Consider the following 56712-nt stretch of genomic DNA (forward strand, 5'->3'; position numbering starts at 1 on the left):
CACTCCACCCCCGCGCCCGCCGCCCGTGCCGCCGTCGACTTCTTCTTCGACCCGGCCTGCCCGTTCGCCTGGATCGCCTCCCGCTGGATGCTGGAGGTGGAGCGGCACCGGGACATCGACCTGCGCTTCCGCCCCATGAGCCTCTACCTGCACAACGAGGGCAACGACCTGCCCGACTGGTACCGCGAGCTCGTCGACAAGTCGATCGGCCCGGTCCGGGTGGCCGTCGCCGCGGCCGCCGCCCACGGCGACGGCATCATGAGGGACCTCTACACCGCGTTCGGCACCCGCATCCACCAGCACAAGGAGGACGACTTCGACGCCGTCGTCGCCGCCTCCCTCGCGGAACTGGGTCTGCCGCCCGAGCTGGCGGAAGCCGCGCACTCGACGGCGTACGACGAGGAGGTGGCCCGCGGCCACGATGCGGGCAAGGACCGGGAGCAGGGCGCGTACGTGGGCACGCCGACGATCCACGTCGACGGCACGGTGTGGTTCGGCCCGGTCCTGAACGCGATCCCGCGCGGCGCGGATGCCGCCGAACTCTTCGACAGCTTCCGGGTCCTGGCGAACCACCAGGGCTTCTTCGAGCTCAAGCGAGCCCGGTCCGGCGGCCTGTCCTACGACTGAGCCGCCGGGGACCTCACGCCGACAGCGACGCCCCCACCGTCACCCGCGCCTCGTCGTACCGGTTCAGCAGCAGCCGCGCCAACTCCGGTGCGGGGCCCAGCACATCGGCGAGCACGTCCGCGCCGGCCGCCTCGGCCCCGGCCGCGATGCGGTCGGGGAGCCGGCCGGGCGCGATGACGTAGGGGGCCACCGCCACCCGGCGCACGCCGTCGGCGCGCAGCGCCCGTACGGCTTCCTCGGTGCCGGGAAGGGATGCGGAGGCGAACGCAGGCCGCACGGCGCACCAACCGGTGTGCCGCAGCTCCCGCGCGATTTCAGCGATCACTGCGATCGCCTCCGGGTCTGTGGATCCCGCCGAGGCCAGGACGAGCCCGGTCCGGGGGATGTCGCCGGGACGGATCCCGGCCTCCCGCAGCCGCCGCCCGAGTGTCGCGTTCAGCAGCGGGGACGGGCCGAGCACGTCGGCCTGCCGGATGCTCAGCCGGGGCAGCCGGGCACGGGCCTCGCGCAGCACCGACGGGATGTCGGTCTTGGCGTGGAACGCCCGGGTGAGCAGCAGCGGAAGGGCGACGACCTCGTCCGCCCCCTCCGCGGCCAGGCGCTCCAGCACCCTGGGCACGGAAGGGGCGTTGAACTCCAGGTACGCGGTCTCCACACGCAGTCCCGGCCGCTCGGCCCGGACCCGCTCGGTGAGCGCGTGCACGGTCGCGGCGTGCCGCGGGTCGCGGCTGCCGTGGGCGATGACGAGGAGCGTGGGGTGCGTCATGGGAGAGCTCAGTTCTTGACGAGGAGACCGCGGCTGCGCAGTACCCACCGCTCCAGCGGACTGAAGATGAGCAGGTCGATCGCGATGCCGACGAACAGGATGAGCAGGATCGAGAGGAAGATCCCGGGCATGTCGAAGTTGCTGCGGCCGTTCTCCAGCAACTGCCCGAGCCCCAGACCCAGTTCGGGGGAGGAGGCGATGATCTCGGCGGCCATCAGCGAGCGCCAGGAGAACGCCCAGCCCTGCTTGAGGCCCGCCAGATAGCCGGGCAGCGCCGCCGGGAGCACGATGTGCCAGGTCCCGCGCAGCCCGGTCGCGCCCAGCGTGCGCCCCGCCCGGAGGAACAGCGGCGGCACCTGGTCGACGCCGGAGACCAGCCCGTTGGCGATCGAGGGCACCGCGCCCAGCAGGATCACCGCGAACATCATCTGGTCGTTCAGCCCGAGCCAGATCACCGCCGGGGCCACCCAGGCCACCGAGGGCAGCGACTGGAGCCCGGACAGGATCGGGCCGATCGCGGCCCGGATCAGCTTCACCCGGGCGACCAGCAGCCCCAGCGGCGTACCGATGGCGACCGCGAGCAGGAAGCCGAGCAGGCCGCGCGAGACGCTGGTCCAGACGACCTCCAGCAGCGTGCCCGCCAGCCACATCTCCTGTGCGCTGTCCCACACGGCGGACGGCGGCGGCAGCTTGTAGACCTCCGTGACCTCGGCGCGGACCAGAAGCTCCCAGACCACCAGGACCAGCACCACCGCCACGACCGGCGGCAGCACCTTGTGCAGCAGGACCTCCCGCACCGGGGTGCGGTTGATCTGCACGGCGTCCAGTGCGTCGAGCCCGGCCTCCAGGCCCGCCAGATCGTCGGGCTTCGCGCCGACCGGTCCGGCCGCCCCGTCCGGCCGCTTCCGGTCGGAGGTGATGTCAGTGCTGGCCATGTCGGCGGATCTCCCCACGCAGTTCTTCGGTGATCTCGACGGACAGCTCCGCCACGGCGGTGTCCTCGATACGGCGCGGCTGCTCGATGTCGACCGTCCACTCCCGGGCGATCCGGCCCGGCCGGGACGACAGCAGCACGACGCGCTGCGCGAGCCGTACGGCCTCGCGCACGTTGTGCGTGACGAAGAGGACCGAGGCGTTCGTCTCCCGCCAGATCCGGGTCAGCTCGTCATGCAGCACATCGCGGGTGATGGCGTCGAGCGCCGCGAACGGCTCGTCCATCAGCAGCAGCTGACTGTCCTGGGCGAGGGCGCGGGCCATCGCGACGCGCTGCCGCATGCCACCGGACAGCTCGTGCACCCGCTTGCCGTACGCCCCGCTGAGACGGACGAGTTCGAGCAGCCGCTCCGCCTCGGTGCGGCGCTCGGTCTTGGGCACCCCGCGAAGCCGCAGGGCCAGTTCGATGTTCTTGCCCGCGGTCAGCCACGGGAAGAGGGCGTGCTCCTGGAACATCAGGGCCGGCCGCCCGCCGGGGGTCTCGATGGACCCCTTGGACGGGCGGTCGAGTCCGGCCACCAGATTGAGCAGCGTCGACTTTCCGCACCCGGAGGCACCCAGGAGGGTGACGAACTCGCCCGGAGCGACATCGAGCGTGATGTCGTCCAGGACGAGCTGCTGACCGGTGGGTCCGGCGAAGGACTTCGAGACGTGCGCGAGACGGGCCGCGTGCTCGACCGTCGTACGGTCCTCGGCCTTGGTGAGGGTGGTGGTCGCCATGGTCGTCACCTCCTGGGGATCCTTACGTCCTGGTACGGATGGGCGGGGTTACTTGACGCCGAGACCGGCGTCGGCGACCTCGGGCCTGCCCTCGGCCTTGAGGATCTTGTTGAGCGGGCCCAGGTCGTAGATGCCCTGGAGGTTCGGCTCCTTGAGCAGACCGGACTTCACCGAGTACCCGGCCTGCGTCTTCAGCGTCTCGGCCAGCGGGTCGTCGGTGATCTCGATGGACTCCCACGCCGAGTCGAGGATCTCCTGGGGCAGCGGCTTGCCGCTCAGGCTCTCCAGCGCCTTGTTGGCGGACGCCTTCGCCTCATCGGGGTTGGCGTTGATCCACTTGTTGGTGGCGACCGAACCCTTCAGCACCGCCTCGACCACGTCCGGGTGCTCGTCGAGGAACTTCTGCGACACGATGATGTTCGTGATCACGAACTTCTTGTCCGGCCACAGGTCCTTCTCGTCGAGGAGCACCTTCGCGCCCTCGGACACCAGCTTGGACGCGGTCGGCTCGGGCACCCAGGCGCCGTCCAGATCACCGGACTTGTAGGCGTCGGGTGTCACCTTGTTGTCCGAGCGGACGACGGAGACGTCGCCCTTGCCGCTCTGGGCGTCGACCTTCCAGCCCTTCTCGGAGATCCAGTTGAGGAAGGCCACGTCCTGGGTGTTGCCGAGCTGCGGGGTGGCGATCTTCTTGCCCTTGAGGTCGTCCAGGGTCTTGATCTTGTCCGGGTTGACGACCAGCTTCACCCCGCCGGAGGCCGAACCGGAGATGATCCGCAGCCCCTTGCCCTGGGACTTGCTGAAGCCGTTGATGGACGGGGAGGGGCCGATGAACCCGATGTCGATGGACCCGGCGTTCAGCGCCTCGATCTCGGAGGGGCCCGCGTTGAAGGTCGTGGACTCGACCTTGGTGCCGCCCAGTTCCTTCTGGATGGTGCCTTCCTGGATACCGACCAGGGCGGTGGCGTGCGTGAGGTTCGGGAAGTACCCGATCTTCACGGTGTCCGTGGAGAGCTTCTTCCCTCCGGCGGAGACGTTCGCCTTCTTGGCGTCGTCGTCCTTGGCCTCGGAGCCGTAGCCGCAGGCGGTGGCCGCCAGGGCGAGCAGCGGCAGCGCCGCGACGGCGGCGATGGAGCGGCGAACGGTGGAACGGGGGGCAGGCACGGGAGGCTTTCCTCTCGTTGGCCCGGCGCTCACGTCCCGCTGTCTGGTCAGGCGGGCGTGGCCGGGAGGTCGGCAGGTCTTCGGCGGTACGGGTGCGGGGGGTTCAGGGCGCGCGAGCGGTGCGCGTACGTCATCACGCACATCGCCCGACCCCGCCCTGGCCGCTGCCGAGGGCGCCGCTGCCCACCCGGCCGCCCTCCTTCGCGAAGGAGGAGAAGAAGTCGGTGGCCATCAGAAGTCCCACTCGGCGTCGTCGTCGGCGGCCGGGGTGGCGGCCTCGGCGACCGCGGCGAACGAGGCGCCCGCCATGCCGGCGCTCAGCGTCGTACCGTCCGCCGGGTCGATCAGGAGGAACGAACCGGTGCGCCGGGAGTCCGCGTAGGCGTCGAGCGCGAGCGGCTCGGCGGTGCGCACGACGACCCGGCCGATGTCGTTGGCGACCAGCTGCCCGGGGGCCGGGTGCTGGGAGAGGTCGTCCAGGGTGAGCCGGGAGGGGATGTCCTTGACGATCGCCTTGACCGTGCGGGTGGTGTGCTTGATCAGCACCCGCTGGCCCACCGAGAGCGGCTGGTCGGCGACGTGGCAGACGGTCGCCTCTACGTCCTGCGTGACGGCGGGGGAGTCGTCGGCCGGGGCGATCAGGTCACCGCGCGAGATGTCGATGTCGTCGGCCAGCCGGAGCGTCACCGACTGCGGGGCCCAGGCGATGTCGACGCTCTCCCCGAGCGCGTCGATGCCCGTGATCGTGGTGGTGCGCCCCGAGGGGAGTACGGAGACGGCCTCGCCGACCCGGAACACCCCGGCCGCGATCTGACCGGCGTAGCCCCGGTAGTCGCGGTGCTCGGCGCTCTGCGGGCGGATCACGTACTGCACGGGGAAGCGCGCGTGGCAGGCGGTGAGGTCGTGGCTGACCGGCACCGTCTCCAGGTGCTCCAGGACGGTCGGCCCGCCGTACCAGTCCATGTGCGCGGACGGCTCCACCACGTTGTCCCCGGCCAGTGCCGAGATCGGGATCGCGGTGATCTCCGGGACGCCGAGCGACGCGGCGTACGCGGTGAACTCCTCGGCTATCGCGGCGAACACGGGCTCCGCGTAGTCGACCAGGTCCATCTTGTTGACGGCCAGCACCACGTGCGGGACGCGCAGCAGCGCGGCGACGGCGGCGTGCCGGCGGGTCTGCTCGACGACCCCGTTGCGGGCGTCGACCAGGACCACGGCCAGCTCCGCCGTGGAGGCCCCGGTCACCATGTTGCGGGTGTACTGCACATGGCCCGGGGTGTCGGCGAGGATGAACCGGCGGCGGGCGGTGGCGAAGTAGCGGTAGGCAACGTCGATGGTGATGCCCTGCTCGCGCTCGGCCCGCAGCCCGTCGGTCAGCAGCGCCAGGTCCGGAGCGTTCTGGCCGCGGCTCAGCGACGCCTGCTCGACGGCCTCCAGCTGGTCCGTGAGGATCGACTTGGAGTCGTGCAGCAGGCGTCCCACGAGGGTGGACTTGCCGTCGTCGACCGACCCGGCGGTGGCGAACCGCAGCAGGGTGGTGGCCGACACGTCGGCGAGCTGCTCGGTGGTCGTGGTCATCTTAGAAATACCCCTCGCGCTTGCGGTCTTCCATCGCGGCCTCGGACATCTTGTCGTCGGCACGGGTCGCGCCCCGTTCGGTGAGCCGGGAGGCGGCGATCTCGGTGATCACGCCCTCCAGCGTGGTGGCGTCGGAGTCGACGGCACCGGTGCAGGACATGTCGCCGACCGTGCGGTAGCGGACCAGTCGGGTCTCGGTGGACTCGTGCTCCTTGGGACCGCCCCAGTGCCCGGCGGTCAGCCACATGCCGTTGCGGTCGAAGACCTCGCGCTCATGGGCGAAGTAGATCTCCGGGAGCTCGATCCCCTCCCGCTCGATGTACTGCCAGACGTCCAGCTCGGTCCAGTTGGAGATCGGGAAGACCCGCACGTGTTCGCCCGGGGCGTGCCGGCCGTTGTACAGCTGCCACAGTTCGGGCCGCTGGCGGCGCGGGTCCCACTGCGAGAACTCGTCGCGCAGCGAGAAGACCCGCTCCTTGGCGCGCGCCTTCTCCTCGTCGCGCCGCCCGCCGCCGAACACCGCGTCGAAGCGGTGCTGCTGGATCGCCTCGGTCAGCGGGACCGTCTGGAGCGGGTTGCGGGTGCCGTCGGGGCGCTCGCGGAGCTTCCCGGCGTCGATGTACTCCTGCACGGAGGCGACGTGCAGCCGCAGCCCGTGTTTCTTCACCGTGCGGTCGCGGTACTCCAGGACCTCGGGGAAGTTGTGTCCGGTGTCCACGTGCAGCAGGGTGAACGGCACCGGCGCGGGCGCGAACGCCTTGAGCGCCAGGTGCAGCATCACGATGGAGTCCTTGCCGCCGGAGAACAGGATCACCGGCCGCTCGAACTCGCCCGCCACCTCACGGAAGATGTGGACCGCCTCCGACTCCAGGGAGTCCAGGTGGCTGAGCGCGTACGGGTTGACGGTGCCTTCCGGCACGGTGGCGACGGTGCTCACGCCAGGCCCCTCTCGGTGAGCAGCGCGTGGAGCGCCGCTGCGGACTCCTGCACGGTCTGCTGGTGCGACTCGATCCGCAGGTCGGGCGATTCGGGCGCCTCGTAGGGGTCGTCGACCCCGGTGAGACCGCTGATCTCGCCGGCCGCCTGCTTGGCGTACAGCCCCTTCACATCGCGTACGGAGCACACCTCGACGGGGGTCGCGACGTGCACCTCCAGATAGGTGGTGGACTCGGTGGCGTGCCGCTTGCGGACGGCCTCGCGGCTGTCGGCGAACGGGGCGATGACGGGGACCAGCACCTTCACGCCGTTGGCGGCGAGCAGTTCGGCGACGAAGCCGATCCGGGCCACGTTGGTGTGCCGGTCCTCGCGGGAGAAGCCGAGGCCCGCGGAGAGGAACTCGCGGATCTCGTCGCCGTCGAGCACCTCCACCCGGTGTCCCCCGGTCCGCAGCCGGCCCGCCAGCTCGTACGCGATGGTGGTCTTGCCCGCGCTCGGCAGACCGGTCAGCCAGATCGTGGCTCCCGTCTCCGTCACGCTCATCGAAGTCTCCTGATCAGTCGTCATCAGCCGTGCAGCCCGCATTCGGTCTTGCCCCGTCCGGCCCAGCGGCCGGCCCGTGCGTCCTCGCCCTCCAGCACCCGGCGGGTGCAGGGCGCGCAGCCGACGGAGGCGTAGCCGTCCATCAGCAGCGGGTTGGTGAGCACCCCGTGCTCGGCGACGTAGGCGTCCACGTCGTCCTGGGTCCAGCGGGCGATGGGGGAGACCTTCACCTTGCGGCGCTTGGCGTCCCAGCCGACGACCGGGGTGTTCGCCCGGGTCGGGGACTCGTCGCGGCGCAGGCCCGTCGCCCACGCGGCGTAGGCGGTCAGGCCGTCCTCCAACGGCTTCACCTTGCGCAGCGCGCAGCACAGGTCGGGGTCGCGGTCGTGCAGCTTCTCGCCGTGCTCGGCGTCCTGTTCGGCCACGGTCCGCCGGGGGGTGATCGTGATGACGTTGACGTCCATCACCGCGTCCACCGCGTCCCGGGTCCCGATGGTCTCCGGGAAGTGGTAGCCGGTGTCCAGGAAGACCACGTCCACGCCCGGCATCACCCGCGCCGCGAGATGCGCGACCACGGCGTCCTCCATCGAGGAGGTGACGCAGAAGCGCGGCCCGAAGGTGTCGGTCGCCCACTTCAGGATCTCGGTGGCGGAGGCGTCCTCCAGCTCCCGTCCGGCCCGCTCGGCCAGCTCCTGAAGCTCGCTGTCCGTCAGCTCGCCGCTCAGCAGAGTGTCCGTCATATTCCGTCCCCTTCACCGTCGTTGCGCTGAACGCCCCGGGTCAGCAGACCCAGGAACTTCAGCTGGAACGCACGGTTGCAGGAAGCACATTCCCAGGCGCCGTGACCGGTCTCGTTGGGACGCAGGTCCTCGTCGCCGCAGTACGGGCAGTAGAACGGCGCGGCTCGCTCGCTCATGACAGCGACTCCGCACTGGCCCGGGCCGCCCAGGTCGCGAAGCGCTCGCCGTCCTCGCGCTCCTCCTGGAAGCGGCCGAGCACCCGCTCGACGTAGTCGGGCAGTTCGGCCGAAGTGACCTTCAGGCCACGGACCTTGCGACCGAACCCGGCCTCCAGGCCGAGCGCCCCGCCGAGGTGCACCTGGTAGCCCTCGACCTGGTTGCCGCTCTCGTCCAGCATCAACTGACCCTTGAGGCCGATGTCCGCGACCTGGATACGGGCGCAGGCGTTCGGGCAGCCGTTGATGTTGATGGTGATCGGGTGGTCGAACTCCGGGATGCGGCGCTCCAGTTCGTCGATGAGGGCGGCCCCGCGGGCCTTCGTCTCGACGATCGCCAGCTTGCAGAACTCGATGCCGGTGCAGGCCATCGTGCCGCGCCGGAACGGGGACGGGGTGACCTTGAGGTCGAGCGCCTCCAGGCCGGAGACCAGGGATTCCACCTGCTCCTCGGCCACGTCGAGCACGATCATCTTCTGCTCGGCGGTGGTCCGCACCCGGCCGGAGCCGTGGGCGTCGGCCAGCTCGGCGATCTTGGTGAGCGTGGAGCCGTCGACCCGGCCGACCCGCGCGGCGAAGCCGACGTAGAAACGGCCGTCCTTCTGCCGGTGCACTCCGAGGTGGTCGCGCCAGGTCTGGGTGGGCTGCTCGGGCGCGGGGCCGTCGATCAGCTCGCGCTTCAGGTACTCGTCCTGAAGGATCCGGCGGAACTTCTCCGGGCCCCAGTCCGCGACCAGGAACTTCAGGCGGGCGCGGGTGCGCAGCCGCCGGTAGCCGTAGTCGCGGAAGATCGAGATGACCCCGCCGTACACGTCGGGCACCTCGTCCAGCGGCACCCAGGCGCCGAGCCGCACCCCGAGCTTGGGGTTGGTGGAGAGGCCGCCGCCGACCCAGAGGTCGAAGCCGGGGCCGTGCTCCGGGTGGTTCACGCCGACGAAGGCGATGTCGTTGATCTCGTGCGCCACGTCCAGCTGCGGGGAGCCCGAGACCGCCGACTTGAACTTGCGGGGCAGGTTGGAGAAGTCGGGGTTGCCGATGAACCGGCGCTGGATCTCGTCGATCGCCGGCGTGCCGTCGATGATCTCGTTCTCGGCGATGCCCGCGACCGGGGAGCCGAGGATCACGCGGGGGGTGTCACCGCAGGCCTCGGTGGTGGACAGGCCCACCTCTTCGAGCCGCCGCCAGATCTCCGGTACGTCCTCGATGCGGATCCAGTGGTACTGCACGTTCTGCCGGTCGGTGAGGTCGGCGGTGCCGCGCGCGAACTCCTGGGAGATCTCCCCGATCACCCGCAGCTGCTGCGTGGTCAGCCGGCCGCCGTCGATGCGGACCCGCAGCATGAAGTACTCGTCGTCCAGCTCCTCCGGCTCCAGCACGGCCGTCTTGCCGCCGTCGATGCCGGGCTTGCGCTGGGTGTACAGCCCCCACCAGCGCATGCGTCCGCGCAGGTCGTTCGGGTCGATGGAGTCGAAGCCGCGCTTGGAGTAGATCGTCTCAATACGTGTCCGTACGTTGAGACCGTCGTCGTCCTTCTTGAACTGCTCGTTCCCGTTCAGGGGGGTGTGGTGGCCCACGGCCCACTGACCCTCGCCACGGTGGCGTCCGGCCTTGCGGCGGGGCGTGGTGGTCGCAGGCTGTTCCGGGGTAGCGGCCATGACAATACGTCCTTCGGGACTGCGGGAGGGCGGCTCTGAGCGGCACACTCGCGCTGAGGCGCGGCGGTGCGCGGGGCGGTTCAGAGGGAAGAGGGTGCGGCGGTGCTGGGACTCTCAGCTCGCCGGACAGATGGCGCTGGACATGCGGCAGAGGTCGACGTGGCGTCGACTCACCAAGGCAATTCCAGTTCCAGACATGACGGAAGCGTGTCACGCGCATCTCGGGGCAGTCCACCACTATCCGCTATGTGGACGGCTGAGTCTCGATAGGTGGGACGATGTGGCGCTGATCACGGATCACGGCACTGGCATTGGTGACAAAACGCCCACCTGGCAGCGTCGAGGGCGGTGGAGCGACCGCTCCACCGCCCTCGACGCCGCCAATTGGCTACGGGTGATCAGGAGGCGTACGCCCCGGGCCACGGACCGGGCGTCGCCACGTCCGGCTCCACCTCGGTCTTCGTGTCGCAGAGACGGAAGCCGCGCCGGAGATAGTTGTCCATCGCGTGCGGGCCGTCCTTCGAGCAGGTGTGCAGCCACACCCGCTTCGTCGCCGGCCGCTCCGGCCAGCGCTCCGCCAGGTCCCAGGCGCGCGCCACCCCGTGACTGAGGAGATGACCGCCGATCCGCCGCCCCCGGAACGCCGGGATCAGCCCGAAGTACATGATCTCGACCACGCCGTCGTCGTGCGGATTCAGCTCGACGTACCCGGCCGGCGTCCCGTTCTCGTACGCCACCCAGGTCTCCGCCCCCGGCCGCTCCAGGGCCTCCTGCCACTGGGCGTACGTCATGCCCAGCCGGTCGGTCCAGTGGATGTCGCCGCCCACGGCGGAGTAGAGGAACCGGCTGAACTCCGGCAGCACCACCTCGGACCGGACGATACGCAGATCGCCCTCCGGTACGGCGGCGGACCGGAGATCGTCGGGTGAGGTCTGCTCCAGCGACCAGACGGTCACCTCGGTGGTCGGGGCTGCGGGCTGCGGGGTATCGCTCATGACGGCCAGAGAACCATGCCGCCACCCGCCCCCGCGCGGCGGCCCCCGCCCGGGAAGGTCGCGCCCCCCGGGGCCGCCCCTCTCAGGCGGTCGGAGCCGCCCCGCGGGCCTCCGCCACCACGGGCGCCCTGGAGTGCGGCAGCAGATCCGCGCGGTCCTCCGGGTGGATCACTTCCACCTCCACCCCGTCCCCGAAGCGGTACGGGCGGTGGGCCAGGACCTCCGCCAGCTGACGCCGCAGCCGGGAGACCTCGGCCCGGACCGTCACCGTCCGGGTCCCGTCCCCGAAGATGTCCCCCGCCAGCTCCGAGGCCGACCGCCCCTGCCGGTGCACCGCCAGGGCGTACAGCAGCTCCGCGTGACGCGGCGAGAGCCGCTGCGTGCGGCTCCCCAGCGGCCCGGTCACATGCACGGCGAGCGCCCGGGGCCGGCTCAGGTCCAGCACCACCCGTCGCGGTGCCCCCTCCGTGCCGCCGTCGTCCACCTGCACCAGCCAGCCGCCCGGCAGCGGCTCGACCCGGCACATCCCGAGCGAGGGCAGCCACACCGGACCCGGCCCCAGCGCCTTCGGCAGCGGCAGCCGGTCCACAGGAGCCATCCCGGTCACCGCCGCCAGCCGCCCGTGCACGTCCACCGCCAGCGCCCGCCCGCCGATCCGGCACAGGATCGGCGCGGCCACCGCGCGCAGCCGCTCGATCTCCGCCAGATGACGGGTGCGGATCTCACCCTCGGCGAGCCGGGCCACCGAGTCGACCAGGGCCAGCGTCGCCGGGTGGAACGTGGACGCCGGACCGCTGATGTCCACGATCCCGATCAGCCGGCCGTCGCGCGGATCCCGGACCGGGGCCGCCGCACAGGTCCAGCCGTGCAGGGCCCGGATGAAGTGCTCGGCCGAGTGGACCTGGACGGGGACCCGGGCGGCCAGCGCCGTCCCGATCGCGTTCGTTCCGGTCGCCTTCTCGGCCCAGTCCGCCCCTTCCTCCAGGCAGATGGCGTGGGCCCGGCGCAGCACCCCCGTATTGCCCTGCCGCCACAGCACCCGGCCCTCGGTGTCGGTCACCACCAGGATCTGCTGCGCGGCATCCGCTATCGAGGCCAGCCCCGACCGCAGTAACGGCATCAGCTCGCCGAGCGCCGTGCTGTGGCGTCGGTGCTCGATCTCGTCCGCCCGCAGCAGCTCGCTCTCCGGCGACTGTCCGGGGTCGATGCCGCTGCGCACCACCCGGTCCCAGGAGGCGTCGATCTCCGCCCGGGGCGCGACCTCGGACCGGGTCCCCGCCAGCCGCGCCTCCCGCGCCCGGTGGAGCGACCGGGTCGCCTGGCGGCCCGCCCCCTGGCCCGTCACCCGCACCACTCCCGCAGAACCTGTCTCCGTCATGGTCCCCGTTCCCCCCGAACGCTTCCCCGCCCGGCCCATCCTGCCGGTCACCTGGCCGGACCGCCGATCAGTCCACACAATGGTTGCAACCCTTTGCAACTCTGGCGAGGTCCCGCGGCTCCGTACCAGAGTGGCAGAACACTGTGCGCCGGGTCTGTCCCGGCCGCCCGGTGGTGCAGAAGCGTGGAGGGTGGTGCCGTGTCGGCGCAGCACCACCCTCCGTCGCTGCCCCGCCCTCCTTCGCTAGGCGCCGTCCGGCCGGGCCCGTGTCACCACCGACGCCAGGTCCAGACTGTGCGGCAGCGTCCCGAACGCCGAGCCCCAGTCCCCGCCGAGCCGCGAGGCGCAGAACGCGTCGGACACCTCCGGCGGGGCCCAGCGCACCAGCAGCGAACCCTGGGGCACCAGCGCGATCCGCTCCACCACGCGACGCGCCCGCGCCTCGATGCCCTCCAGGTCGGCCAGCTCCGTCAGCAGGCCCCTGATCGCCGCGTCCAGCCGGTGATCCGCCCCGCGCGCGAGGCCGACCTCGCGCAGGAACGCGTCCAGAGCCCCCGGCTCCCGCTGCAACGCCCGCAGCACGTCCAGCGCCTGCACATTGCCCGAGCCCTCCCAGATCGAGTTGAGCGGCGCCTCGCGCAGCAGCCGGGGCATCCCCGACTCCTCCACGTACCCGTTGCCGCCCAGGCACTCCAGCGCCTCGCCCACCACGGCGGAGCAGCGTTTGGTGACCCAGTACTTCGCGGCGGGCACCGCGAGCCGCAGGAAGGCCCGCTCCTCGGCCGTGTCCGTGTCGTACGCGGAGGCCAGCCGCATCGCCAGCACCGTCGCCGCCTCCGACTCCAGCGCCAGGTCCGCCAGCACGTTGCGCATCAGGGGCTTGTCGATCAGGAGACCGCCGAACGCACGGCGGTACGCGCTGTGATGGACCGCCTGGGCCACCGCCTGCCGCATCAGCGCCGCCGAACCCACCACGCAGTCCAGCCGGGTGGCCGCCACCATCTCGATGATGGTGCGCACCCCGCGCCCCTCCTCGCCGACCCGGCGGGCCCAGGTCCCGTCGAACTCGACCTCGGCGGACGCGTTGGACCGGTTGCCCAGCTTGTCCTTCAGCCGCTGGATCGCGAACACGTTGCGCGTGCCGTCCGGGAGCACCCTCGGCACCAGGAAGCAGCTCAGCCCGCCCGGCGCCTGAGCCAGCACGAGGAAGCCGTCCGACATCGGCGCCGAGCAGAACCACTTGTGACCGGTGAGCAGATATGCGCCCCCGTCGGCCGACGGCACCGCCCGCGTGGTGTTGGACCGCACGTCCGTGCCGCCCTGCTTCTCGGTCATGCCCATCCCGAGGAGCACCCCGGTCTTCTCCAGCGGGGGCCGCAGCCCCTCCACGTACGTGTGTGAGGTCAGCAGCGGCTCCCACTCGGCGGCCAGCGCCGGATCGGTCCGCAGCGCGGGCACCGCGGCATGCGTCATCGACAGCGGACAGCCGTGCCCCGCCTCGGCCTGCGTCCAGACCAGGAACCCCGCCGCGCGCCGGACATGACCGGCCGGACGCCCCCAGGCGTCCGTCAGCCCGGCCGACACCGCATGGCCCAGCAGCCGGTGCCAGGACGGATGGAACTCCACTTCGTCGATCCGATGCCCATAACGGTCATGGGTGCGCAGTACGGGCGGATGCGTGTTCGCCCGCGCACCCCACTCCTGGACCTGGGCGGAGCCCGCGGCCCGGCCGAGCTCGCCGAGCTCCTCCAGCGCCACGGGCAGGACCCCGGGCGGGACATGCCGTGCGACGGCCTCGGACAGGGCCCGGTCGGCGGCGAAGACGTCATGGCCGACCAGCGGTGGAACCTGATTGGTCACGGTGTGGGTGGTGGCTGCCATGCCGATACGGTAAGGAGGTGCAGGCAGCAAAGGAAACACCCGAGCGGCCACCGGGCCGGCTCCACCGGGCGCGAGTGCTCTACCGCAACGTCTCCAAACGGAGGATGGCGTGGCACTTGCTCAAGGACACCGTCAACTCGTGCATCGAGTACCGCATTCTGGGGCTCGCGGCCGAGGCGGCGTTCTTCACCCTGCTCTCGCTGCCCCCGCTGCTGCTCGGCATGATCGGACTGCTCGGTTACGTCGACGAGTGGACGACGACCACCACCGTCGCCTCCATCGAGCGCAACATCCTCTCCGCCGCCCAGACGGTGCTGTCCGAGCGCGGGGTCAACGACTTCGCCAAACCGCTGCTCGCCGACGTCACGACCGGGGCCCGCCCCGACATCATCTCCCTCGGCTTCGCCATCGCCCTGTGGTCCGGCTCCCGCGCGGTGAACGTCTTCATCGACACCATCACCGTCATGTACGGACTCGACGGCCACCGCGGCATCGTCAAGACCCGGCTGCTCGCCTTCCTCCTGTACGTCGTCGCCCTGCTGATCGGTGCGGTGGTGCTGCCGCTGCTGGTCGTCGGCCCGGACCGGGTGGTCGAACTGGTGCCGTGGGGCACCGAGGTCATAGCCGTCCTGTACTGGCCGCTCGTGATACTGCTGGGCGTCGCGTTCCTCACGACGCTCTACCACGTGTCCGTGCCGGTGCGTTCGCCCTGGATCGAGGACGTCCCCGGGGCCCTGATGGCGCTCGGCATGTGGGTCCTCGGCAGTTTCCTGCTCCGGATCTACCTCACCAACACGGTCGAGGGCCCCACCATCTACGGCTCCCTGGCGGCGCCGATCGCCGTCCTGCTGTGGATCGGCATCTCCGCTTTCGCGGTCCTGGTCGGCGCCGCGGTCAACGCGGCCATCGACCGGGTGTGGCCCTCGCTCGCCACGGCCGCCGCCCGCGAGGCCACCGAACGCGTCCGGGCCGCGCAGGCCGCCGAGTTCGTCGCCCGCACCCGCTCGGCCGCCTACGCCGGAGCGGACGACGACGATGACGAGGACGACGGCCCCGCCTACATGCCCTCCGAATTCCCCGAGCGCTGGTCCCGCTTCCTGCCGCCCGACGACGTGAAGTCCCGGCTGCACGCGACCTGGGAGAAGGACCCCAGGGACCCGAAGGAGGCAAAGGAGCCCAGGGACGCCGAGGATCCGCACGCGCGCTAGCGTGGAAGCATGCCCCGGGAACACCAGCGGTACCAGGAACGGCCCTCCCGGCTGCCCGGGGCCGTCGTCTGGACCCTGGACGTCCCGCCCGGACCGCCGGGCCCCGCCCGGTCCGTCCTTCCCGACGGCTGCATGGACCTGATCTGGACCGCCGGCCGCCTGGTCGTCGCCGGACCCGACACCCACGCCTTTTGGGTCGACCCCCGCAACCGCGCCTCCTGCGCCGCGATCCGCTTCCCGCCCGGAACCGCCCCCGGGCTCCTCGGCGTACCGGCCGACGAACTGCGCGACCACCGGGTCGAGCTCGCCGACCTCTGGTCCCGTGCCACCGTCCGCGGGCTCGTCGACCGGATCGACCGGGCCGCCGACCCCGCGGCCGCCCTGGAGGACTACGCCCTGGGCCTGGCCGCCGAGACCGGCCCCCCGGACCCGCTCACGGCGGCCGTCGCCGACCGGCTGCGGCGCGGCGGCTCCGTCGCGGCGACGGCCGCCGAGGTCGGCCTGGGGGCCCGCCAACTGCACCGCCGCTCCCTGGCCGCCTTCGGCTACGGCCCCAAGACCCTGGCCCGGATCCTCCGCCTCCAGCGCGCCCTGTCCCTCGTCCGCGCGGGCCTGCCGTACGCGGAGGCGGCCGGCGCGGCGGGCTGCGTCGACCAGGCGCACCTGGCCCGCGAGATGCGCGCCCTCGCCGGGACGACGCTCGGGGCCTACTTCTCGGCGGGTGACGCGGAGGCGAACAGCGACACCCCGCAGCCGTCCGGGTCCAGGACGACCGCGTAGCGCTGCCCCCACACCGCGTCCCAGGGCTTCGCATGGCCCGTGTACCCGGCTTCGACGAGGTCCGCGTACACCGCGTCCACCTCCGCCGGGCTGTCGCAGACGAACGCCAGACCGAGCCGCTCGCCGCCCGAGGGCCGCTGCCACCCCGGGTCGAACGAGGCGATGACCTCCTCCGTGTCCCAGAGCAGCCGCTGCCCGCCCGTCAGGGTCACTTCGACATGCGGTGCGGACTCCGCCCCTTCGGGGATGTCGAGGCCGAGCCTGCGGTAGAAGGCGAGCGAGGCCGCCAGGTCCGCCGTGATGATGCTGATCGCGTCAAGTCGTGGAGTCATGCCCCGACCGTACGCACGCGGCGCCCCGGCGGTCTTGTACGAATCGGTCGCCCGGCTGGAGATCTCCTCCGCGTCGTGAGACCGGTCGCGCTCCTGTCCACTGCCTCGGCGCCCAGGTCGGCGTGTCGAAGATCTCCGGCTACTACGACGTACCCGACGAGAGCGCGAAGCCTTTGGTGCCGAGGCCCCGGGGCCCGATCATGTGACGACGTTCCTCCCCCTGTTCCTTCTCTTCCCACCCGGGAGAGGTGACCTGTGCTCTTGTTCCAGCAGCTTCTGAATCGATGGTCGACCACGCCTGCACCCCCTCGGACCAGAAGCCGGGCGACAGCCACGTGAACGCCCCGGGCGCCTCGGGAAAGGTGAGGTGCCGATGAAGCTCCCCCGAGACCCACAGCCCTCCGGCCGTCGCCGCGCCGGTGCGCCGCCGCCCGGCCGCCGCGGCCCGAACCTGTGGCCGGGCGCTCGGAGCAGCGGGCCCTCACCCCAGGCAGTCGGCCGGAGAGGTCCCCGGGTCGGTCACGGCCAGGCCCAGGGCGGCCCGCTCCGTGATCCACCGCGTCGGACGGTGGCGCGGGTCGCCCGTCGTCGCGTGCAGCGACCTTTGGAGCTCCAGCAGCCTCGCCGCCCCGACCCGCTCGCCCCAGGCCAGCGGCCCGTACGGATAGCCGAGCCCCGTGGTCACCGCCAGGTCGATGTCGGCGGGCGCGGCGAGCGAGCGCTCCGCGATCGAGCAGCCGACCGCGACGACGGAGGACAGCAGCCGCTGCGCGACCGTGCCCGCGGTGTCCCGCACCACCGACACCGCGTACGGGGCGTCGCCCCCGGCGGCCCGCGCCAGCACCGCCCGCGCGTCCCGGGCGGCCACCGGATCACCGGCCGCCGTCACCGCGAGGACCCGCCGCCGCCCCGCGGGGGGCAGCACCTCCACGCCGAACGTACGCTCGCGGGGCAACCCGCCCTCCGCGACCGCCGCCGACACCGGCGTCCCCCAGACTGGCACCAGCACCACGGCCCGCGCGGACGGCCCCGCGCCCTGCTCGACCCGGACCCCCGCCGCCTCCAGGGACCCCGCCAGGGCCTCCTCGTACGCGACGGTCTCCGGCCGCCCGCCCGGAACCAGGAACACCGGGCGCTCCGCGTCCCCGGTGACCGCGCTCTCCGGCACGGGGCCGGACGCCCCGTCGCCGTACGCGTACCAGCCCCGGCCCGTCTTACGGCCGTGCAGCCCCGCCACCACCCGGTTCGGCGTCAGGAACGACGGGCGCAGCCGGTCCTCGTACCGGAAGCCCTCCCAGATCGAGTCGATCACCGCGGCCGTCACGTCGAGACCGGTCAGGTCCATCAACTCGAAGGGGCCCATCCGCAGCCCCAGCACGTCCCGGGCGATCCGGTCGATCTCCGCCGGGCCCGCCACCGACTCCTCCAGCAGCGCGAGCGCCTCGGTCACCAGCCCCCGCCCGGCGTGGTTGACCAGGAAGCCGGGGGTGTCGGCGACGGTCACCGCCCGGTGCCCGCACCCCTCCACCAGCCCGGTCAGCAGGGCCGGGATCTCCGGGCGGGTGGCCGCGCCCGGCACCACCTCGACGATCCTCATCAGCGGCACCGGGTTGAAGAAGTGCAGCCCGGCCAGGCGCGAGGGGTCCTGGAGCGTCGCCGCGATCCGGGTCACCGACAGGGAGGAGGTGTTGGTCGCGAAGACGGCGGAGGAGGGCAGCGCCCGCTCCAGCTTCCCGAACACCTCGGCCTTGGTCGCCAGGTCCTCCCGTACGGCCTCGATCACCAGCTCCACCTCCGGGCCCGCCGCCCACGGCTCGGCGAGCGGCACCAGCCGGGCCACGGCCCCGTCCCGCTCGGCGGCCGGCATCCGGCCCTTGGCGACGGCCCGGTCCAGCATCGAGGCGACGAAGTCCAGGGCCTCCGTCACCGCCTCGGGCCGTACGTCCCCGAGCTCGACGGTGTGACCGGCGCTCGCCGCCCACTGGGCGATGCCGCGGCCCATGGCCCCGGCTCCGACGATCCTGATACGCATGGCGTTGGGGGCCCTTTCAGCGGAGACGGAGACGGTTCTCAACGGAGACGGAGACGGTTCTTCGACGGGCGGGGACGGAGGCGGTTCTTCCACGGGGGCGGACGTGGTCATCAGCGGAGGTAGACGCGGTCGGGGTCGACATCGTCCCGCAGGAGCCGCAGCTCGGCGGCGGTCGGCGGGGCCGTCGTCGCCACCGTGCGGGCCGTCATCAGGTCCCAGCCGGTCGCGGCCCGCACCTGTTCGACGGTGACCCCGGGATGGACGGCGACCAGCCGCAGCTCGTCGCCGACACCCTCCCGGGCGAGGACGCCCAGTTCGGTGACGACCCGGGTGACGCCGACGCCCAACGGGCGGATCCCGTCCGCCAGCGCCCGGTCCGGCCCCGGCGTGGTGCAGAAGTCGAGGACGCCGGCGAAGGAACGCGGTGTGTGGCGGCGCATCACCACGAACACCTCCCGGGCGTTCGCCATCACCTCGACCGCCCCACCGGAACCCGGCAGCCGCACCGACGGGCGGTCCCAGTCCCCGATGACCGAGGTGTTGAGGCTGCCCCACCGGTCGATCTGCGCGGCCCCCAGGAAACCCACGTCGATGTGCCCGCCCTGGAGCACCGATCCGAACAGGGTGGGCATCGACACCACCGCCTCGGCCCCGGTGATCAGGACGGCGTCCGCGATGGTCTCCGGCAGCCGGGAGGGGTGCGCTCCGCAGACCCCGGACTCGTACACCACCTCGATGCCCGGCGCGACGGTCAGCCGCGCCAGCTCGGCCGCCAGCGTCGGCAGCCCGATCCCCGCGAACACCGCGCGTCTACCGGCCAGTTCACGCGAGGCGACGACCGACAGCAACTCCGAGGAGGTGACGGGCCGGGTGGCTCCCTGGTCCTGCTCGCTCACAGCCGCCTCCCGTAGTTCACCGGCTCGCTCAGCGCCTCGCCGACCGCCAGCCCCGCCCAGAACCCCTCGCCCAGCCTCGCCACGTACTCCGCGTGGTCGGCGGTGCCGTACACCCACTCCTCCAGCCACTCCCGCAGCCGGGCCGGGTCCTTGCTGATCGCGGACCAGGAGCGGTAGAAGGCGTTGTCCCGGTCGTAGTAGCCCTGCGCGAACGAGGGGTGCGCCCCGCGCGGGCAGACCACCACCGCGTCGACCGCGTGGGCCGGAATGAGCGTGCGGTTCGGGTCCGAGCGGACCACCTCGTCCGCCACCAGCTCCTCCACCACCACGACCGCCTTCTCCGCCGCGTACACCGCCTCGGCCTGGACGCCGGTCAGCCCCCAGACCTGGGTGTTCCCCCGGCGGTCGGCCCGCTGCGCGTGGACGATCGTCACGTCCGGGTTGACGGGCGGTACGACGTAGATCTGCTCGGCTCCCCCGTCGGGGGCCGGGTAGGGCGAGACGACCTTGCGGATGCCCGGGTTGACGGACGGCAGGTCGCTGCCCGCGTACGAGCGCAGCGGGTAGAACGGCAGCCGCTGCGCCCCCGCGAGATAGCGGCACACCATCCCGTAGTGGCTGTACTCCTCGAACGCCAGCGGCTCCGGGTCGCCGTGCTCGATCCGCCGCCGCAGCTCCCCGAGCGAACCGGCGGAGGAGTTCCCCACGAAGGAGGAGACCAGCCGCGTCACGCACCCGGCCGCCAGCATCTGGTCCACCACGATGTCCGCCGTCATCCGGACGACCGTGAGATTCCGGCGGCCCTGCCGGATGATCTCGTGACCTGCGGCGGTCGGGATGAGATGGGTGAACCCTTCGAGGCTCACGGTGTCCCCGTCGCGGACGAAGGCGGCGACGGCCTCCCTCATCGACATGACCTTGCCCGCCGTACGGTCCACGGTTCTCCTCATCGTCCGCATACGCGGACCCCACGGTGTCAGCACCCATTGATGGCTGTCCAATACCGAATTAAGGTCGGATCAAGACCCGGGGCATATCAATGACGTGAGGGGGTGCCCCCATGGAACTGCGCCACCTGAAGGCCTTCCTCGCCGTGGCCGAGGAGCTGCACTTCGGCCGGGCCGCCAAACGCCTCCAGATGGCACAGCCGCCCCTGAGCCAGCAGATCCGGCAGCTGGAGAAGGAACTCGGCGTCCAGCTGTTCCGCCGCAACACCCGCTCCGTCCGGCTCACCGGCGCGGGGGAGACCTTCCTCGACCCCGTACGGACCGTCCTCGACGACCTCGACACCGCCGTCCGGGCCGCCCGCTCGGCGGGCCGGGGCGAGTACGGCCGGGTGACCATCGGCTTCGCCGGAGCGTCCAGCCACGAGACGCTGCCCCGCCTCACCCGCGCCGTGCGCGCCGCACACCCCGGCCTCGAACTGGTCATGACCGGCCAGACGTACGCCAACGTCGCGCTGTCCCGGGTCGCCGACGGCTCCCTCGACCTGGGCTTCGTCCGGCTGCCGGTGAACCGGCCCGGAGTGGAGCACCGGGTGATCGACGAGGAGGAGCTGCTGTGCGCCCTGCCGTTCGATCACCCGCTCGCCCGGCACGAGGCGGTGTCGCTCGCCGAGCTGGCGGACGAACCGTTCGTCTCCTTCCCCGCCAACTCCGGCTCCACCGTGCGCGACGCCATGACCGAGGCCTGCGAGAGCGCCGGGTTCACCCCGCGCGTCGTCCAGGAGGCCCCCGACTCGTACACGATCATGGCGCTCGTCGCGGCCGGGGTCGGCGTCACCCTCACCGTCACCTCCGTACGCCACATCCAGCAGAGCGGACTCGTCTACCGGCCCCTCACCGGACCGCCCATCCGCCGCCAGGCGGCCCTCGCCTGGCGTGCCGACAACCCCTCCGCCGCCCTGCACGCCGTCCTCGCCGTAGCCCGGGACGCCCTGCCGACCCCCGTACGCGGACCGGCCGGAGGACCGATTGAGACGCCGGGCCTCCGAAAAGGGGGCACATCCGGTATTGGACCCGCTCAGTCACCGGATGCGAAGGTCACCCCACCACCCGCTCTCCACCCGTCATCCCGGTCGCCCTTGTCGCCCTGAAGGAAAGGCCCCGCCGTGCCGCTCGACGTCGTCATCTGCGAACCCCTGCGCACCCCCATCGGCCGGTTCGGCGGGGCCTTCGCCCAGCAGACCCCGGCCGCGCTGGCCGCACACGTCATCGCGGAGATCGTCGCCCGCACCGGCATCGACCCCGCCCGGGTCGACGAGGTGATCCTGGGTCACGCCTACCCCACCAGCGAGGCCCCCGCCATCGGCCGGGTCGCCGCCCTGGACGCCGGACTGCCCACCACGGTCACCGGCTCCCAGACCGACCGCCGCTGCGGCTCCGGACTCCAGGCGGTGCTGGACGCGGCGATGCAGATCCGGGCCGGATTCAGCGACGTGGTGATCGCGGGCGGCGTCGACGTGATGAGCGCCGCCCCCTACTACACCCACGACGGACGCTGGGGCATCAAGGGCCCCGGCCTCCAGCTCCACGACGCACTCGCCCGGGGCCGCGTCACCGCCGGCGGCGTCAACCACCCGGTCCCCGGCGGCATGATCGAGACGGCGGAGAACCTGCGCCGGGAGTACGGGATCAGCCGCGCCGACCAGGACGCCCTGGCCCTGCGCTCCCAGCAGCGCGCCGCCCGCGCCGCCGCCGAGGGCCGCTACGCCGCGGAGACCATGCCCGTCACCGTACGCACCCGCAAGGGCGAGACGACCGTCACCGCCGACGAGCACCCCCGGCCCGACACCACCGCCGAACAACTCGCCGCGCTCCGGCCGGTGATGGCGAAGTCCGACCCGGACGCCACGGTCACCGCGGGCAACGCCAGCGGCCAGAACGACGCGGCCGCCGCCTGCCTGGTCACCAGCGCGGCGACCGCCGAACGCCTGGGCCTCACCCCGCTGGTCCGCCTCGTCTCCTTCGCCCGCGCCGGGGTCCCCGCCGCGACGATGGGCATCGCCCCCGTCGCCGCCACCCGCACCGCGCTCGACCGGGCGGGCCTCACACTCGCCGACCTCGACCTGATCGAGCTGAACGAGGCGTTCGCCGCCCAGGTGCTCGCCTGCACCAGGGAGTTGGGCCTCGGCGAGAAGGACCACGACGAGCGGATCAACGTCAACGGCTCGGGCATCTCGCTGGGCCACCCGGTCGGCGCCACCGGAGCCCGCATCCTCGCCACCCTCACCCGTGAACTCCACCGCCGCGAGGGCCGGTACGGCCTGGAGACGATGTGCATCGGCGGCGGCCAGGGCCTCGCCGCGGTCTTCGAACGCGTCTAGGGTCTTTCGTTTGGATCATGCCGGGCTCGCGGGACCCGGCATGATCCGAACGAGAGGCCCCAGGGCGTGTTCGACGCTCGCCCCGATCAGTCGGTGGCGGAGAGGGGGATGTCCTGCTCGGCCCAGACCAGTTTGCCGGTGGGCGTCCGGCAGGAACCCCAGCGGCGGCACAGCATGTTGATGAGTTGCAGGCCCCGGCCGCCCTCATCGCTGAGCGTCGGAGGCTGAATGTGGGGAAGATCCGCCCCTGTATCGGTGACCTCGACCGTCACCCGGTCGTGCCGTAGCAGCCGCAGTTGCCCGGGGCCGCCCCCGTAACGCAGGGCGTTGCCGACCAGCTCGCTCACGACGAGCTCGGTGGTGTCGACAAGCCCGCCCAGGTTCCACCGATCGAGCTGCTCCCTGACCAGCCGGCGGGCGACGGACGCGGCGCCGGCGTCGGACGGCAGCTCCCAGACGACGATGTCGGCCGCGCCGGAGACGGTACGGCTGGTGGCCATCAGCAGGACGGCTTCGTCGAAGCGGGTGCCGGGTCCTGTCCCGGACGACACCAGCGTGCTCAGGAGCGTCGAATCCATCCGTGACACCGTGTCGCGCAGCCTCTCCAGCTGCGTGTCCACGTCATCCGTGCGGTTCTTGAACAGTCCGTCGGTGTAGAGCACGAGGCGGCTCCCGGCGGGGGCCGGCAGACGGACCGAGGTGTACGGGATGACGCCGGTGCCGAGCGGAGCGCCCGGCGGCACGTCGACGTGCGTGGCCCGCCCCGCCTCATCGACCAGCAGGGGTGGCGGATGTCCCGCACTGGCAAGGGTGTACTCCCTGGTGGCAGGGTCGTAGACCGCGCACAGGCAGGTGGCGACCTGGTCGTCGTCCAGGTCGCGGGCGGCCAGGTCCATCCGGGCGAGGGTGCGTTCGGGAGCTATGTCCAGGGCCATGAGGGTGCGCGCCACCGTACGCAGCCGCCCCATGGTCGCCGCGGCCGACAGGCCGTGGTTCATGACGTCACCGACGATCAGGGCGCTCCGGCCGCCCGGCAGAGCCACCACGTCGTACCAGTCCCCGCCGACGCCGCTCGTGTCCGTCGGCGGGGCGTAGTGGGCGGCGACGTCCAGGCTCGGTGTGCTCGGCATGGCGCGCGGGAGCATGCTGCGCTGGAGGGCGACGAGGCGCTCCCGCTCCTGCCCGTACAGGCGTGCGTTGTCCACGAAGACCGCGGCCCGTGAGGCGAGCTGCATCGCGAGCGCGAGGTCGGTTTCGGTGAAGGGGGGCCGGTCGCCCGCGCGAATGAAATCGGCCGCCCCCAGCAGGACTCCCCGGGAGACCAGTGGCACGGCCAGGTAGCTGTGCACCCCCGCGTCGCGCAGCAGGGCCGCTGCTCTGGGGGTGGCTGCCACCCGGGCGTAGTCGTCGGCGCCCAGCCGAGTGATCAGCACGGGCTCCCGCTGGGTCAGACAGCGGTCCACCGCTCTCTCCTGGTACGAGGAGATCTCCCCGACCGGGTCCGGCTCCAGATTCGCCAGCGCGTCGACGACGGCCACGGCGATGGCCCGGGTGACGGTCGGCTGTGTGGTGTTCGCCGGCGCCCCCTCCTCGCCCCGGAGCACCGATTCGAGCAGATCGACGGCCCCGCCGTCCGCCAACCGGGGCACGGTGAACTCGACCAGCTCCTGTGCGGTGCGCTCCAGATCGAGGGTGGTCCCGATCCACCCACTCGCCTCGTTGAGCCAGGCCAGGTGGTCGCGAATCACGAACCGGTCGGCCGATGCCGCACGTCGACGGTGTCGGGAGAGCGCTGCGGCGGAGCCAGTCCGTACTCGCAGCGGGCTCCGTCTGCGGTCGCCTCTTCGCACGAACGAGCCTCCCGTACCGCATCCGTCTGGCAGGACAGAACCATACTCCGGAGTGTCGTGCCGGCGCCCCTGCGGAGACGGGTCATCACGTCGGCCACGCGGGTGCCGCGTCGGCCAGACCCGCTTCCCCACCGGAGCCGTCGGCACCGCCGCGTCCGGATGCCCCGACCCGGCCAACTCCGCGTGCAGCGGCGGCGGGACCACGATGCCGACCCCCGCTCCTGGAGCTCGGCGCCGCTCCGCTCGTGCCCAGTGCCTCCGCCCCGGCCCTTCGGCCGGCGACGGCTGCCGCGCACCCCGCGATGCTTCCGCCGATCCCCCCGATGCGCAACGCCGCCGTCACGTCCGCCCCTTCCCGTCGCGCACGCAGAAGGTCCGGCCGGACAGTCCCCGCTGTCCGGCCGGACCTCGTTCTCCCGCAGGAGGTCTATCAGTCCCGCGCGCTGCGGGTGCGGCGCATCAGCACCGCACCGCCGAGCAGCAGCGCGGCGCTCGCGCCGGCGGCCAGGCCCAGGTCGGCGGCACCGGTGTCGGCCAGGTGCGCGCCCGGGGCGTCGGACCCGGGCGTACCGGAGCCGGGCGTGCCCGAGCCGGGGGTGTCGGTACCGGGCGTGTCGGTCGGCGGCTCGTCGACGGGCGGCTGGTCCACGGGGGGCTCGTCCACCGGCGGTTCGTCGACCGGGGGCTCGTCGACCGGGGGCTCGTCCACCGGCGGCTCGTCGACGGGCGGTTCGTCCACGGGCGGTTCGTCGACCGGGGGCTCGTCCACCGGCGGCTCGTCGACGGGCGGCTCATCCACGGGGGGCTCGTCCACCGGCGGCTCATCCACGGGCGGTTCGTCGACCGGCGGTTCGTCGACCGGCGGGTGGTTGTGCTTCGGGCCGTCGGCGTTCACGCACTTGTTGCCGAAGGCCGGGTTCAGCAGAGCGATCACATTGACGGTGTTGCCGCACACGTTGACCGGAACGTGCACCGGCACCTGCACCGCGTTGCCCGAACCGACCCCCGGCGAACCGACGGCCGCGCCCTCTGCCGACGCGTCGGCGTGAGCGGTGCCGCCGACCGCCGCCAGGAGGCCCGATGCGGCCGCCATGACGATAATGCTTTTGTTCAAGACCTGTCGCATTACTTGCCCCTTCTTAGGACATTCGCGAAGACTTCGCGTGGGTGCTTCGCGCGCGGAGACGGGCAGCCGTCGGGGGGAGCCGCGGCACAGCCGGTTCCTGCGGCGGAGCCATGGTGAGAAGTGATGAAGACGTGCGCGCTGGACGACTGCCATAACGAGGCAGGTTCAGGCGGGAAACTCGGATGTGCGTGGAAATTGTGTAATCACCCGAACGGGTGGCTCCATCGAACCCGGAGCATCCCGGGTCGCAGATGGAGAGAAACGATTTGCCGTCAACTGTATGGGTGGTCAGTGGCGTTGACGGAGAGAAGTGTCCTCTCCTGCATGGATCACGGCCTCGGGCTCGTCCGTCCTCGTCCACCCGTTCGGGCGAGGAGCGTCGGAAGGGCGTGCGTAATTGCTTCACGAACAGGCGGCCGTACGAACCGAGGTAAGGGTCGGCCCCCGTGTCCGGCATTCGGGTGAATGGGCAGAACCTAATGCCGGGCGGCGAGTTGACCAGGGGGCTCCGCTACGGGGCGATCGGTACGAGAAGGGTTAATCGTGATCAAGAAGGTTCTGGCTACGGGCGCTGTCGCCGCCTCCATCCTCGGTCTCGGCACGACGCAGGCCATGGCCATCGCCAACGACGGCGGCACCACCTCGGTCAACGGCAACGGTGCTTCGCAGTCCTACGGCAACTCCGAGACCCACGGTGACTGGAGCCCGCAGTTCGCGCTCGTCCAGGGTTCGCTGAACAAGCCCTGCATCGCCCTCCCGGCCAAGGCGAACCTCGGCTCCCTCATCGGCGTCGTGCCGATCGCGGTCCAGGACATCAACGTCCTGTCCTCCCCGCAGAACCAGCAGTGCACCGAGAACTCCACCCAGGCCAAGGGTGACGAGGCTCTGTCGCACATCCTGGAGGACATCCCGATCCTCTCCGGCAACGGCGTCGGCAACAACTGATCCGCGTCCGCCCTACTCGGGCCCGAGCCCTCGGCGTTCCTCCACCGGGCGGCTCGGGCCCGTCGCCGTTCCGGGACGCACTCACGGTTCCCTCGCCCGCGTTGCCCGCCGCGGTCCCAAGGGCATTGCGGCATTCGGGCGGATATCCGGGAATCCGCCCGTCGAACAGTTCCCATCCCGGGCGTTCATCGTTACGTAGGACAGCGCCGGAGTCGCGAGCGATCAGGAAACGGCTCGGGCGGGCACGAAAGACGTGACCGCACCGGACTCCGCCTAGGAAAGGGACAAACAGTGAAGTTCACCAAGGTTGCCGCAGTCGCCGCCGGTACGCTCATGGCGATGGGTGCCGCCGCGCCGGCCATGGCCGACTCGGGTGCCGAGGCCATTGCCGCGCACTCCCCGGGCGTGCTGTCCGGCAACGTCCTCCAGGCCCCGATCCACATTCCGGTCAACGTCTGCGGCAACACCGTCAACGTGATCGGTGCGCTGAACCCGGCGTTCGGCAACACCTGCATCAACAAGTGACCCTCTGACCGGCCGGGCCCCGTGCCCGTAACCGGTGGGCCCCGGGCGGCGGATGCCGTCCGGGGCCTTTTCGCGGCCCGGGGGTCGCAACCGCGGAAGGCGCCGGAGAAAACCGCCGCTCCACAGTTTCCCGAATGCGGCCGGGTCGTTGATCAGGGAGAAAGCGGCAGAAGTCACAGGTAAAGAAAGCTTGTGTGCGGCACGGGAACGTGACCGAAACAGATGCCGCGCAGAAGGGAACCAGAAAAGTGAAGTACGCGAAGACCGCCGCCCTCGTTGCCGGTTCCGTGGCTGCCCTCGGAGCGGCCGCTCCCGCCTTCGCCGCTACTACGCCCACGGCCCCCAACTTCAGCCTCGACAGCGGCCTCAACCAGGTGATGGCCAGTGCCCCGCAGGTCGTGGACCCGGTGGTGGGCACGGTCGCCGAGACCGCCGAGACGGTCTCGAAGGACGGCACGGTCGGCAAGCTGGCGGGCCAGGCAACCGGTGTGGCCGAAGGCGCCGCTCCGCTGCTCGGCGGTGTTCCCCTCGGCGGCTGATCGTCGCTGCACGACCGTTCCACCTGGTGCTTTCACCGATCCGCACTACTCCCCAGAAGGGCTCTTTCATGTTCAAGAAGATCATGGCCTCGGCTGCCGTCGCCGCCTCGGTCGTCGGCATCTCCGCCGCTGCCGCCCCGTCCGCCATGGCCATCGCCAACGACGGCGGCACCACCACGGTCAACGGCAACGGCGCCTCGCAGGCGTACGGCAACTCCGAGACCCACGGTGACTGGAGCCCGCAGTTCGCGCTCATCCAGGGTTCGCTGAACAAGCCCTGCATCGCCCTCCCGGCCAAGGCGAACCTCGGCTCCCTCATCGGCGTCGTGCCGATCTCGCTCCAGGACATCAACGTCCTGTCCTCCCCGCAGAACCAGCAGTGCACCGAGAACTCCACCCAGGCCAAGGGTGACGAGGCTCTGTCGCACCTGCTGAACGACATCCCGATCCTCTCCGGCAACGGCGCCGGCAACAACTGAGACCGGGTAGCCCGGGTCCGCTCCTGCCGACCCGCGTGGGGCCAGTCCATCCGTACGGCGATCGTTCTTCGCCGGACCGGACGGACTGGCCCTTCGTCGTGTGCCGTCACCCGCCTCCGGCCGGGTTGTCCGGTTGGGCCGGATGCCGTAGCACCGGCTGACGATCCGGGCCGGGCCGGGTAGGGCCTCCGTATGGATCCGTACGACAGTCAGACCCCACAGGGCGGAGAGCGGTCGCCCGCGTCGGGCGGCACACCGATCTACGACCGGCTCGTCGCCGAGTGGCAGGCGGCCGGAGGCGGTCACCCCCTCCCGGAGCCGCACCGGGACCGGGCGCCCCGATGCGGCGGTTTCGTGCCGGCGGCGCGCACCTCGGACGAGGGTTCCGGGCCCGAGGCCCCTGGAGGGTGAGGCCCCTGAGCACGGAGAAGTTACGTCGACCTTGCGCCGGAACGAACCCATTTGAGTGGTGCTGCGCAACCGATCAGGGGTGGTGGCAGTTGATCAGTACGTTCCACAACGGGACGCTCCGAAAGGTGAAGTTGATGAAGAAGATGATGGCCGGCGCTGCAGTGGCCGTGTCCCTGCTCGGTCTGTCCGCAGTCGCGGCTCCCACGGCCATGGCGATCGGCAACGACGGTGGCACCACCACCGTCAACGGCAACGGTGCCGAGTCGGAGATCGGCAACGCCGAGACGGAGGGCAACTGGAGCCCGCAGAACCAGCTCGTCCAGGGCACCCTGAACAAGCTCTGCGTCGGCCTGCCCCTCAAGGCCAACGTCGGTTCGCTCATCGGCATCGTGCCGATCGCGGTCCAGGACGTCAACGTCCTGTCCAACCCGCAGAACCAGCAGTGCGCCGACAACTCCACCCAGGCCAAGGGCGACGAGCCGCTGTCGCACATCCTGGACGACATCCCGGTCCTCTCGGGCAACGGCGTCGGCAACAACTGACGCACCACAGTCTGAGGTGTTGAGTGCGGGCGGTCCGGAGATCACACTCCGGGCCGCCCGTCCTCGTTTCGCGCCAACGGCCCCGTCGCGCGCCGCACACCGCACGGGTGAGGCCCACCACTCCACGGGGGGTGGTGGGCCTCGTCGTAGGTCGGGGGCGGCGGGCGGAACGGCTCCTCAGCCCAGGGAACGGACCGGGAGCAGACAGTGGGCGGCGGTGCGGACGACTTCCACATCGGTGGCGAAGGCCCGCAGCCGGTCCTCGCTGACCGGCTGCCCGGGCACGGCGTCCGGCCACGGGCTGGTGGCGAACATCCCGTACACCTGGCCCTGTGCCTGCGCGGCGGCCAGCCACTCCGCGGGGGCGGGGTACTGCGCCGAGAGGTGAGGAAGCGTCAGGACGGCCTGCCCCGCCTGGACGAGGAGCTTCGCCTGGATGGCCGGGGTCTCGCCCGCGTCCTGGATCGGGCCGCCGACGCGGAGGCCCGCGCGCTCCAGCATGGCGCGCATGGCCTCGCGGCCGACCTCCGGACCGTCCTGCCCGTCGCCCAGCGAGTAGGCGAGGAGGAAGGCGGTGTCCTGGTCGGCGTCGGGCTGCCGGCCGCTCCAGCCGATCAGGATCTGCGTGCCCAACTGGGCCTGGGTGAACGTGCCGGTGGAGGCCTGGGGTGTGGTCATGCTCGGCACCCTAACGGCCCCGGACCAGGCTCTATGCATGCGTATCACCCGATCGAGGGAGATCTGCTACCAACTCCGGCGAACGCCCCGGTCCGGCCGCCTCCATCGGAGGTGCGCGGAAAAGCTGTTGACGCCGCTCCCGGGGGCCCGGCTAATCTGGCCCCTGTTCCGGGCGTCGCCCTGACGCCCGCGGCACGGAAACGGAAAGAACCAGGAGGTGAGGACATTGATGACTGTCGTTGCGATGGGCACTGCCCACAACCGGAAGAGCATCGTCCTCATCCCCGTGGCCACCGGCTGACCGACTTCCCGCATTCCCGCGCCGAGCGCGCGTGCCGGGGCCACCCTGTGAAGGGTTTCCCTTGTCTTTCTCGTTCCTCACCGCTCCTTCCTCCTCGCACCCGCTGACTCCGTACGGCTGGGACGAGGACTGGGCGGCAGCTTTCTCCCCGTACGCCGAGCAGGGGCTCGTGCCGGGGCGCGTCGTGCGGGTGGACCGCGGCCAGTGCGACGTGATCACCGTCGACGGGCCCGTGCGCGCCGACACCGCGTTCGTCGTGCCCCGTGACCCGATGCGGATCGTCTGCACCGGCGACTGGGTGGCGCTCGACGCCGACGGCGATCCGCGCTTCGTCCGTACGCTGCTGCCCCGTCGCACCGCTTTCGTCCGCTCCACCTCCTCCCAGCGGTCCGAGGGGCAGGTGCTCGCCACCAATATCGACCACATCGCCATCTGCGTCTCGCTCGCCGTCGAGCTGGACCTCGGCCGCCTGGAGCGCTTCCTCGCGCTCGCCCTCTCCAGTGCCGGCGGCGCCGCCCTGCTCGGTGACGGTCAGGACGCGGGTCACGGCCCCGAACCGATCGTGCTGCTCACCAAGGCGGACCTGGTGCCCGACGCGGCCACGCTGTCCCACCTCGTCCAGGACGTCGAGGCGATCGCCCCCGGTGTCCAGGTGCTGCCCGTCAGCTCCACCACGGGCGAGGGGCTCGACGTCTTCGGCGCCGTCGTCTCCGGTGGTACGAGCGTGCTCCTCGGCATCTCCGGCGCGGGCAAGTCGACCCTGGCCAACACCCTGCTCGGGAGGGACGTCATGGACGTACAGGCCGCCCGGGACGTCGACGGCAAGGGCCGGCACACCACGACGACCCGCAACCTGCTCGTCCTGCCGCACGGGGGCGTCCTCATCGACACCCCCGGGCTGCGCGGAGTGGGCCTGTACGACGCCGGGACCGGGGTCGGCGAGGTGTTCTCCGAGATCGCGGAGCTGGCCACCCGATGCCGGTTCCACGACTGCGCCCACGAGGCCGAACCGGGGTGCGCCGTCCTCGGCGCGCTGGAGGACGGGGTCCTGCCCGAGCGGCGGCTCGACAGCTACCGCAAACTGATCCGCGAGAATCAGCGGATCGTCGCCAAGACCGATGCCCGGGTGCGCTCCGAGATCCTGCGGGACTGGAAGCGCAAGGGCGCGGAGGGGCGCGCGGCCATGCAGGCCAAGCGCGGCCGGGTGCGGTAGCCCGGGGCGACCGGTTCGACGTCCGAAAACCGCGAGTGCGGCGGCCGCGGCTGCCGCACACTGGACGGTGTGATGGACGAACGGACCAGGTACGAGGCGGTCAGCAGCCGCGACGCGCGGTTCGACGGCGCGTTCTTCTTCGCCGTCGTGACCACCGGCATCTACTGCCGGCCGAGCTGCCCCGCCGTCACGCCCAAACGCGCCAACGTGCGCTTCTACCCCACCGCGGCGGCGGCCCAGGCCGGCGGCTTCCGGGCCTGCCGCCGCTGCCGGCCGGACGCCGTGCCCGGCTCCGCCGAGTGGAACGTCCGCGCGGACGTCGTCGGCCGGGCCGTGCGCCTGATCGGCGACGGCGTGGTGGACCGCGAGGGCGTCCCCGGACTCGCCGGGCGGCTCGGCTACAGCGCCCGGCAGGTCCAGCGCCAGCTCAACGCCGAGCTGGGCGCGGGACCCGTCGCGCTCGCCCGGGCCCAGCGCTCCCACACCGCCCGGGTGCTCCTCCAGACCACCGGGCTGCCGGTCACCGAGATCGCCTTCGCCGCGGGGTTCGCCAGCGTCCGGCAGTTCAACGACACCATCCGCCAGATCTACGCCCGCACGCCCAGCGCCCTGCGCACCGAGGCCGGTACGGGGCTCGGCGGCGGACGCCGCGAGGGGACCAGGGCCGGGATCCCGCTGCGGCTCGCCCACCGTGGCCCGTACGCCACCGCCGCCCTGTTCGACCTGCTGGCCGCGGGAGCGGTTCCCCGGGTCGAGGAGGTGACGGGCCCGCCCGGCCACCGCACCTACCGCCGCACCCTGCGACTGCCGTACGGGGCCGGCCTCGTCGCGGTCGACGAGGCCCCGCCCGGCGGCCCCTGGCTGGAGGCCCGGATCCAGCTCACCGACCTCCGCGACCTGACCACCGCCGTCCAGCGGGTGCGCCGCCTGTTCGACCTGGACGCCGACCCGTACGCCGTGGACGAGGCGCTGGCCGCCGACCCCCGGCTCGCCCCGCTGGTCGCCGCCCGCCCCGGGCTGCGGTCGCCGGGCGCCGCCGACCCGGAGGAGGAGGCGGTGCGGACCCTGGTGGGGCGCCAAGCCGCCGGGGAGCTGGTCGAGCGGTACGGGAAGGCCCTGGACGTGCCGTGCGGCGGGCTCACCCATGTGTTCCCGGATCCGGACGTGCTCGCCGGTTCCGCCGAGGACCCGGCCCTCGCGGCGCTGGCCGCCGCGCTCGCCGACGGCGGGGTGCGGCTGGACGCCGGGGCCGACCGCGACGAGGCGGAACGGGCGCTGCTGACGCTGCCCGGGATCGGCCGCCGCACCGCCGCCCTGATCCGGATGCGGGCGCTCGGCGACCCCGACGTGGACCCGTACGGAACGCCGGGCGCGGAGCGGTGGCGGCCCTGGCGCTCCTACGCGGTACGTCATCTGGAAGCGGAAGCGGAAGCGGCGGGGGCGGCGGTTCCCGGCTGACCGGGCCCCGGGGTGGTCCGGTCAGCCCCAGAGCACCGCGCCCAGCCAGGCGCCCGCCACCAGCAGGCAGCAGAACAGCTCCACCAGCACCGCGTAGCCCGTCGCCCGCATGACCGAGCGCACCGACGCCCAGCCCGCGCCGCGGCTCCCCAGCCGCAGCCGCTCGGCGCCGAAGATGGCTCCCACGTACCCGAGGATCCCGCCGACCACGGGCACGACGAAGAAGCCGACGATCCCGGCGACCCCGCCGATCATCAAGGTCCGGCGAGGCGCCCCGGACTCGCCCGGGTGGCGCGGTGGCAGCAGCGGTTTGAGGGCCTGGTTCAGCAGCAACAGGGCCGTCGAGCCGATCAGGACGCCCCAGGCGGCCGGCGTCATGTCCGTCAGCGCCCACCACAGCACCGCCGCCCAGACGATCGCCTGACCCGGCACGCCCGGCACCAGCACCCCGACCAGGCCCAGCAGCATGACCAGGCCCACGGCGACGAGCTGCCACACACTCATCTGACCAGCCTGCCGGAGAGTGCCCCGCTCCGCCCGTCAGCGGACCCCCGGCCACCTGCGGCGACCTGCGCCGATGCGAGGTCAGGCCGACTCGGTACGGGCCACCCAGCCCCGCTCGTACGCATGCCAGCCCAGCTGGAGGCGGGTCGAGACCCCCGTGAGCTCCATCAGGCCCTTGACGCGGCGCTGCACGGTCCGCAGCCCCAGATCCAGCTGCTTGGCCACGCTGGCGTCCGTCAGCCCCGCCAGCAGCAACGACAGGATCTCCAGATCCGTCGGATCCGGCCCGACCCCGTCCTCGCGCACGCCGCCGCCCTCGCCCAGCCGCAGTGGCATCGCCTCCCGCCACACCGCCTCGAAGAGGCCCATCAGCGACTCCAGCAGACCGCTGGCGTGCACGACCAGAGCGGCGGGCTCCGCGCCCCGGGCGGTCAGCGGGACCATCGCGAGGCTCCCGTCGGCCACCACCAGCTTCGTCGGCACCCGGTCCACCACCCGGCACTGCTCGTCCCGGCTCAGCGCCGCCGACAGCTCCAGGATCCCGAACGGCGTCGACAACACCTCACGCTCGACCACCACCCGGTAGCTCACCCCGCGCGAGGTCGCCCGCTCCTCGGACTCGTTCTCCATCCCGGTCACCGCGATCGGCTTGCCCGTCACCAGGGCGCACACCTCCGACACCGCTCCCAGCTGCAACTGGTGGAAGCGCTGGGCGACGGCGCTCGCCCCCGTCACCACCTCCACCAGGTCGTGCACCGCCGGTTCGCTCGCCTCGGCCCGGTACTCCTCGGCGAGCAGCGCGGACGCCAGCTCCGCCTGCTCCAGCTCGTGCCGCTGCTGGATCAGCAGCGCGCCGAGCGCCACGCCGGGCGGCGCCGCCACCCAGCGGCCCGGGCGGGCCGAGGACTGTGCGGCCAGGCCCTGCTGCTCCAGCCGCCGCAGCACCCGTTCGGCGTCCGCCTCGGGCAGCGCCAGCCGGTGCGCGAGATCGGCGAGCTCCGCGGCTCCCGCCGCGACGAGCGCGCGGTACGCGGTTTCCTGTCTCTCGTCGAGACCTATGGCCCCCAGCATTCTCCGACCTCCCCGGGTGTGGTGATCGCGCATCGAGGCGCCCCTGCGACGGGTCCCGGGTGGCGGGAAGAGGCCACGGCGTAAACCCGCCGCCCACATCATCCCCTGTACCCCCGGCCCCTCTGCCACTGTGGCGCCACCGCAGCACCAACAACCTCCGGGATGCGGCCTATTGGGCTGCTTCGTTCCGGATTGACCTGGGGAGAGCGATGCGCCCGATATCGCGTACGGCACTCGGAGCGGCGACCGCCGCCGTGCTCGCCGTCACGGTGATCGCGCCGTCGGTGGCCGCGCCACCGGACGAGCGGGACCCGAACAGACCGATCACCGGGAGCGCGGCCACCGCCGCCGATGCCCCGAAGCCCGTCACCCTGACGCTCGTCACCGGTGACACGGTGCTGGTGACCACGGACGCCTCGGGGGCGTCCGCCGCCACCGCCCTGCCCCGCGCGGACGGCAGCGTGCCGCTCGTACAGACCCGGCAGTCCGGCCCGGACCTGTACGTCTACCCCGAATCCGCCGTGTCCGCGCTCGCCGCGGGCACCGTGGACGAGGAGCTGTTCAACGTCACCGGGCTGATCCGCCAGGGTTACGACGACAGCCACGCCGACGCCGTCCCGCTGATCGCCACCTACACCGGCGACACCGCCCGCCGCGCCCCGCTCACCCCGCGCGGGGCCGAGCGCGGAGTGGCTCTCGACGTCATCGACGGACTCGCCCTGAAGGCCGACAAGAAGCGGGCCGCCGAGTTCTGGGCCGACCTCACCGCACCCCGCTCCCGTTCGGGGGCCGGGCTCAAGAAGCTCTGGCTCGACCGCAAGGTTCAGGCCAGTCTCGACAAGTCGACGAAACAGGTCGGCGCCGACCTCGCCTGGGCCGCCGGCTACGACGGGACCGGCGCCAAGGTCGCCGTCCTGGACACCGGGGCGGATGCCGAACACCCCGACCTCCAGGGCCGGATCACCGCATCGGAGAACTTCACCGACTCCGACACCACCGACGACCGCCAGGGCCACGGCACCCATGTCGCGTCCACCGTCGGCGGCTCCGGCGTGGCGAGCGGAGGAAAGAACAAGGGCGTCGCGCCCGGCGCCGACCTGATGGTCGGCAAGGTCCTGAACGACAGCGGATCCGGCGCGGCCTCCTGGATCATCGCGGGCATGCAGTGGGCGGTCGACAGCAAGGCCGACGTCGTCTCCATGAGCCTCGGCAGCGCCGAACCCACCGACTGCACCGACCCGATGAGCCTGGCCGCCGAGGAACTCGGCAAGAACAAGGACACCCTCTTCGTGGTCGCCGCGGGAAACCTCGGCCCGTCCCTGAACACCGTCTCCTCGCCCGGCTGCGCACCCGGTGTGCTGACCGTCGGAGCGGTCGACCGCGACGACACCACCGCGAACTTCTCCAGCCGCGGCCCCGCGATCGTCTCGCACACCCTCAAGCCCGAGATCGCCGCGCCCGGCGTGGCGATCTCCGCCGCGGCCGCGGGCGGCCGGGGCCCGGACGCGTACCGGTCCCTGTCGGGTACGTCGATGGCGACTCCGCATGTCGCCGGCGCCGCCGCCGTGGTGAGCCAGCGTCACCCCGACTGGACCGCCCAGCAGATCAAGGCGGCCCTCGTCTCCTCGGCACGGAGCGCCGTCCCCGGCGACGTACGCGAGACCGGAGGCGGCCGTCTCGACGTCGACCGCGCGATCCGTACGCCCGTGCTCGGCGCACCGGCCGTGCAGGGCGGCACCTTCAACTGGCCGCAGGACAAGAGCGACCGCACCGCCGTCGCCGTGCCCTACACCAACACGAGCGGCAAGCCGGTCACCCTCTCGCTGAAGGTCGCGGGCGTCACCGGGAACGACGGCTCGACCGTCCGCTCCACGATCGCATCCCTCGGCCGGAAGTCCGTCACCGTGCCCGCCGGGGCAACGGTCGAGGTGCCCCTCGCGCTGGCTCCCGACGCCCGGCTGACCGCCGCCCAGTACGGTGACGTCACCGGCCGGGTGCTCGCCACCGGGGCCGGGGGAGTGAGGATATCCACTCCGTTCTCCCTGTACGTGGCTCCGGAGACGGTGACCCTGCGCGTCAAGCTCGTCGACGGCACCGGCAAGCCCGCCGACGGCGTCTCCTCCCTCGACCTCATCGGCACCGACACCGCGTCCGGTGAACGCCGCTTCAACGAGGGCGCCACCGACCAGACCTTCCGGGTCCGCCCCGGCGCGTACTTCGTCTCCAGCTTCATCGCCACGCCCGACACCACGGACGCGACCGGTCAACTCGTCGGATCCGTCGGTTACCTGGCGCGGCCCCAGCTGAACGTCACGAAGGACACCACGCTCGTCCTGGATGCCCGCAAGGCCCACCGCCTGAAGGTGAACACCGAGGACCGGGCCGCCGAGACACGCGGTGCGACCCTCGCGTTCGGGCGCTCGTGGGACGACACCTGGCTGCACTCCGGGTCCATCGCCGGCACCGGGCTGATCAAGGACTACCTGGTCGACGTCCAGGGCACGGCACGTGACGGGGACTTCGAGTTCGCCTCCGTCTGGCGCGCCTACGCCCCGCAGCTCGGGAAGTTCTCCCTGGTCGGCGGAGCGGACCTGCACCCCCGGCCCGCCACCACGGGCTCGGTCAACCTGGACGGCACCGGTCGCGCCGAGGTCGTCGACGCCGGTGCGGGCAGCGCCGCCGAACTGGAGGCCGCCGGAGCGAAAGGCCGGATCGCCCTGGTGAAGGTGGGCGACGACGCGTCGAACGTCCTGGTCCAGGCGCGGGCGGCGCAGACCGCCGGGGCGAAGGCGCTCCTGGTGCACCGTCCCTCGGCCGGCGACTGGAAGCCGTCCGTCGGCTACGGGGCCGCGCCCCTTCCGGTCCTCGGACTGCGGGCGGACGAGGCCGCCGCGCTGAGGACGGCTCTCGACAAGGGGAGGACGGAGGTCTCCTGGAGCGCCACGGCCGTCAGCCCGTTCGTGTACAACCTGTCGTTCCCGGAGAACGGGCAGATCACCTCGGACCGCACCTACAAGGTCCGTGACAAGAAGCTCGGCTCGGTCGTCTCCACCCATGAGTCCATGGGCGTGGCAGCCGACTTCGTCGACACGCTCCTGGTCTCCCGGCCCTACGGCGCGACCTTCGGCGCGTCCTCGCTCGCCGTGGTCGCCGCCCCCGGGAAGCGCACCGAGTACTACACGGCGGGGGACACCGTCTGGCAGAAGATGCTCTCCTCCAGCTTCCCCTGGGGCGAGCAGATGACGGGCGACGCCCGTACGTACCAAGCGGGTCGGGCCACGACGGAGGAGTGGTACCGGGGCCTGCTGGTTCCCGGCGCACCGCGCGACGCGGCGGGCGCGGAGGGGATCGCGGGCGAACGACAGGACGATCGGATCGGTGTCGCTCCGGCGTTCATGACCGACTCCGAACACATCGGCCAGCAGGGCTCGTTCGGTGACATCGGCGGAATGCTGCTCGAACGCGAGGGCGAACTCGTCGGCAGCAGCGGCTATCCGTTCGGTGTCTTCACCGTGCCGGCCGGGGACGCCGCGTACGAACTCACCATGACGACCACGAAGATCGGCTCGCCCGCGGCGGTCTGGAAGCGGTCCACGCGGACGGAGACCACCTGGGCGTTCCGTTCCGAGCGGAAGCCGGACGTGGCCTCGCAGGGGCTCCCGCTGCTCTTCCCGCGCTACGACGTGCCGTCGGACGGGATGAAGACCGTGCCCGCCGGGAACGGCCAGAAGATCGGGCTCGACGCGACCGGGCACGCGGGGTACGCCCCCGGCGAACTCACCGGCGCGAAGGTCTCCTTCAGCTACGACGGAGGCAAGACCTGGCACGCGGCCACCACCGCGCAGCGGGCCGGCCGCTGGACCGCGACCGTCGACCACGCGGACGCGACAGGGAAGTCCGTCACGCTGCGGACGGAACTGAGCGACGCGAACGGCAACTCCGTGGTGCAGACCGTCAACGACGCGTACGTCGTGCGCTGAAGCGGTGGGCAGCTCATGAGCCGCTGAACCGGTGATCGGCCGATCGTACGAACGGCCGTGACGCCGGGACGCCGCTCACTCCGACCGGTCCGCCGGGCGTCCTTCCCGTGGGGGGTGGGGTCGCCCGGCGGACCCATGTGCGCGCCACATTTTCCCGATGTCCCGTTTTCGGGCCGCCTTCGCGGTGGACAATATGGGCATGAGTCAGCAGGGGGAGAAGCCCGCCGCCCATGAGGACGACTGGTGGCGCAAGCTGTACGACGAGACCGCGCACGACACCGGTCCCGGCCGTGCGGCCGACAGTCTCGACGACCGCTTCGACTCCGTGTCGGACACGGTGAGCAGCCCGGTGGGCGACCACCGGGACACCGTGCGCGAGGCCGTCCGGGACCCGTACGGCGACGCGTACGAGGACCCCTACGCCGACCGTCACGAGGACCCGGACGCGGACCGCTCCGCGGACCCGTACGCGGATGCGTACCGGCCGCCGCCCGAGCGGAGCCGGTCCGTGGTGGCGCAGCGTGAGCCCGTCCCGGACCCCGTCCCGGACCCCGTCCCGGACCCCGTCCCGGACTCTGAAGCGGCTCCGGAGCTCATGCCCGACCCCCGGTCGGCCTGGGACCCGTATGCGAAGCACGACGGGCAGCCGGAGCGGGCCGTTGATGCCGTACCGGAGCGCATTCCGGAGCCGGAGCGGACTGCGGTGCCGGAGTCGAAGCCGGTGGTGGTGCCGGAGAGGAATCCGGTGCCCGAGTGGGCCGCGCCCGTCGGGCCGGAGCCGGCCGCCCTCCGCACCACTGTCTTCCCCGCCCCCTGGGAGGCGCCCGCCGGGCAGCCGGGGCCCCGGACGTTCGCCGCGCCGCGGGTGCCGGAAGCGCCCGAGTCCGCCCTCGCGCCCGACCCGAGCGCCCCGCACACACTTCTGCCGGATCCCGCCGACGAGGACGCGGCCGAAGGACGGCCGTCCGTCGGGCACCTCGGGGACCGGCCGCCCACCTACGACGCCGAGCCCGCCGCCCTGCCCTCCGCCACCTCGGAGAATCTCGACGGCCTCGCCCCCGACACCGTCCTCGACGGCGCGCGGTACGGGACCTACACCCTGCGCACCGCCTCCGTACGCGGCGACTCCGCCCGCTTCCGCGGAGAACCCCGGCGCGACGGGCTGCTCACCGCCCGCTTCGGAGCGGCCGAGAGCGCCCTCGTCCTCGTCGCCGTGGCCGGCGGCAACCGGGCCGGCGAAGCGGCGCACCTCGCCGCGGCCGACGCCTGCCGCTGGATCGGCGGGGCCGTCGCCCGCAGCCACATCCGGCTCTCCGAGGACATAAGGGCGGGCCGCCGGGGCGACCTGAAGGCCGGACTGCACCGGCTCACCGACCGTACGTACGGCAAGCTGCGCGCCCGCGCCGCCGAACTCGGCGTCGCACCGGACGCGTACACCGCGAGCCTCCGGTGCCTCCTGCTCTCCGCCGACCCCGACTGCCGCACCCGGGTCTTCTTCGGCGTCGGCAGCGGCGGCCTCTTCCGCCTCCGCGACGGACTCTGGCAGGACCTGGAGCCCTTCATCCCGCAGGGCGGCGGCCCGCGGGCGGGCGACGAGCAGGAGGAGGGCCCGGACGGGGACCGGCTGACCATGGACCTCCAGATCGCCGCACCGCCGTCCCCGAACGCCGACGGCCCCGCCCGGCAGCCCGCCGAGGCCTTCCGTTTCCGGGCCTCCGTGGCGCGCCCGGGCGACACGCTGCTGCTGTGCAGCAACGGACTCGCCGAGCCGATGCGCGGCGAGCCGGCGCTCCCCGGCGAGCTCGCCCAGCGGTGGGGGAGCGCCGGACCGCCCGGACTGCCCGCCTTCCTCGCCGACACCCAGCTCCGGATCAAGGGGTACGCCGACGACCGCACCTGCGCCGCCGTCTGGGAGGCGTAACCGGGCACGTCGTGGGTTGATGGATTCCGGAGCCGGACGGAACGGTGTCACGGGCTCCGGAGTCCGGACAGCCGAAGTGCACGGAGCACGGGCAAGGAAGGGTGCGCACCCATGGCCAAGCAGAACGTGGCGGAGCAGTTCGTCGACATCCTCGCCAGGGCGGGCGTCAAGCGCCTGTACGGCGTCGTCGGCGACAGCCTGAACCCCGTCGTGGACGCCATCCGGCGTAACCCGGCCATGGACTGGATCCACGTCCGCCACGAGGAGACCGCGGCCTTCGCCGCCGGAGCCGAAGCACAGATCACCGGCTCGCTCGCGGCCTGCGCCGGCTCCTGCGGGCCGGGCAACCTGCATCTCATCAACGGCCTGTACGACGCGCACCGCTCGATGGCCCCGGTGCTGGCCCTCGCCTCGCACATCCCCTCCAGCGAGATCGGCCTCGGCTACTTCCAGGAGACCCATCCGGAGCTGCTGTTCCAGGAGTGCAGCCACTACAACGAGATGATCTCCAACCCTGAGCAGATGCCGAGGCTGCTCCAGACGGCGATCCAGCACGCCATCGGGCGCGGCGGCGTCAGCGTCGTCTCGATGCCGGGCGACATCGCGTCCAGGCCCGCCCCCGAGAAGAGCATCGAGCACGCCCTCGTCACCACGCGGCCGACCGTGCGGCCCGGTGACGACGAGATCGACAAGCTCTGCCGCATGGTGGACGAGGCCAGACGGGTGACGTTGTTCTGCGGCAGCGGCACGGCCGGGGCGCACGCCGAGGTCATGGAGTTCGCCGAGAAGATCAAGTCCCCGGTCGGGCACGCGCTGCGCGGCAAGGAGTGGATCCAGTACGACAACCCGTACGACGTCGGGATGAGCGGGCTGCTCGGCTACGGCGCCGCGTACGAGGCGACCCACGAGTGCGACCTCCTCGTCCTGCTCGGCACGGACTTCCCGTACAACGCCTTCCTCCCGGACGACGTGAAGATCGTCCAGGTCGACGTGCGCCCCGAGCACCTCGGCCGCCGCTCCAAGCTGGACCTCGCGGTCTGGGGCGATGTGCGCGAGACCCTGCGCTGCCTGACGCCCCGGGTGAAGCCCAAGTCCGACCGCAAGTTCCTCGACCGGATGCTGAAGAAGCACGCGAACGCCCTGGAGGGCGTGGTCAAGGCCTACACCCGCAAGGTCGACAAGCACGTTCCGATCCACCCCGAGTACGTCGCTTCCGTGCTGGACGAGCTGGCCGACGAGGACGCCGTGTTCACCGTCGACACCGGCATGAACAACGTGTGGGCCGCCCGCTATCTGACACCCAACGGCAAGCGGCGGGTGATCGGTTCGTTCAGCCACGGCTCGATGGCCAACGCCCTGCCGCAGGCGATCGGTGCCCAGTTCACCGACCTGAACCGGCAGGTCGTCGCGATGTCCGGCGACGGCGGATTCTCCATGCTGATGGGCGACTTCCTCACCCTGGTCCAGCACGACCTGCCGGTGAAGGTCGTCCTGTTCAACAACTCCTCTCTCGGCATGGTCGAGTTGGAGATGCTGGTGGCGGGCCTGCCGTCGTACGGGACGAACAACGCGAACACCGACTACGCCGCCATCGCCCGTGCGGCCGGCGCCTACGGCGTACGCGTGGAGAAGCCCAAGCAGTTGCAGGGCGCGCTCAAGGACGCCTTCAAGCACAAGGGCCCCGCGCTCGTCGACGTGGTCACCGACCCGAACGCACTCTCCATCCCGCCGAAGATCAGCGCCGACATGGTCACCGGCTTCGCCCTCTCCGCCAGCAAGATCGTGCTCGACGGCGGAGTGGGCCGCATGCTCCAGATGGCCCGCTCCAACATCCGCAACGTGCCGCGCCCCTAGGGCGTGTCCGGCGGATGAGGGCCGGACAGGCCGCGGCGCCTGGTGCGGCGCATCGCAAGGCGCTGGAACGTCCTCATCGCGGAGCGATTCGGGCGTCTCGGCAACGCCGCGAAGTGCCGTGCCGTGCGTCGTGGACCCGGTCCTGATCCGCCGGACATGCCCTAGCCCTCTGCGTAAGGAACTCTGTTCAGAAGACCAGGCCTGTGGTCGGCCGGTGCCTTGATGACCCTCCACGCGATGCGCTGCCGGAGCCTTACGGAGCGCGAGCCACGCATGCGAACGTGAGTACGGGTGCTCATGTGGCGACTCCCGGCGGACGGCATTGTCGAGGACGTCAGCAGAACAATCACCGCACCGGGCACACCGGCGTTACCAGGAGATCCAACATGGCCAAGACCGCGCGTTCGATGCCGCAGAACCTCCGCCACCACCTGGCGAACCCTCTGGCTCTGGGATACCTGGGCGTTGTCCTCGCGGTGTGCCTGTGGGTCGCCGCGGACACCGTCTTCGCCTCCTCCTCCGGAGACGCAAGCTTCGCCGGAGTGTGGGCCTTCCTGGTGACCGCCCCGACCTCGCTGCTGGTCCCCTTCACCGGCCCCGTGGGCCTGATCGCGATTCCGATCGGTGCCATCGTCCAGGCCTTCGCGCTCGGTGCCATGTACCGCTACGTCACCGAGCGGCGCGCCCACGGCACCGAGAACGGCGCTATCAGCGCCTGAAAGCCCTGCACCCCAGTTCCGTCCGGCGAGTTCCTGGAGGCTGACCTGTGACAGCGAACCTGGACTGATCGCCACCGAAGATGGGCCAACGTCATTTCGTGACGACGAAGATGGACCGCCGCAGGTCAGGAGCGTAGAGCCTGCCAGCAGCGCTGTCGGCTCAAGATTCAGCACTCCGGTGAGCGTGCTAGCCCAGATGCGGGTGTTGCCGAGATGTGAACCAATGGGGCAATCAGTGGATCAGGGCGGTAGGTTCTCGTCGCCGGTGAGCGGTTCAGGGCCAGACAATTATGTCGAGCGTTACGTACTTGCTCTCGTCGCGGATCTGCGGAGCCTCCTTAACCGTCACAAGGCCGATGCGGTCGCTCCGCTGCACGCAGATGCGCGTGCCTTTGGTCAGGGCTGAGTTTCTGATGATGTCGGTGTACCTCGTGTCCGACCGGCACACCTCCAAGGACCCTTCCTGTCCGGAATCCAGTTTGACCATCCGCCCCTTGGACTGGAGGCCGTTGAAGCTGTCGTAGGTCAGGTCGTAGCCCACTCCCTCGCGGAGCTCGATCGGGTCGTCCGAAAGGACGATGCCGTAGTCGGCGGGCATCTTGATGTCGGTCTTGGTTACAGGGTTGCCGGTTCCCGTTTCGGCCGACGGTGAAGTGGCGGAAGCAGGAGGTGTTTGTGACACCGTCGCCGAGACAGTGGGCTGCGCTATCGGTGCGGGGGTTCGCGCTGTGGGTGAGTTGATCACCACCGGCAACCCGAAGAACCCGAACAGCAGGCCCACCACACCGGTCACCGCTGACAGCACGGCGGCCCACTCGCTGAGGCGTCTGGGCTGAGGCGGAGTGGGCGGGTCAGTGCTGGGCGGAGTGGAGGGTGGCGGGGGCGTGGGAGGCGCGCTCATGTGCAGCTCCTTCTGAATAGGGCATGCCATGTATGTTCTCAACTCAGTTATGGGGCAACCGTGTTGAGCATGCCGGGATCGTGCAGGCGACATTACGTTGCGAGGGCGCCTGATCCCTGTAGTTGTCGCCCACTGAGGGCTGATCCAGCCACGGCTGGTCGTGCGCCGCATACCCTGAGCACACGCCACCGGTTGGTTGAGGGTGGGAAGCCCAAGTAGGGAGAACACGGTTCCGCTCAGAAACCTGCGAGAGACCTACGGCCGTGACCTGGAGCTTGCCGCGCTCAAGATCCGTCGATTGCCCCTTTGGCTTGCATTTCGGCGATATGTGATATGTGTCAGCTTTTCGCCCGCTTCCACCGTCGCAATCGCCTCCATCCTGCTGACCTGCGGCGGTCCATCTTCGGGGATACAAACCACCCTCAGTCCAACTTCGTTGGCCAACGGTCAGCCTTCGCTGTCGGAGGTCAGAGGCGGTCGTCGGGCAAAGGCGCAGTCACCGGGATTCCACGGCAACCGCACCGAGGTCCGGCGGCGTCCTGCTTGCCGGGCCGTCGTCGCGTGTGCGGGGGGTCCTCGGAAGCGGCTGCGAGAAGAATGGACGGCATGGCTACGTGCAAGAAGTGCGGTGCCCGGAAGCACCGTTGGCCTCGTTCCTGCTCCCGGTGCCGTTCCGGGGTGGCGGACAAGGCGGACAAGGGGGAGACCGCGATGGATGCCGCCGAGCTGGCCACAGAGGTGGGTCTGCTCGGATGGATCGCGCGGGGTTTCATGGCGGTCGTCCGGATGGCTCTGCGCGCGATCGGCTGACCGGCACGGGGCCGTGGATGACGGCACACTGGTCGCGAGCCGGGCAGAATAGGAGCCCTTCGCGGTCGGCGGCGTCGAGGACAGCTGAGAGGCGGGCGTGGGAGCGACCGGGGGACGAGGAGAAGTCATGCGGTGTGCGCACTGTCGGCGTGAGGTCGTGTGCCGGCCGCCGATGTTCGGCGGCCCGCCCTGCCTGGGGCAGATCCACGTGCACAGCAACGAGGAGGTCTGCTTCCCCGAGCAGGGGGCGGCGAGCTCACAGGCCTGGCTGCCCGGCGGGTGCGGCTGCAGGGCCCGGGACCTGAAGGCATGCGTGACCGACCTGCCTCCTCCCCCCTCGCCGCCGAGGGGCAGTACCGAACAACTGACCGAGACCGGAGCGACGTTCCTCGGTCTCGCACCGGGCGCGGGGGTGAACGTCGTCGAGCTGGCGGACGGCGCGGGCGTGTGTGTCGTACAGGCCGGGCCCGGCGGCGGCAAGGTGTACGTCGCACCGGACCGGACCGTCCTGTTCGTTCCGTCCGCCATGGACTTCGGTGCGGGGCTCGCGGCCTTCCTCGGTGGCGCACGCACCCCCGCGTGAGGGTGTGACGACAGGACCTGAAGCCTCTCGTCCGGATCAGGCCGGGGTCAGGCGCAACGTCAGGATCTGGAACGGCCGCAGCGCGAGGACCAGCCCGTCCGCGTCCGTCTCCGCCGTGTGCAGCGGCCGTTCCAGCAGGTCGGCTAGGTGCGCCCCCATGACCGGGAAGGGCACCGTCAGCCGGGTCCGCGCCCGGCCGCCCGCCGACTCGTAGAGCCGTACGATCACATCCCCGCTCCGGTCGTCGGCGAGCTTGACCGACTCGACCGTCACCGCCGGATGCCCCGTCGACACCAGCGCGGGCACCACCGGGGCCGCGGCCGCCCGCAGCGGCAGATTCAGCGCCAGGCCCTCCCGTACGGCGTCCGTCACCTCCGCGCCGGGTGCCAGCGCGTAGCGGAAGCGGTGCACGCCCAGGTCCGTGTGCGGGTCCGGGCTGTGCGGGGCGCGCAACAGCGTGAGCCGGACCGTGGTGCCGAGGCCGTCCGGGTGCGGGGTGCGCGTCACATCGTGGCCGTACGTCGAGTCGTTGAGCAGCGCGACGCCGTAGCCGGGTTCCGCGACCCGCAGCCAGCGGTGGGCGCAGATCTCGAAACGGGCCGCGTCCCAGGACGTGTTGTCGTGCGTCGGCCGGTGGACATGACCGAACTGGATCTCGGCGGCGGAGCGTTCGGCATGGACGTCGAGAGGGAAGGCGGCCTTGAGGACCTTCTCCGACTCCTGCCAGTCGACCTCGGTTTCGATGTCGAGCTGCCGGCTCCCCGCCGCGAGCCGCAACTCCTGCACGACGGTCGACCTCCCGAAGGAGCGCACCACGCGCACGGCCGCCCGCAGCGGCCCGTCCTCGACCAGCGAAACGGAGTCCGCGGCGGTCAGATCGGTGCGGGTGCGGCGGTAGTGCCCGTCGATGTCCCAGGCATCCCAGTGGTTGGGATGGTCCGGGTGCAGCTGGAGGAGACTGGCGCGGGCGCCCGGGACCAGCACCTCGCGCCCGGCGACCAGATCGTGGACCGAGGGGACCAGCCCGTCGGCGTCCACGGTGATCCGCAGCAGCCCGTTGGCGAGGACGACGCCGCCCGCCTCCGAGGTCTTTGCCGTCACCGGACGCTCCGGGACCGCCGACCCGTCCAGCGGGCCTGCCCCGAGCCCGGGGCTCCTCGCCACCACCGCCGCGCGGCCCTCGCCCAGCTCCTGGACGTGCGCCCCGGGCGGCAGCGCCCCGGCCACCTCGGCGTCGAGCTCGATCACCTGAACGCGGTCGTAGGGGGAGGAGTTGAGCGCCACCATGCCCTCGGGCGCTCCGAGCGAAGCCACCGCCTCGGCCATCACGTCCGCCAGTTCGGCGCGCACCTCCTCATAGGTGTCCCGGGCCTCGCGGTGCACCCAGGCGATCGACGACCCGGGCAGGATGTCGTGGAACTGGTGCAGCAGCACCGTCTTCCACACCCGGTCGAGGCGCTCGTACGGATAGCGGTAGGAGGGAGAGCGCAGGGCGGCTGTCGTAGCCCACAACTCCGCCTCCCGCAGGAGGTGTTCGCTCCGCCGGTTGCCCTGCTTCGTCTTCGCCTGGGTGGTGTACGTCGCCCGGTGCAGCTCCAGATACAGCTCGCCCGACCAGACGGGCGCCTGCTCCCCGTACTCCTCCTCGGCCGCCGCGAAGAACGCCGAGGGCTTCTCGACCGTCACCCGGGGCGAACCCTCCAGATCGCGCAGCCGGCGGGCCCGCTCCAGCATCTCCCGGGTCGGGCCGCCCCCGCCGTCTCCCCAGCCGAACGGAACCAGCGAGCGGGTGGCCCGGCCCTTGTCCGCGAAGTTCTTCTCCGCGTGCGCCAACTCAGCGGCGTGCAGCTGGGCGTTGTAGGTGTCGACCGGCGGGAAGTGGGTGAAGACCCGGGTGCCGTCGATGCCCTCCCACCAGAAGGTGTGGTGCGGCATCCTGTTGTGCTGGTTCCACGACAGCTTCTGGGTGAGGAACCAGCGCACCCCCGCCAGCCGCGCCAGTTGGGGGAAGGCGGCGGTGTAGCCGAAGGAGTCCGGTAGCCAGATCTCCTCCGTCTCGATGCCCAGCTCCTCCCGGAAGAACCTCTTGCCGTGCACGAGTTGACGGGCCAGTGCCTCGCCGCCCGGCAGATTGGCGTCCGACTCCACCCACATCGAGCCGACGGGGGACCACTGACCCGCCGCCACCGCCTCCTCGATCCGGGCCCAGATGTGCGGCTGGTGCTCCTTCACCCAGGCGTACTGCTGGGCCTGCGAACAGGCGAAGACCAGCTCCGGGTAGTCCTTCGCGAGGGCGGTGACGTTGGCGAACGTACGCGAGGCCTTGCGGACGGTCTCGCGCAACGGCCACAGCCACGCCGAGTCGATGTGCGCGTGCCCCGACGCGGAGATCCGGTGTGCGCTCGCGGAGGCGGGCCGCGCCAGTACCCCGGCCAGCGCCGCCCGGCCCGCCGCCGCGGTGCCGGAGACGTCGTGCAGGTCCAGCGCGTCGAGCATCGACTCCAGCGCCCGGAGGATCTCGTGCCGCCGCGACCGGTCGGGGGGCAGCTCCCGCATCAGCTCGGACAGCACCTCGACGTCCAGGACGAGATGCCAGACCTCCTCGTCGAGCACCGCGAGGTCGGCGGAGGCGAAGCGGTAGAGGGGGCGGTCGCCGGAGGTCAGGACGTCGCCGAGCGGCGTCGGCTCGAAACCGTGCTCCAGGACCGCCGGATTGGCCGCCGCCTCCAGGAGCAGATCGACCGGCTCCCCGCCCACCGCCGGGTGCGCGAGCGCCAGATGCCGGTTGCGGGGATGAACACCCTTGAGGGGGACGCCCAGGTGGTCGTAGAGCATGCCTTCCGCCTGGAACCCCGGCCCCTGACCGGTGAACCCCGGGTCGACGACCACTTCCACCCGGCGCCCCGACCACTCATCGGGCACCGCTCCCCGGAGCCGGAACCAGCTGGTGGACCAGGGTTTACCCCACTCCGTACCGGCCGTGAACGGCCCGAAGTCCGCGCCGAGGGCCTCGGCCACCGGCACCGGCTCGCCCGGAACGTGCCACACCGACAGGGCGAGCGGGGCACGGGCGGCGTACTGGGACGGGCGGATGAACTGGTGGAGGGCCCTCTCCAGGCGGCCCTCCACCAGGGTGCGGTCGTCGTGCATCACAGCTCCTCGGGAAGGTGCGGGGCCCTGGCGGGGTGGCTCGGGTTCCCTTTCCCCGGGAGCGTGCGGAACACCCCTCGGAGGGGTCAGCAGTCGTGGTCGACCAGATCGAAGGAGGCGTAGTGGTCGGCGGTGTAGTAGTCCTCCTCCACCTGCTCGCCGGTGACGATCCGGCGGGCGCCGCGGGTGTCGGAGCCGGGCGTGATGACCGTGTACTCGTGGTAGTAGCCGGTGGACTGGCCGGGCAGCAGGCCCTCGCGGTTCTGGAAGACGGTGCCGTCCTGCTCGAACGGGAACGGTCCGCCCTGCTCGATGAGATCCAGGGTGTCGTGCGCCTGGGACGGCAGGGCGGAGTAGCAGATGCCGCCCACCGCGGCAGCCCGGAAGGCGGATGCGGAGTGGGCGGTGGGGGCGGCAGGCGGGGTGGCGGCCTGGGCCGTGACCGGGCCCGAGGCGAGGAGGACGACGGACAGGAGGGCGGCCGAGCCGCCGAACCGAGTGATGCGTGGGGGGATGCGCATGCCACCATGATGACGCGCGTAGAAGTTGGGTAGTCAACGTCAACTCGGCTGTGTTCGCCGGACGTTAACCAGAGCTGCGCCTATGTGGTGATGGCGTGCGCGGGTGGGATGTTCCGTGCGCCCCTCGCCGCTCCTGACCGTTCACCTATTGATGAGTCGACAAGCGTGACCGTGTACGTACAGGGGCATGCATCCCGTGAGGCTGTTCGACGGGCGGCCGGATCAGAGGAGGTCGGTTCACTGTGCGGGCGGGGGAAATGGCGAAGCGTCAGAGAAGGACCGCGGTCATCGAGGGGCGTGGCCCCCGGGGCCGGAGACCGGGCGAGGGGCCACCGCCGACCCGGATGCGCCGCAGGGTGGGCCACACCGAACGGTCGGCGGTGGGCGAAGTGCGCCGGGAGCTACGGGAGTTCCTCCGGGACAGCTCCGACGAGGAGCGGACCGAGGCGGCGGAGCTGCTGGTGAGCGAGCTGGTGACCAACGCGCTCATCCACACCCGGCACGGGGCGGTGGTCACCGCCACGGCGACGCCGGCCCGACTGCGGGTGGAGGTGCAGGACTTCGCCGCGGAGAATCTGCCCGCGCCGTACGTACCGAACGCCGACGACGGTACGCACGGCAGGGGCCTGATCCTGGTCCGGAGCCTGGCCGACGCCTGGGGCGTGGAGGCACAGGCCCTGGGGAAGGTCGTCTGGTTCGAGCTGCACGGCGGAGGGTGATGAGGAGCCCTCCGCCGCGCGGCGCTCTCAGCCGAACTGCTGCTCCAGATCCTTCAGTTTCTGTTCCAGCGAGTCGAGCCGGGGGAGTGTCTGGGTGTCGTCCTCGGCGGTGAGGTCGACGGTCCTCGGGTCACTACCCTGGCTCGAAGCGTCCAAGCTCTTAGAGCTCGAACCGTCCGCCTGCTTCGGGCCGACGGCTTGCAGGGATGGCCGGGGTCGCAGAGGCAGCTGACCCGGCTCTGCTATGGCGGGCTCCGCGACGGCCGGCGCCGCGCCGCCCGATGCCGCGGCGAGGGCGGGCACGTCCACCTGCCGGTCGCCCCGTCCACCGCGTCCCCAGACCCTGTTCTGCCGGTTCAGGGCCTTGATGCGGGCCCGGTCCAGCTTCTCCTGGTCGCGTCGGCGGAGCCGGTCCTGCTCACGCTCCCTGCGGTCCTCCCGCACCTCGTCCACCGCCTCGTCCAGGGTGCGGACGCCCTCCAGGAGCATCAGCGACCAGGCGCCGAAGGTCTCCCTGGGCGCCCGCAGCCAGCGGACGATCCGGATCTGCGGCAACGGACGGGGCACCAGGCCCTGTTCGCGCAGCGCGGCGCGGCGGGTCTGCTTCAGCGCGCGGTCGAAGAGCACCGCGGCCGAGAGGGACATCCCCGCGAAGAAGTGCGGTGCGCCCGCGTGGTCCATGCCCCGGGGGGCGTGCACCCAGTTGAACCAGGCGGCGGCCCCGGCGAAGGTCCACACCAGCAGCCGGGAGCCGAGCGCCGCGTCTCCGTGGCTCGCCTCCCGTACGGCCAGCACGGAACAGAACATCGCGGCCCCGTCCAGTCCGAACGGGACCAGATACTCCCAGCCTCCGGTGAGGTTCAGATTCTGCCGGCCGAAGCCGACGAGCCCGTGGAAGGAGAGCGCGGCGGCGACCGCCGCGCAGCAGAACAGCAGAACGTAACTGGCGGTGGCGTACAGCGCTTCCTTGCGTCTGCGGCGCTCCTCGCTGCGTTCCCAGGAGTCGTCGGCCGCGGCCTTGCCGGCGGCACGCTTGCCGCGTGCGACCACCGTCACCGCCGCCATGACTCCCACGAGCAGTACGGCGCCCGGAAGCAGCCAGTCAAGCGATATGTCGGTCAGTCTCATGCGCGGTCCCTTGCGTCACGTAGGGCGTTTCGTGCGCCATCGTGACGGAATTCCCGTCCCGCTCCGGTGGTTTCGGGACAAGAGCACGCCATGGGGGTGGGAGAGGCTATCGATGGGTGGAATCTTCTCGAACGGTCACCCGGTCGGGCCTGGTCGTGTTCGATTCCACGTCATCCGGACGGGCGGTGTGGATCAGGAAGCTGCGGCTAGGGGCTGTCCCGTGATCCGCGGTGGATCGGCGTGCGGCGTCGGACGCGGCGCATCGCAAGGGGGAGGGATGTCCGCGTACGGGATGTACTCGGGCGTTGCGGCAACGCGGCGAGGTGCCGTAGCTGTCCTCGTGCGCCCGCCGGGGATTACGGGGCAGCCCTCAGCTTCCGCACCCGGTCCGCGTCACAGGTGCGCGGACAGGTCACACAGGTGTCCTCGGGGCGCAGGGTGTAGAAGAGGCAGCAGCTCGCCCGGTCCCGGGTCGGCAGCGACCGGCCGTCGGGTCCGGTCAGCTCGCGGAAGCCGGCGGTGCCGACGTACGGCTTGGCCGTGCCGGGGAGCAGCAGCTCCAGCTCGGTCATCGCGCGGCGCTCCTCGCCCAGCAGATGCGCGATGTACCAGAGGCCCTCGACGATCTCGTCGGTCGCCATCCCCCACAGGGCCCGCTTCCCGCGCCGCATACGCGGCCCGAATCCCTCCAGCACGGGACCGAGGTGCTCGGTCAGGGAGGCCAGGACCTCGGCCCGCAGCGCCGCCTCGTCCGCGACGACCCGGGCCCCGGGCAGGTTGGCGGCCGGGTCGTCCGGCAGGCAGGCGAATTCCCGGACCCGCACGGTCAGGTGCCCCAGCGCCCGCTGGAAGGCCACGTCCTCGACCGGGATCCGTGGCACCCGACGCTGCAGGAACCAGGGCACCGTCACCAGCAGACAGGCGGGCCAGGCGTACCGGTGCAGACCGAAGCTCGCCACCACGTCCGGACGGGCCTGCTGACCGTAGTCGCGCAGCACCTGGGCGTTGTCCCAGGCGAGGAAGGCGTCCACGGCGTGACCGCCGGAGGCGAGCTCCGCCGCGCCGACCCAGCCCGCTCCGGACGGGGCCACGGCGTCGCCGTCGAGCACATCGGCCCGCAGACCGGGGAACACCTCGGTCAGGCGGGTGTACGCGGCGGTCACGGGGGACGTCGCGGTGCCGGTGAACGGCGGGGAGAGGGTCATGCAGGGGACCACCGAATCGGGATCGTTTGCAGGTAAGGCTTACCTTACCCGATGCCATCGATGTTTGAACCGCAGCCTCCTCCCTCTATCGTGCACAGGAGGCCCGGCGCACGCGAGTCGGCCCGTGGCAGGCGGAGGAGGTCCGGGTGGAGCAGGGCAGCGCACACGAGAGCGCACGTCCGGCGTACGCCCTGGGAGCGTTCCCGCGTACTCCGGCGGAAGGCCGGATGCCGGAGTGCCGGGTGCCGGAACAGGCCCGGGGTGAGCGGGCCGGATTCGGGCAGCCCGGATTCGAGCGACCCGGCGGCCGGCCGGGCGAGGGTGAACAGGCCGCCCGGGGCGAGCACACCCACGGCGAGCCTCCCGCGCCGCGTGCCGTCGTCCAGCGCCACTCCGTCCGCGGCCAGATCCTGGACGCCCTGCGCGCCGCCCTCGTCGACGGCGAGCTGGTGCCCGGCCAGGTGTACTCCGCCCCCGCGCTCGGCGCCCGCTTCGGGGTCTCCGCGACGCCGGTGCGCGAGGCCATGCAGCGGCTGGCCGTCGAGGGGGCCGTCGAGGTCGTGCCGAACCGCGGCTTCCGGGTCAGCGAACGCGGCCCCCGCGAACTGGCCGAACTGGCCGAGGTGCGGGCGCTGATCGAGGTCCCGGTGATGCTGAGCCTGGCCCGTACGGTTCCGGCGCACCGCTGGAGCGGCCTGCGCCCGCTGGCGGAGGCCACCGTCACGGCGGCGGCCGTCGGTGACCGGGCCGCCTACGCCGAGTCGGACCGGGCCTTCCACCGCGCGGTCCTCATGCTGTCGGGCAACGAGCAGCTCGTGACCGTCGCCGACGAACTGCACCGGCGTTCCCAGTGGCCGCTGGTCTCGGGCCCCGCCACCCGCCGGGCCGACCTGCTGGCCGACGCCTCCGAGCACACCGCCCTGCTCGACGCCCTCGTCTCCCAGGACCTCGCCGTCGTCCAGGCCCTGGTCCGCGAACACTTCGCCGGCGCCGACGGCTGACCGGGGCGGTGCCCGCGGCGCCCGGGGGCCGCGGACGCCCCTGCCTCAGCTCGCCTCGGCGGTGCGCGGGGCCGGGGGGCCCAGGTGGGGGGCCAGCCAGGTGGGCACTCCGCCCAGCAGCCGGAACAGCCGGCCCGCCTCGGCGCGCAGCCGCGCCGCCTCCGGCTCCTCCTCCGTCTCCGCGAGGGAGATCAGCGCCGGGGCCGTACCGACCAGGAACCCGAGCTCCTCCCGGATCCGCAGCGACTCCGCGAAGCCGTGCCGGGCCTCGGCCAGCTCCCCCTCGCGCAGCGCGAGCGCCGCCAGATGCCGCCAGGTGGACGAGAGGAGCAACTCGTCGCCCCGGTTCGCCGCACCGGCGTGCGCCCGGCGGAACGCGGCGCGCGCCGACTGCGGCGACTCCGCGATGTTCTGGGCGATCAGCCCGCGCCGGAAGTCCAGCAGCGGCCGGGCCGGGGACGCGGGCGCCAGCAGCGCCGCCGACCGGCTCAGCGCCACGCTCGCCTCGTCGGCCCGGTCCCGTACCGCCAGGAGGGTCGAGGCGTACGCCAGATGGCCCCGCTCGGAGGCGGCGGACCCGCGCTCGTCGTCGCTGCGGGCGATGGCCTCCGCCGTGCGCAGGGCGTCCTCGGCGTCGGTCCAGCCCTGTCCGGTGTACAGACACCTCTCGGTCAGCAGCGCGGTGCGCTGGAGAGCGGCGGCCGGATCGGTGCTCGCGTCGTGCTCCAGCAGTGCGGCCGCGTCCGTCCAGCAGGCGCGTGAGCGCAGCCGCCATACCGCGGTCTGGAGCGGAGGATCGTCATCTGCTGTCGTTCCGGAACCAGACATGGCGGTATGCGCCACATTGCCCTCCCCGAGCGCGCCATTGTGCTGTTGGGTACGGCGCATCTCAGCACGGATTGGCACGCCGGGCCAAGGGGTCCGGGCAATGTCAGGTGAAAGATTTCACAATCGGCCGGAGCGCGACGGGGCCCCGCCGGGCCCCGTGCGCGGCCGGAAGATCAGCTCATGCGCAGGGCGAGGAAGAAGTCGAGCTTGTCCTCCAGGCGCGAAAGGTCACGCCCCGTCAACTGCTCGATCCGTCCGACGCGATAGCGCAACGTGTTGACGTGCAGGTGCAGCCGGGCGGCGCAGCGGGTCCAGGACCCGTCGCAGTCCAGGAAGGCCTCCAGCGTCTCGATCAGCTCCGCCCGGTGGCGACGGTCGTAGTCGCGCAGCGGGTCCAGCAACCGGGCGGTGAAGGCGCGCCGGACGTCGTCGGGGACGAACGGCAGCAGCAGCACGTGCGAGGCCAGTTCGTGGTGACCGGCCGCGCAGACCCGCCCCGGACGGGCCGCGGCCACCCGGCGGGCGTGCCGGGCCTCCTCCAGCGCGCCGCGCAGCCCTTCGGCGGAATGCACGGCCGCGCTGACACCCAGTGTCAGCCGGCCGTCGTCGGCGAGTCCCGCGGAGAGCGGTTCGCGCACCGAGGCGAGCAGCGCGTCGGCGTGCAGTCCGGGATCCGCGTCGAGGGCGTCGGCGTCCTCGACGCCCGCCCGCGCGGCATCGCCCGGAGCGCCCTCCCCGGACTCCGCGGCCACGGTGGTGAGCGTGGGCAGCGGCACCAGGGCGATGGCCTCCTCGCCCGTGTGGGCGACGGCGATCCGGTCGGCCGAGTCGGGGCCGCTGACCGCCGGGTCGACGAGGATCTCCTCCAGCAGCGCCTGCGCCGTCGGACCGCTCGCGATGTCGCCCGCGGTGGCCGCCTGGCCCGCGCCGCTCCAGTCGACCCTGGCCACCACGACCTGCCACTGCGGGGCCACGCCGAGGCCGGGCAGCAGGACCGGTGCGGCGACCCGCAGCCTGGCCGCGATCTCGGCGGGGGCGGCACCCGCCTGGACCAGTTCCAGGACCTCCTGGGCGAGCCTGCGGCGTACCGTACGGGCCGCGTCGCGGCGGTCGCGCTCGACCGCGATCAGCTGGGTGACGCCCTGGAGCAGGTCGAGCCGGGCGGCGGGCCAGTCCCCGGCGTCGGCCTCGACCGCCAGCAGCCAGTCGGAGAGCACCGATTCCCGTACATCGCGGGCGGCCGGCGCCGCGCCCCGGCCGGTGTTCCGGATCGGGAAGAGCGAATACGTCGTGCCGGCGACCGCGGCCCGGTGCGGACCCCGGCGGCCGGTACGGGTCGCGGCCAGGTGGTGCCCGGCCAGCGCCGCGCCCAGCGGTCCGGGCAGCGGGGTGCCCGCCCCGGCGATCTGGCGGCCGGTGGGGGAGAGGACCCAGGCCCGTAGGTCCAGGTCGGAGGTGAGGAGGTCCAGGACCACCTCGGGACCGCCGCCCGCCGGGCCCGAGGTCATCAGCCGCCGGTGCCGGTCCACCACGGCTGCCAGGTCGCCCGCCCGCTCACCGGAGACCTGACGGACGACGTACTCGGTGATCGTCGCGAAAGCAACGGTCTCGTTCACGGCGAAGAGCGGGAGGCGGTGCTGCCGGCACGCCTCGACCAGATCGCCGGGGATGTCGCCGAGCTCCGCCTCGCCGGCCGCGAGACCGGCCACCCCGGCGCCCGCCAGGATCCGGACGAACGGCTCGGAGTCCGCCGCGTCCCGGCGCCAGGCGAGGCCCGTGAGCACCAGCTCCCCGCCGGAGAGGTAGCGGCTGGGATCGCGCAGGTCGGTCGTCATGACGCCGCGGACCGAGCGGTCCAGCTCGTCCTCGCCGCCGAGCAGCCGCAGGCCCAGCGCGTCGGTCTCCAGCAGTGCGCGCAGCCGCATCTCGTCGCCGCCGATCTTTCCGTAGGGGAGCAGGTGAAGTTCGTGAAGGAGCAGGTGGGGGTGGAAGTGGGTGAAGGAGGTCGTGGGGTGGGGGAGCCGTGAGGGATACGGGTATCTGTTGATTGCGGCGAGGTTACTGATTCCCGCCATTCGTTCGAATCTACAAGACGAGGACGGACACCAGCCAACTCCTTCAGTGTTTCGGTGACTGCACCGGTAGGAGCAGGGCTTGTGTACTGGGCCACACACCACGTGAACACCATATGAACGAGCCAGTCGAGGGCCGGCCGTCCCCAGCCCCAGCGAACGACCCGATTGAGAAGAAGAGAGCCACTCATGGACTTCCTTCGCCCCGCCAGCTGGGAGGAGGCGCTCGCCGCCAAGGCCGAGCACCCCACCGCTGTGCCCATCGCGGGCGGCACCGATGTGATGGTCGAGATCAACTTCGACCACCGGCGGCCCGAGTACCTCCTGGACCTGAACCGCATCGGTGAGCTGTCCGAGTGGGAGGTGGGCCAGGAGAGCGTGCGGCTCGGCGCCTCCGTGCCGTACAGCAGCATCATGGAGCACCTGCGCACCGAGCTGCCCGGCCTGGCGCTCGCCTCGCACACCGTCGCCTCCCCGCAGATCCGCAACCGCGGCGGTGTCGGCGGCAACCTCGGCACCGCGTCGCCGGCCGGTGACGCCCACCCGGCCCTGCTCGCGGCCGACTGCGAGGTCGAGGCCGAATCCGTACGCGGAACGCGGCTGATTCCCATCGACGCTTTCTACACAGGGGTCAAGCGCAACGCCCTGGCGCCGGACGAGCTGATCCGCGCCGTGCACATCAGGAAGGCCGACGGACCCCAGCAGTACTCCAAGGTCGGCACCCGCAACGCCATGGTCATCGCCGTCTGCGCGTTCGGTATCGCCCTGCACCCCGAGACCCGCACCGTGCGCACCGGCATCGGCTCCGCCGCCCCGACCCCGGTGCGGGCCAAGGAGGCCGAGGAGTTCCTGAACGCCGCGCTCGACGAGGGCGGGTTCTGGGAGAACGGCAAGATCATCACCCCCGCGATCGC

General features: G+C 71.9%; 52 protein-coding genes (1 of these 52 only partly in view). 22 read left to right on the top strand and 30 right to left on the bottom strand.

The window, feature by feature from the left end; genetic code table 11:
- Positions 1 to 627: DsbA family protein (locus tag HET64_RS02160; RefSeq protein WP_251144654.1), on the top strand; the 627-nt coding region annotated here is incomplete at its 5' end.
- Positions 628 to 640: 13 nt separating this feature from the next.
- Here HET64_RS02160 and HET64_RS02165 read toward each other — a convergent pair.
- From HET64_RS02165 to HET64_RS02225, 14 genes are all read right to left on the bottom strand, one after another.
- The gene (locus HET64_RS02165) at positions 641 to 1393 is read right to left on the bottom strand and encodes a sirohydrochlorin chelatase (RefSeq protein WP_215101609.1); all 753 of its coding nucleotides are present in this window, start codon (positions 1391 to 1393) and stop codon (positions 641 to 643) included.
- Between the two features lie 8 nt (positions 1394 to 1401).
- Entirely contained in the window at positions 1402 to 2328 is a 927-nt protein-coding gene (locus HET64_RS02170) for an ABC transporter permease (RefSeq protein WP_215101611.1), read from the bottom strand.
- Positions 2315 to 3106, bottom strand: a complete 792-nt coding sequence (locus tag HET64_RS02175; protein ID WP_215101613.1) for an ABC transporter ATP-binding protein — start codon at positions 3104 to 3106, stop codon at positions 2315 to 2317. Before HET64_RS02175 ends, HET64_RS02170 begins: the two co-directional genes overlap by 14 nt.
- 48 nt (positions 3107 to 3154) lie before the next feature.
- Positions 3155 to 4270, bottom strand: a complete 1116-nt coding sequence (locus tag HET64_RS02180; protein WP_215101615.1) for an aliphatic sulfonate ABC transporter substrate-binding protein — start codon at positions 4268 to 4270, stop codon at positions 3155 to 3157.
- Positions 4271 to 4501: 231 nt separating this feature from the next.
- Entirely contained in the window at positions 4502 to 5848 is a 1347-nt protein-coding gene (locus tag HET64_RS02185) for a sulfate adenylyltransferase subunit 1 (RefSeq protein WP_215101617.1), read from the bottom strand.
- A gap of 1 nt (position 5849) precedes the next feature.
- The gene (cysD, locus tag HET64_RS02190) at positions 5850 to 6785 is read right to left on the bottom strand and encodes a sulfate adenylyltransferase subunit CysD (protein ID WP_215101619.1); all 936 of its coding nucleotides are present in this window, start codon (positions 6783 to 6785) and stop codon (positions 5850 to 5852) included.
- Positions 6782 to 7327 (bottom strand): adenylyl-sulfate kinase, encoded by a 546-nt coding sequence (gene cysC / locus HET64_RS02195; RefSeq protein ID WP_251144655.1) that lies wholly within the window; start codon positions 7325 to 7327, stop codon positions 6782 to 6784. Before cysC ends, cysD begins: the two co-directional genes overlap by 4 nt.
- 23 nt (positions 7328 to 7350) lie before the next feature.
- Positions 7351 to 8067, bottom strand: coding sequence for a phosphoadenylyl-sulfate reductase (locus tag HET64_RS02200; protein WP_215101623.1), 717 nt, complete (start codon positions 8065 to 8067; stop codon positions 7351 to 7353).
- Entirely contained in the window at positions 8064 to 8243 is a 180-nt protein-coding gene (locus HET64_RS02205; protein ID WP_018514610.1) for a hypothetical protein, read from the bottom strand. Before HET64_RS02205 ends, HET64_RS02200 begins: the two co-directional genes overlap by 4 nt.
- Positions 8240 to 9937 (bottom strand): nitrite/sulfite reductase, encoded by a 1698-nt coding sequence (locus HET64_RS02210; protein ID WP_215101625.1) that lies wholly within the window; start codon positions 9935 to 9937, stop codon positions 8240 to 8242. Before HET64_RS02210 ends, HET64_RS02205 begins: the two co-directional genes overlap by 4 nt.
- A 114-nt stretch (positions 9938 to 10051) precedes the next feature.
- Positions 10052 to 10135 (bottom strand): putative leader peptide, encoded by an 84-nt coding sequence (locus tag HET64_RS39970; protein ID WP_316944184.1) that lies wholly within the window; start codon positions 10133 to 10135, stop codon positions 10052 to 10054.
- Positions 10136 to 10335: 200 nt separating this feature from the next.
- Positions 10336 to 10932 carry a GNAT family N-acetyltransferase gene (locus HET64_RS02215; RefSeq protein ID WP_215101627.1) on the bottom strand — a complete coding sequence of 199 codons (597 nt, stop codon included), beginning with the start codon at positions 10930 to 10932 and terminating at the stop codon, positions 10336 to 10338.
- Positions 10933 to 11014: 82 nt separating this feature from the next.
- Positions 11015 to 12310 carry a GAF domain-containing protein gene (locus tag HET64_RS02220; RefSeq protein WP_215101629.1) on the bottom strand — a complete coding sequence of 432 codons (1296 nt, stop codon included), beginning with the start codon at positions 12308 to 12310 and terminating at the stop codon, positions 11015 to 11017.
- Positions 12311 to 12553: 243 nt separating this feature from the next.
- On the bottom strand, positions 12554 to 14191 hold the full coding sequence (locus HET64_RS02225) for an acyl-CoA dehydrogenase family protein (protein ID WP_215101631.1): 1638 nt from the start codon (positions 14189 to 14191) through the stop codon (positions 12554 to 12556).
- 74 nt (positions 14192 to 14265) lie between these two features.
- On the opposite strand from HET64_RS02225, the gene HET64_RS02230 reads away from it, so the two are divergent.
- Both HET64_RS02230 and HET64_RS02235 read left to right on the top strand, forming a co-directional pair.
- Positions 14266 to 15399, top strand: a complete 1134-nt coding sequence (locus HET64_RS02230) for a YihY/virulence factor BrkB family protein (RefSeq protein ID WP_215101717.1) — start codon at positions 14266 to 14268, stop codon at positions 15397 to 15399.
- A gap of 9 nt (positions 15400 to 15408) precedes the next feature.
- Positions 15409 to 16179: an AraC family transcriptional regulator gene (locus HET64_RS02235; protein WP_215101633.1), complete on the top strand. Its 771-nt coding sequence runs from the start codon at positions 15409 to 15411 to the stop codon at positions 16177 to 16179.
- Here HET64_RS02235 and HET64_RS02240 read toward each other — a convergent pair.
- The 4 genes from HET64_RS02240 to HET64_RS02255 all read right to left on the bottom strand — a co-directional run bounded on the left by HET64_RS02240 (position 16107) and on the right by HET64_RS02255 (position 20389).
- The gene (locus tag HET64_RS02240; protein WP_215101635.1) at positions 16107 to 16511 is read right to left on the bottom strand and encodes a VOC family protein; all 405 of its coding nucleotides are present in this window, start codon (positions 16509 to 16511) and stop codon (positions 16107 to 16109) included. The genes HET64_RS02235 and HET64_RS02240 overlap by 73 nt on opposite strands.
- Before the next feature lie 481 nt (positions 16512 to 16992).
- Positions 16993 to 18543: a 3-hydroxyacyl-CoA dehydrogenase NAD-binding domain-containing protein gene (locus HET64_RS02245; protein WP_215101637.1), complete on the bottom strand. Its 1551-nt coding sequence runs from the start codon at positions 18541 to 18543 to the stop codon at positions 16993 to 16995.
- A gap of 110 nt (positions 18544 to 18653) precedes the next feature.
- Complete coding sequence (locus HET64_RS02250; protein ID WP_215101639.1) at positions 18654 to 19439, bottom strand: CoA-transferase subunit beta; 786 nt, start codon at positions 19437 to 19439, stop codon at positions 18654 to 18656.
- The gene (locus HET64_RS02255) at positions 19436 to 20389 is read right to left on the bottom strand and encodes a CoA transferase subunit A (protein ID WP_215101641.1); all 954 of its coding nucleotides are present in this window, start codon (positions 20387 to 20389) and stop codon (positions 19436 to 19438) included. Before HET64_RS02255 ends, HET64_RS02250 begins: the two co-directional genes overlap by 4 nt.
- Positions 20390 to 20499: 110 nt before the next feature.
- Between HET64_RS02255 and HET64_RS02260 the strand changes: the two genes are divergently transcribed.
- Both HET64_RS02260 and HET64_RS02265 read left to right on the top strand, forming a co-directional pair.
- Positions 20500 to 21534 carry a LysR family transcriptional regulator gene (locus tag HET64_RS02260; protein WP_251144656.1) on the top strand — a complete coding sequence of 345 codons (1035 nt, stop codon included), beginning with the start codon at positions 20500 to 20502 and terminating at the stop codon, positions 21532 to 21534.
- Positions 21535 to 21549: 15 nt separating this feature from the next.
- Complete coding sequence (locus HET64_RS02265) at positions 21550 to 22764, top strand: acetyl-CoA C-acetyltransferase (protein WP_215101643.1); 1215 nt, start codon at positions 21550 to 21552, stop codon at positions 22762 to 22764.
- 86 nt (positions 22765 to 22850) lie between these two features.
- Here HET64_RS02265 and HET64_RS02270 read toward each other — a convergent pair whose 3' ends face one another.
- Both HET64_RS02270 and HET64_RS02275 read right to left on the bottom strand, forming a co-directional pair.
- Entirely contained in the window at positions 22851 to 24512 is a 1662-nt protein-coding gene (locus HET64_RS02270) for a SpoIIE family protein phosphatase (protein WP_215101645.1), read from the bottom strand.
- A gap of 532 nt (positions 24513 to 25044) precedes the next feature.
- Complete coding sequence (locus HET64_RS02275; RefSeq protein ID WP_215101647.1) at positions 25045 to 25740, bottom strand: chaplin; 696 nt, start codon at positions 25738 to 25740, stop codon at positions 25045 to 25047.
- Between the two features lie 543 nt (positions 25741 to 26283).
- On the opposite strand from HET64_RS02275, the gene HET64_RS02280 reads away from it, so the two are divergent.
- The 6 genes from HET64_RS02280 (at position 26284) to HET64_RS02300 (ending at position 29181) form a co-directional block, all read left to right on the top strand.
- Positions 26284 to 26685, top strand: coding sequence for a rodlin (locus HET64_RS02280; RefSeq protein ID WP_215101649.1), 402 nt, complete (start codon positions 26284 to 26286; stop codon positions 26683 to 26685).
- Between the two features lie 291 nt (positions 26686 to 26976).
- A complete protein-coding gene (locus HET64_RS02285; RefSeq protein WP_215101651.1) occupies positions 26977 to 27210 on the top strand; it encodes a chaplin in 234 nt (77 codons plus the stop codon).
- Positions 27211 to 27458: 248 nt separating this feature from the next.
- Positions 27459 to 27749 carry a hypothetical protein gene (locus HET64_RS02290; protein WP_007449036.1) on the top strand — a complete coding sequence of 97 codons (291 nt, stop codon included), beginning with the start codon at positions 27459 to 27461 and terminating at the stop codon, positions 27747 to 27749.
- Positions 27750 to 27817: 68 nt separating this feature from the next.
- A complete protein-coding gene (locus HET64_RS02295) occupies positions 27818 to 28228 on the top strand; it encodes a rodlin (protein WP_007449038.1) in 411 nt (136 codons plus the stop codon).
- Between the two features lie 192 nt (positions 28229 to 28420).
- The gene (locus HET64_RS38640) at positions 28421 to 28639 is read left to right on the top strand and encodes a hypothetical protein (RefSeq protein ID WP_251144657.1); all 219 of its coding nucleotides are present in this window, start codon (positions 28421 to 28423) and stop codon (positions 28637 to 28639) included.
- A 134-nt stretch (positions 28640 to 28773) separates the two neighbouring features.
- The gene (locus HET64_RS02300; protein WP_069755954.1) at positions 28774 to 29181 is read left to right on the top strand and encodes a rodlin; all 408 of its coding nucleotides are present in this window, start codon (positions 28774 to 28776) and stop codon (positions 29179 to 29181) included.
- Between the two features lie 177 nt (positions 29182 to 29358).
- On the opposite strand, the gene HET64_RS02305 is transcribed toward HET64_RS02300, so the two are convergent.
- On the bottom strand, positions 29359 to 29859 hold the full coding sequence (locus HET64_RS02305) for a DUF5949 family protein (RefSeq protein ID WP_215101653.1): 501 nt from the start codon (positions 29857 to 29859) through the stop codon (positions 29359 to 29361).
- A 362-nt stretch (positions 29860 to 30221) separates the two neighbouring features.
- On the opposite strand from HET64_RS02305, the gene rsgA reads away from it, so the two are divergent.
- Both rsgA and HET64_RS02315 read left to right on the top strand, forming a co-directional pair.
- On the top strand, positions 30222 to 31373 hold the full coding sequence (rsgA, locus tag HET64_RS02310) for a ribosome small subunit-dependent GTPase A (protein ID WP_215101655.1): 1152 nt from the start codon (positions 30222 to 30224) through the stop codon (positions 31371 to 31373).
- Between the two features lie 72 nt (positions 31374 to 31445).
- A complete protein-coding gene (locus HET64_RS02315; RefSeq protein WP_251144658.1) occupies positions 31446 to 32831 on the top strand; it encodes a DNA-3-methyladenine glycosylase 2 family protein in 1386 nt (461 codons plus the stop codon).
- A gap of 21 nt (positions 32832 to 32852) precedes the next feature.
- On the opposite strand, the gene HET64_RS02320 is transcribed toward HET64_RS02315, so the two are convergent.
- On the bottom strand, positions 32853 to 33335 hold the full coding sequence (locus tag HET64_RS02320; RefSeq protein ID WP_215101659.1) for a DUF456 domain-containing protein: 483 nt from the start codon (positions 33333 to 33335) through the stop codon (positions 32853 to 32855).
- A gap of 81 nt (positions 33336 to 33416) precedes the next feature.
- The gene (locus HET64_RS02325; protein ID WP_215101661.1) at positions 33417 to 34406 is read right to left on the bottom strand and encodes a LuxR family transcriptional regulator; all 990 of its coding nucleotides are present in this window, start codon (positions 34404 to 34406) and stop codon (positions 33417 to 33419) included.
- Positions 34407 to 34615: 209 nt separating this feature from the next.
- Here HET64_RS02325 and HET64_RS02330 point away from each other — a divergent pair, with 209 nt between their 5' ends.
- The 4 genes from HET64_RS02330 to HET64_RS02345 all read left to right on the top strand — a co-directional run bounded on the left by HET64_RS02330 (position 34616) and on the right by HET64_RS02345 (position 42880).
- A complete protein-coding gene (locus HET64_RS02330) occupies positions 34616 to 38386 on the top strand; it encodes a S8 family serine peptidase (protein WP_215101663.1) in 3771 nt (1256 codons plus the stop codon).
- Between the two features lie 199 nt (positions 38387 to 38585).
- Entirely contained in the window at positions 38586 to 40307 is a 1722-nt protein-coding gene (locus tag HET64_RS02335; RefSeq protein ID WP_215101665.1) for a protein phosphatase 2C domain-containing protein, read from the top strand.
- 111 nt (positions 40308 to 40418) lie between these two features.
- Positions 40419 to 42161, top strand: coding sequence for a pyruvate dehydrogenase (locus tag HET64_RS02340; protein ID WP_215101667.1), 1743 nt, complete (start codon positions 40419 to 40421; stop codon positions 42159 to 42161).
- Between the two features lie 386 nt (positions 42162 to 42547).
- On the top strand, positions 42548 to 42880 hold the full coding sequence (locus HET64_RS02345) for an SCO4225 family membrane protein (protein WP_215101670.1): 333 nt from the start codon (positions 42548 to 42550) through the stop codon (positions 42878 to 42880).
- 274 nt (positions 42881 to 43154) lie between these two features.
- Here HET64_RS02345 and HET64_RS02350 read toward each other — a convergent pair whose 3' ends face one another.
- The gene (locus HET64_RS02350) at positions 43155 to 43781 is read right to left on the bottom strand and encodes a hypothetical protein (protein ID WP_215101671.1); all 627 of its coding nucleotides are present in this window, start codon (positions 43779 to 43781) and stop codon (positions 43155 to 43157) included.
- 678 nt (positions 43782 to 44459) lie between these two features.
- On the opposite strand from HET64_RS02350, the gene HET64_RS39565 reads away from it, so the two are divergent.
- Together HET64_RS39565 and HET64_RS38645 are read left to right on the top strand one after the other, a co-directional pair.
- Positions 44460 to 44591 (top strand): hypothetical protein, encoded by a 132-nt coding sequence (locus HET64_RS39565; RefSeq protein WP_285801819.1) that lies wholly within the window; start codon positions 44460 to 44462, stop codon positions 44589 to 44591.
- Between the two features lie 127 nt (positions 44592 to 44718).
- Entirely contained in the window at positions 44719 to 45174 is a 456-nt protein-coding gene (locus HET64_RS38645; RefSeq protein ID WP_251144659.1) for a hypothetical protein, read from the top strand.
- Positions 45175 to 45210: 36 nt separating this feature from the next.
- Here the strand turns inward: HET64_RS38645 and HET64_RS02365 are convergent, their stop codons facing one another.
- Both HET64_RS02365 and HET64_RS02370 read right to left on the bottom strand, forming a co-directional pair.
- Positions 45211 to 48324: a glycoside hydrolase family 38 C-terminal domain-containing protein gene (locus HET64_RS02365; protein WP_215101675.1), complete on the bottom strand. Its 3114-nt coding sequence runs from the start codon at positions 48322 to 48324 to the stop codon at positions 45211 to 45213.
- 86 nt (positions 48325 to 48410) lie between these two features.
- Entirely contained in the window at positions 48411 to 48845 is a 435-nt protein-coding gene (locus HET64_RS02370; RefSeq protein WP_215101677.1) for a ribonuclease domain-containing protein, read from the bottom strand.
- 356 nt (positions 48846 to 49201) lie between these two features.
- Here HET64_RS02370 and HET64_RS02375 point away from each other — a divergent pair, with 356 nt between their 5' ends.
- Positions 49202 to 49564, top strand: a complete 363-nt coding sequence (locus HET64_RS02375; protein ID WP_215101721.1) for an ATP-binding protein — start codon at positions 49202 to 49204, stop codon at positions 49562 to 49564.
- Positions 49565 to 49591: 27 nt separating this feature from the next.
- Here the strand turns inward: HET64_RS02375 and HET64_RS02380 are convergent, their stop codons facing one another.
- The gene (locus tag HET64_RS02380; protein ID WP_215101679.1) at positions 49592 to 50692 is read right to left on the bottom strand and encodes a DUF2637 domain-containing protein; all 1101 of its coding nucleotides are present in this window, start codon (positions 50690 to 50692) and stop codon (positions 49592 to 49594) included.
- A 356-nt stretch (positions 50693 to 51048) separates the two neighbouring features.
- The gene (locus HET64_RS02385; protein WP_215101681.1) at positions 51049 to 51897 is read right to left on the bottom strand and encodes a (2Fe-2S)-binding protein; all 849 of its coding nucleotides are present in this window, start codon (positions 51895 to 51897) and stop codon (positions 51049 to 51051) included.
- 146 nt (positions 51898 to 52043) lie between these two features.
- Here HET64_RS02385 and HET64_RS02390 point away from each other — a divergent pair, with 146 nt between their 5' ends.
- Positions 52044 to 52898, top strand: a complete 855-nt coding sequence (locus tag HET64_RS02390; RefSeq protein ID WP_215101683.1) for a GntR family transcriptional regulator — start codon at positions 52044 to 52046, stop codon at positions 52896 to 52898.
- Positions 52899 to 52943: 45 nt separating this feature from the next.
- On the opposite strand, the gene HET64_RS02395 is transcribed toward HET64_RS02390, so the two are convergent.
- Entirely contained in the window at positions 52944 to 53726 is a 783-nt protein-coding gene (locus HET64_RS02395) for a hypothetical protein (RefSeq protein ID WP_215101684.1), read from the bottom strand.
- Positions 53727 to 53899: 173 nt separating this feature from the next.
- Complete coding sequence (locus HET64_RS02400; protein ID WP_215101723.1) at positions 53900 to 55651, bottom strand: PucR family transcriptional regulator ligand-binding domain-containing protein; 1752 nt, start codon at positions 55649 to 55651, stop codon at positions 53900 to 53902.
- Positions 55652 to 55987: 336 nt separating this feature from the next.
- Between HET64_RS02400 and HET64_RS02405 the strand changes: the two genes are divergently transcribed.
- Positions 55988 to 56712, top strand: partial view of a xanthine dehydrogenase family protein subunit M gene (locus HET64_RS02405; protein WP_215101686.1) — the 5' portion only. Its footprint extends 166 nt past the window's final position; only the first 725 of its 891 coding nucleotides appear in the window; the start codon lies at positions 55988 to 55990; the stop codon falls past the right edge of the window.

The sequence above is a fragment of the Streptomyces sp. McG3 genome (assembly GCF_018619185.1).
GTDB lineage: Bacteria > Actinomycetota > Actinomycetes > Streptomycetales > Streptomycetaceae > Streptomyces.

Bases quoted from the DNA above. Each gene is read 5' to 3' on its own strand.
- HET64_RS02210 (WP_215101625.1), bottom strand. From the start codon at position 9,937: ATGGCCGCTACCCCGGAACAGCCTGCGACCACCACGCCCCGCCGCAAG.
- HET64_RS02385 (WP_215101681.1), bottom strand. From the start codon at position 51,897: ATGACCCTCTCCCCGCCGTTCACCGGCACCGCGACGTCCCCCGTGACC.
- HET64_RS02260 (WP_251144656.1), top strand. From the start codon at position 20,500: ATGGAACTGCGCCACCTGAAGGCCTTCCTCGCCGTGGCCGAGGAGCTG.
- HET64_RS38645 (WP_251144659.1), top strand. From the start codon at position 44,719: ATGCGGTGTGCGCACTGTCGGCGTGAGGTCGTGTGCCGGCCGCCGATG.
- HET64_RS02340 (WP_215101667.1), top strand. From the start codon at position 40,419: ATGGCCAAGCAGAACGTGGCGGAGCAGTTCGTCGACATCCTCGCCAGG.
- HET64_RS02215 (WP_215101627.1), bottom strand. From the start codon at position 10,932: ATGAGCGATACCCCGCAGCCCGCAGCCCCGACCACCGAGGTGACCGTC.
- cysC (WP_251144655.1), bottom strand. From the start codon at position 7,327: ATGAGCGTGACGGAGACGGGAGCCACGATCTGGCTGACCGGTCTGCCG.
- HET64_RS02225 (WP_215101631.1), bottom strand. From the start codon at position 14,191: ATGGCAGCCACCACCCACACCGTGACCAATCAGGTTCCACCGCTGGTC.
- HET64_RS02345 (WP_215101670.1), top strand. From the start codon at position 42,548: ATGGCCAAGACCGCGCGTTCGATGCCGCAGAACCTCCGCCACCACCTG.
- HET64_RS02350 (WP_215101671.1), bottom strand. From the start codon at position 43,781: ATGAGCGCGCCTCCCACGCCCCCGCCACCCTCCACTCCGCCCAGCACT.
- HET64_RS02400 (WP_215101723.1), bottom strand. From the start codon at position 55,651: ATGCGGCTGCGCGCACTGCTGGAGACCGACGCGCTGGGCCTGCGGCTG.
- HET64_RS02245 (WP_215101637.1), bottom strand. From the start codon at position 18,543: ATGCGTATCAGGATCGTCGGAGCCGGGGCCATGGGCCGCGGCATCGCC.
- HET64_RS02295 (WP_007449038.1), top strand. From the start codon at position 27,818: ATGTTCAAGAAGATCATGGCCTCGGCTGCCGTCGCCGCCTCGGTCGTC.
- HET64_RS02170 (WP_215101611.1), bottom strand. From the start codon at position 2,328: ATGGCCAGCACTGACATCACCTCCGACCGGAAGCGGCCGGACGGGGCG.
- HET64_RS02255 (WP_215101641.1), bottom strand. From the start codon at position 20,389: ATGAGGAGAACCGTGGACCGTACGGCGGGCAAGGTCATGTCGATGAGG.
- HET64_RS02165 (WP_215101609.1), bottom strand. From the start codon at position 1,393: ATGACGCACCCCACGCTCCTCGTCATCGCCCACGGCAGCCGCGACCCG.
- HET64_RS02200 (WP_215101623.1), bottom strand. From the start codon at position 8,067: ATGACGGACACTCTGCTGAGCGGCGAGCTGACGGACAGCGAGCTTCAG.
- HET64_RS39970 (WP_316944184.1), bottom strand. From the start codon at position 10,135: ATGTCTGGAACTGGAATTGCCTTGGTGAGTCGACGCCACGTCGACCTC.
- HET64_RS02325 (WP_215101661.1), bottom strand. From the start codon at position 34,406: ATGCTGGGGGCCATAGGTCTCGACGAGAGACAGGAAACCGCGTACCGC.
- HET64_RS02395 (WP_215101684.1), bottom strand. From the start codon at position 53,726: ATGTCTGGTTCCGGAACGACAGCAGATGACGATCCTCCGCTCCAGACC.
- HET64_RS02240 (WP_215101635.1), bottom strand. From the start codon at position 16,511: ATGACTCCACGACTTGACGCGATCAGCATCATCACGGCGGACCTGGCG.
- HET64_RS02205 (WP_018514610.1), bottom strand. From the start codon at position 8,243: ATGAGCGAGCGAGCCGCGCCGTTCTACTGCCCGTACTGCGGCGACGAG.
- HET64_RS02330 (WP_215101663.1), top strand. From the start codon at position 34,616: ATGCGCCCGATATCGCGTACGGCACTCGGAGCGGCGACCGCCGCCGTG.
- HET64_RS02185 (WP_215101617.1), bottom strand. From the start codon at position 5,848: ATGACCACGACCACCGAGCAGCTCGCCGACGTGTCGGCCACCACCCTG.
- HET64_RS02175 (WP_215101613.1), bottom strand. From the start codon at position 3,106: ATGGCGACCACCACCCTCACCAAGGCCGAGGACCGTACGACGGTCGAG.
- HET64_RS02305 (WP_215101653.1), bottom strand. From the start codon at position 29,859: ATGACCACACCCCAGGCCTCCACCGGCACGTTCACCCAGGCCCAGTTG.
- HET64_RS02380 (WP_215101679.1), bottom strand. From the start codon at position 50,692: ATGAGACTGACCGACATATCGCTTGACTGGCTGCTTCCGGGCGCCGTA.
- HET64_RS02320 (WP_215101659.1), bottom strand. From the start codon at position 33,335: ATGAGTGTGTGGCAGCTCGTCGCCGTGGGCCTGGTCATGCTGCTGGGC.
- HET64_RS02220 (WP_215101629.1), bottom strand. From the start codon at position 12,310: ATGACGGAGACAGGTTCTGCGGGAGTGGTGCGGGTGACGGGCCAGGGG.
- HET64_RS02370 (WP_215101677.1), bottom strand. From the start codon at position 48,845: ATGCGCATCCCCCCACGCATCACTCGGTTCGGCGGCTCGGCCGCCCTC.
- HET64_RS38640 (WP_251144657.1), top strand. From the start codon at position 28,421: ATGGATCCGTACGACAGTCAGACCCCACAGGGCGGAGAGCGGTCGCCC.
- HET64_RS02235 (WP_215101633.1), top strand. From the start codon at position 15,409: ATGCCCCGGGAACACCAGCGGTACCAGGAACGGCCCTCCCGGCTGCCC.
- HET64_RS02315 (WP_251144658.1), top strand. From the start codon at position 31,446: ATGGACGAACGGACCAGGTACGAGGCGGTCAGCAGCCGCGACGCGCGG.
- HET64_RS02365 (WP_215101675.1), bottom strand. From the start codon at position 48,324: ATGCACGACGACCGCACCCTGGTGGAGGGCCGCCTGGAGAGGGCCCTC.
- HET64_RS02300 (WP_069755954.1), top strand. From the start codon at position 28,774: ATGAAGAAGATGATGGCCGGCGCTGCAGTGGCCGTGTCCCTGCTCGGT.
- HET64_RS02275 (WP_215101647.1), bottom strand. From the start codon at position 25,740: ATGCGACAGGTCTTGAACAAAAGCATTATCGTCATGGCGGCCGCATCG.
- HET64_RS02335 (WP_215101665.1), top strand. From the start codon at position 38,586: ATGAGTCAGCAGGGGGAGAAGCCCGCCGCCCATGAGGACGACTGGTGG.